Source organism: Chitinophaga pollutisoli (assembly GCF_038396755.1).
In the GTDB taxonomy this organism is placed as follows: domain Bacteria; phylum Bacteroidota; class Bacteroidia; order Chitinophagales; family Chitinophagaceae; genus Chitinophaga; species Chitinophaga pollutisoli.
In genome coordinates this window covers 172373-230043 of the sequence record NZ_CP149822.1, presented here as the reverse complement: position 1 = coordinate 230043, position 57671 = coordinate 172373, and the positions used below count along the sequence as shown (strand labels likewise).

Here is a 57671-nt window from a genome sequence, read left to right as displayed (position 1 = left end):
TTTTCAGAGAGCGCGGATTTCAATTTGGGGATGGAAGATGGTCCCATTCCGTGCAGCGCCAATAATTCCTTTTCTGAGTGCCGAGCCAATTGAGCGAGGGTTTTAATGCCCTGGTGTTCTAGCGCGCGTCTTGCGGGCGCGGAGAGCTGCGCGAGGACTCCTTCGGCCGGGCGCGTATCCGCTTCGCATTGCGGACAGGTCGGGCAGTCGGATGACTTGTAGTATTGGTGCCCTTTCGGGCAGGTACGTAATCTTTGCCTGGCGGACATGGGATTGCTGTTTTAATATTATTGTAAATTACGACATAAAATAGTAACACCATGTTTACCGGTATCAGGCTATTAGGCGTCTTATTTTTTGTATGCGGAATTGTCCTTGGCTTCGGAAATATCATTCACCGTCGCCGGAACCCGGAAGCGAAACGGAGCCCCTGGATCATAGGACTGGCGTTTGTACTGGAAATTGTCGGGTTTACGTTGATGCTGGATGGCTGCGGGGCGGCTTTTTTTAATGTGAAGAATCCGGTGCTATGAAGGAAAACCGTTTTATCTTAATTGCAGAGGATACGCGTTGGGAAAATGATTTCATAATAATGATTCGTATCGGAGTTGGAATTGGCTTCTGGGGTGGTGATATTCCACTGTAAAAACTCATTATAGATTCACAATATATAATAAGATTGATGGAGGCAACCAACAAACTTCGCGCGTTATTAATTTCTTACACCAAGACACAAACGTATGAAATTAATGAAGGCAGTAAGGTATCAGTAGCTGCGATTCTTCTGGCGATTAGTTTATATGAACTGGGAGAACTGCAAAATCGTGCTATATCGCGGGAGGAGGAGCAATGGTTTGAGGGCGGTTATGCCGTAGCCCGTGAGTTCGACACTTCAGATTGGAAGGATATCTCCATTTATTATGACAGAATTGTGAGTGCAGTAAAGGGTAAGAATTTTTTTCGTGCTTAATGATGTTGTTCAATTAGTGCGCCCGTTTGATGGCTCCGTATTTGAGGCCACCTGGCGGGTGGTGTCGCTGGATATAATTTCAGACAATATTCTGATGATTACAAAAGAGAAGATTCTGGTATATAAGAAGTATCATGGTGACCTGGATGATTGGTCCAGATGGGGTTCGAGAAGAGAACGGCGGAAAATAGCTGTAGAAGAATGGAGAGTATTGGAATCTTATTGTCAGGATATTCGTATTGTCCAAAATGGTTTGGCGGCGGCAGCATTTGCCGTGAGATTGGAGGGGGCATTGAAACATGATTTTGATACAGCTGCGACGATTATTTTCTTGAAGGAAATGATTATGGAAGAAGGCATGAAATAGTAGAGGTTGACGGATAATACGTCTATGTGACACGCAAGATATATGCGGCATGGTTTAAATGCTAAAATAATTAGTGAAAATAATTTTGATTATTAATTATTTCGTGTATTTTTGGCTGTAACTGAATGCATTTACCTATGAAATTGAGAATGCTTCAGAGAGAGTTAAAATAGAGGAATCCCTGCCCTTGTTGACCCGGTGAGATTGAATTTTCATTAGACAGTTATTCCCGCATCCATTTAGACGATTAAGGAAGATCCTTATGCCTTTACACCGACTGTTCGCAGCGATTTGCTGCCTCGGCGTGGTTACTTTTGCGCGCGCGCAAACAATACCTGACCGCGTACCCTATACCATGGATTCCATGGTGAAAAATAATCGACTTGCGGCAAATATCCGGCAAACCCTTGTGGACTCATTGAACCACCAGGCCAGGCAACTGCAATTTAATTCTCGTTTCCATTTATCTGGAGCCACTGGTGATTCCATCGCGGATCCGGCGATGAACTCCCGGCATTCCAACTCCCGGGTATTAAAAGATTCCACAAATGATTTCGGCGCCAGGCAGGCGCCAGATAAGACAGATACGCAAGCTGCCAGTGTCTTGCGGGATTCGATTGCGTCCAATGTCCGGCAGTTTTCGCAATTCCCCACTGCCACCACACCCTGGCAATTCGCCAAAGGTTTACACCAGGATTCACTGCCCGATGTACTTACGCAGAAATCCCAACATGTAGCGCACCCCCCCGGCGTCAAAAAATCCCTGCAACTTGCCAATGGTTTACGCCAGGATTCATTCCCAGATGTACTTTCGCAGGAATTCCAACGTGTAGCGAAACTCCCCAGCGCCACCGCACCCCGTCAACTCGCCAATGGTTTACGCCAGGACTCGATTTTCGAAGCGCTTGCGCCCGATATCCGGAAGACCGGTAAAGCACTGGTGCCTGGCGTCGTCAATAATCTCGCTTCGCAAAATTTCCAGTTGCCGCAGGGGAGCTTCAATGGGTTGCAGGAGCCCGTCCGCCAGCAGTTCATGTCCTACATCCAGGCCACATCCACCCCTGCGAAATTCAATCAATTGAAAACGGGATTCGGCGCCCTGAAAGACTCCGCACGCATGGAGCGCTTCCTCGACGACAAACTCCGTGGATTCTACGCCCTGCTTAAAGACCATCCCGCTGCCGGCCAACTTAAACTCCCCGGAAAACCAGAAAATAAACTACAAAAAGCCGGTGCTCAAACTTCTTTCGGCGATACCACCGGGAACGCATCCGGATGGTGGAGCAATGTGGAAGTGCAGGACCGCTTCTCCCTGGGAGCAATTCCCGTTAACCTGCAATACGCCAACGTTTCCGGGCACAGCCGTTTCGGCCACGCCCTGTCCGGCGAAAACCTGGGCAACTTCAAATTCGATCGCGAGGTATACCTGCAGAAAGTTTCCGCCCACATCCGCAAGCACTACGACCTAAAGAAATATTTCCTCGACGACATCGATTTTAAAGCGCAACTGAAACAGTTTACCGGCGAACGCCTCAAAGCCCTCGACACAAAGAGCGACAGCATCTCGAAGCTTATCCGGCCGGAGGAATTGATGTATCTGGATAGCATCCAACTGCGGAACCAGCTTTTCGCCAACGCCGGACAACAAAACCTGAACCAGTACAAGGATTCCACGCTGGAGCACCATCTGTCCAAACTCATTGCCCTGCAACGCGAACTAGGCGGCGGGCTGGACAGGGACGCCATGCTCAAAAGTCAGCATCAGCTGAAGTCCCGCATGGAAAAATACATGCAAGACCCTGCTTCCGCCGCGGAAATGGCACCTGACCTCTTGCCCATGTCTGGCCTGCAACGGCTATTCATGAAACTAAAGGAATTGAACGCGGGTAACATTGCTGCCAATGCCAGTAAAGGCACCGTGTCCGATCTGTTCATGACCGGGGCGGCAGGTAGCCTGATGAATAAAAATAAACTCCTGATGATTGGGGCCGGTAAAACCCGCCAGGCGCTGCCGTATGATATTGGTCTCGACGATATGCAGCAGGCGCCCTCCCAAAGCATCCAGTTCCTCCGGATGGGGAAAGGCGACCTGGATAAGCCCCATCATCACGTTTCCATGATTAATGCCAGCACCCGCAATGATAAGCGAATGCCCAACGCGCGCGCGCTGATGCAGAATGTATTCGTGGGCGCATTGTCTAACCGATTGTCGCTCGGCGACTGGGGAGATGTGGACTTCGAATTGTCCAAATCGAATACCAGTACGGGTGGTGGCGGTACAGTCGGCGATCATGCCGCACAATCCAAAGCGGCGATCGCGCATTTCTTCAACGATTTCGCCACTACGTTATCCACCAGTCTGGAATACAATTCCGCGCTGCCGGAATACGGTCTTACCCAGTCGGTTTACTTCAATTATTCCGGCATGGGTTATAACAACCCGGGTAACCCTTATTCCCGGCGTGGTTCCACGGCATACGGCCTGCAGGTCAGACGTTCGTGGATGAAGAACAAGGCCAGCGTGCAGGTGCGTACGGATTTCCGGAATACCAGCCGGTCGTCGCTGGCCGGCAGCCAGTGGAAGAACCGCACGCTTGCGCTGGACGGGCGCCTGCGCGTTTCGCGGCAGGTTACATTATCCGGGCGCTTGCACCAGAGCAGCATGTTCGCCGATGGCGACTACGGCCGGCAGGAACAATACCTCAACCGGAAAGCAAGCTTTAGCTCGCAATGGAACGGCAGGATGGGAGGGCTACGGTTCATCAACCAGTCGTCGCTCGGTTTGCAGCAGATGCATTACCTGACTGCGGGGGATCCTGTAAAAAGTTTGTTCCTTACTGCTTTTGTAAGCCATTCGATCCCGGTGGGAGAGAAGTTGGTTACGGCCAATGTTTTCTATAACCGCGATATCAAGGATGCGGCAGTGTACGCTAATCTGCTTACGGCCGACGCGGGCTATCAATATCGCCTCGCGAAGTTCCTGCAATGCAGTAGCAGCCTCACTTTCCTCGATAACAAAGGGGTGGTGCGCCAGGCAGGCATCCGCCAGCAGGTGAGCGCCAGTGTGCTGGGGCGCTGCCAGGTGAACCTGAGCGTGGATGCGCGGAAAGACCTGGTGAACACACCGCAGAACTACCTCTATGGGAACTTCCGCAGTGAATTATCCATTTTCTACATGTTGAATCAATAGATATGAAAAAAATTCTGACGGTCTTGCTGATCATGTGCGCCCCGGCTATGGTACTCGGGCAGATAGCGGTGACCTTCCTGCCGGAAGTGCAGGGCCGGACGCTGGAAACCCTGATGGGAGCGAGATTGACGAACGCCGGTCAAAAAGTGCCGTGCATCCTGCAAATCAGGATCACGTCCGCCGGGGGCGGCCTGATCGCGGAAGCGGCGACGCCGGCCTTCGAATTGCCTCCCGGTACAAACATGATCCCGCAGTCCGCCGCATACCGTGCATCGTGGAAGTTCGGGAACAGCCAGCAGGCGACCGTTGTGAAGCAGTCGCACCAATTCCCGGAAGGCGAATATGAATATTGCTTCACCCTCCTGGAAGTAGCCGGCAGTCACGCGGGCGCCGTGCTTGCGGAGCAATGCTTTAACCATATGCTCACGCCTTTCAGTCCGCTTGAGCTGACAGAGCCCTACGATGGCGACCGCATCTGTGACAAACGCCCCACTTTGCTTTGGCAGCCCTTACTACCCGCTATGCCCGGCATGACCTACCGGCTGTTGCTGGTAGAGCTGAAAGAGGGGCAACCCCGCGCCGAGGCACTGCATTTCAACATGCCGGTGATCCGCCAGAGCGGCATCCCATCCCCGATGCTCCTCTATCCGCCCCTGAGCCGCGAACTGACGGAAGGGAGGCGCTACGCCTGGCAGGTGACGGCCGTGAAAGGGGAGACGGTACTGGCGCGGAGCGAGATATGGGATTTTACGGTGAAGTGTGAGGATAGTGTGGCGCAGAAGCCGGTGGACAGTTATAGGAGTATTGATGACCTGGCGAAAGGGAATTTTTATATCGCAGATGGAAGAATTCTGTTTGCGGTGGATAATTATCATAATGCCGCCACGTTGGATTACAAAATTACTAGCATCAGCATGCCAAATGAAAAGATCAGAAAACTACCGAAGCTAAAACTTGCGACCGGCCACAATCATATCGAGATCGATCTGAGATCAGTCAAGGGGATGACTGATGGACATTATTACCTGCTATTGGTGCGGTTGCCCAGCGGTGAGACAAAACAACTCCGTTTTCTTAATAAATCAGAAAAAGAATAGACCATGCGTGTGATATTGATATATACCTGTGCTGCCTTACTATTCCTCTCGTGTAGCGCAAATCGTCAGTCGGCGGAGAAAATGAAGGAATTGTCTTTGTTAGATGAAAAAGAAGCTTCCGGTTGGAGGATGCGGCTGAATTATCTGCCTTCAAATCCCCGCGATACTACAGATTGGAGCCTCGTGTTAAGGGTTGAACATGAAAGTGGGCTTCCGCAACAGATTATTAATGAGCCCCGATTCAGTTTCGGTATAGACTCATTGTTTGAGGTTATCACTTCTATGGACACGCTGGCGCCGTACATGGCAATACGCATTGCGAATGGCATGACCAATGGAGCAGAATATATGTTGACATTCAATCGGCAATCAGTACTGAAGAATGGGGATATCCAGCTTCGTTTTAAGGACTGGTTGTTTTCCCAACGGGAATTGTATTTCCCTGTTAACATGATATCTATTCATCAACTTGACTCAATTTATTCCAGGATATGATCAGACGAAATGCATCGAAGAGGGCAATCGCTATTTTTTTCTCGGCCTGATGACGTTAGAAACATTGATTCCGTTAAAAGGCCTGGCACTTACCAGCGGTCCTGCGCAACCTGAAATGACACAATTCCAGCCCGCGGGCATGAGTGATATGGTGGATTTGTTTACGGGAGATTTCAAGTATAACATACCATTGATAGATGTAGGTGGCTATCCACTGAATCTTACATATGCCCAGGGCATAGGGATGGAAGATGAGGCATCATGGGTCGGCTTGGGATGGAATCTTAATGTTGGGGCCATTAACCGGCAGTTGCGCGGTATACCTGATGATCACGATGGGGATAGAGTTGTTTCAAGGCACCATATGAAGCCAAAGGTGACCATTGGTGGGCGTGTTATGGGCCGTGTGGAAGCAATAGGAAATGAGGTATTGAAAGTAGGCGGCTCGTTGACTGCTGGAATCTTTTATGATAATTACACGGGATACGGTGCTGAAGCTGGATATGGCGGAAATGCAGGTGTGTCGCTGACTGGCAGAAATGCAAGTGGATTAACGGCAGGGTTGAATTATGGCGCCAATTCTAATACTTCAGGAGGAGTGAGTACTACAAGAGGAGCATCTCTTTCGCTTAACAATCAAACATCCAAAAATCTGACCAGCTCAGCATCGCTCAGCTTAACCCAAGGGTACAATACCCGGGAAGGCATTAAGTCTTTAACATTGGGTGCCAGTTATGGACTCTCCAATAAAGCGGTCTATAATGGCGGTATGAATCGAGAAATTGGATCGGCTACCTGGAATTTTAATACGCCGGTATTTTACCCTGATGGCGAAATTGCTTACAAAAGCAAAAGCCATACGTTCTCAATAGATGTGGGTTTTATGGCTTTTGGCATCCAAACTGCTGCAGGATCAAGCGGATACAAGACTGTCAGGGAGGTAAAGGAAAACCTGGTTCAGCATAATGCTTATGGATCTTTGCATGCTCATAACGGAAGAAGTAACCCCAATGCTTTGATGGATTTTATGCGGGAGAAAGATAACATAATGATCCCGGACATTCGACATATCGGGCTGCCGATCGCTACACCGGACATTTTCTCCTTTACCAGTCAGGCTGGCAGCGGACAGTTTAAGGTGTCGGGAGGCGGCACCGGCGTTTTCTTTAATAATCAAAAGGTCGATGTATCTGATAACTCCACTTTCGGTACGGATTATGGTGCAGGGGCATATTTCCATGGAGGTACCTCATTTTATGACCAGGACATAAAGGATATAACCACGAAATGGACAAAGGATAATAATTTTCTAGAGTATGGTGATTATCCTGATCCTGATTCGGCAAAGCGGGACGAGGAACATGCATATTTCAAAGTAATGGGAGAGGCGACTTCGGAAGATCCGCTATTTTCAACCAGCATCGTGAACGAGGATGCCGTCAGCATACCGATTAGCAAGAAAACGCTCAACGGGGGTTGAAGTCGGCCAGCGGAACCCACCAACCCCGAAAATATAAGAAATCCGGGAGGCAGGTCAGAAATACAGCGATTCACTATCTGACCACCGCCGAAGCAACAGCTGGTGGATTGGATAAGAAGATCAGGATATATTCTCCCAACAGGTTTGGGAATTTCTCCGTTCCTTCCTGCCATAAGCCAAATTATAGTCAAGAATCTCGCCATACAACGAACAGAAAGAATCATCATATTTCCGAGATTTCGATGGTGGGACAAGATGGCAGAAGAATGGTGTATGGACTACCCGTCTACAATTTCAGTCAAAAAGAAGTGACATTTGCTGTCGCTCAATCTTTAGTACCAGGTTTTAACAATCGCACCAATAACGAGGTGGGTTATACCGTATCAGGTGGACAGATTGTACATAAGCATGCTGGGACCGACGAATACTATATGGAGCAGCATCAACCAGCCTATGCCGCCGCGCATCTGCTGACTGCGGTTTTGTCTGCTGATTATGTGGATCTGACCGGTGATGGGATTTCGGACGATGATCCCGGTTCCGCTGTGAAATTCAATTATTCCCGGACCGACAGTACTTTTAAATGGCGGACTCCTTTCACGAAAGATAAAGCCACCTTGAACAGAGGGAATCTTGCCGACCCGGACGATGATAAAGGCAATATAGTTTATGGCGAGAAAGAGCTTTATTATTTGCATTCTATCGAAACGAAGACCCATATCGCATACTTTATTACAGATGAGCGCCGCGACGCCTATGGTGTGAAAGGGTTACATGGCGGGGTAGACAGCACCATAAGGCAGAGATGCCTCAGGGAAATCAGGTTGTATAGTAAAACCGACACGATTAACCCAATCAAGACCGCGCATTTCAAATACAATTACAAGCTTTGCCAAGGTGTTCCCAACTCCTCAGATGCAGTGGAGAAAGGGAAGTTGACTCTTGATAAAGTACACTTCACTTATGGGAACTCTTCCCGCGGAAGCTACCATTACTACAAATTTCATTACAATACGAAAGCAACTGTTCCGGGGACTTCCCTGGATTCTATTCCCGGGAATTATAATACTTTATCAACGGACAGATGGGGTTCTTTTAAAAGGAAGGACGGAAGTCCGGGTGGAATGCTCAATGATGAGTATCCGTATTCGGATGCCCTTTCAACAATTCCGGGCATGTGGGCATTGCGTAAGATCGACCTGCCAACAGGGGGATCAATTGAAGTAAACTATGAAAATGATACCTACAGTTATGTCCAGCACCGGCAGGCGATGCAGATGAAGGACTGGCCAGTGATGTTGACGCAGAGTAATGCGGTAACTACTGACATAATGCAAATGCGGAAGTTCAGTATTAACAATGCATTCAAAGCAAATAACCTGGAGGAATTCAAAGAAAGGTATCTCAGTGGGAGTAAGTATTTGTATGGTAAGATTTATGTAAACGTCTCGGATGTGCCGTCTGCGGATACGGCTGATAGGGCGCGATACGACTGGGTGCCATGCTATGCCGAGGTGACGTCTGCCACAGTGAACGGGTCCAATATTATTGTTGAACTGGCAGGATCCACGGTAGACGGAAAGTTCATTAATCCTTTTACAATGGCGGCCTGGCAAAGAATGCGATTGGATTATCCCAGATATGCTTATCCCGGTTTTAAGAATAAGATTCCCGATGATCAATCAGTGAGTGCAGCATTGAAGGCATTGAGCGATGCCATCGGTAATTTTAAGGAGCTGAAGGCGGATTTTAATGAAAGAGGTCTCAGGAAGGGTTTCGCGTCGAAAGTAAATCTCAAGAAAAGTTTTGTAAAGCTCTCCTGCTTTGATAAAACCGGCGGAGGTTCGCGCGTAAAAAACCTTTTGATGCGGGAAACCTGGGATGATGATCCAGAGGAAGTTTCCATCCAGCAGTATAGTTATACGACTACTGCAAGCGACGGACAATTAATCAGTTCCGGTGTGGCCAGTTATGAACCGGGGCTGGGTGGGGATGAAAACCCCTGGAGGCAGCCGGATCCTTACACCCAGGTGAACAGGAGCGCGCTTAATAACGAGTTTTACCTGGAAGAACCTTTTGGAGAAAGCGTATTTCCGTCGCCAGGTGTCGGTTATAGTGAAGTGAGGGTGGAGCAGCGCTCGTCGAGGGACGATGCAGGAAAAACCAGCCAGACAGGATATCTCCAGCATGAATTTTACACTGCCAAAGATTTTCCAACGGAAGTAGCTGCCACAAACCTGGATAAACATGAAAAGAGCCCATCTGGTCTTTCGTCCTTTTTTGGCGCTAGGTTGATCTATGAACTTACCATGTCGCAGGGATATCTCGTGAGATTGAATAATATGCATGGCCAGGTCAAGGCGGAAAGGGTATTCAACCAGGCTGGAAAGGAAATTTCCTCGTCGGAATATTTCTATCATTCGGAGGAAAGAGGCGGCCACCAACGGTTGGTGAATAAAGTGGATGTCGTAGACGAAAACGGTAATATTACCAAAGACCAGATTTTGGGCAGAGAAATGGATATGTTCGTGGACTTGCGGGAAGGAGAAACATCCAACCTGGGTATTTCCCTCAATGTGGGAATCGATCTGATTCCTGTACTGACTTGGGTGTTACCGCTGCCGCACTTTCCCAATACTGCGAACTTCGAATATAGGCTGTTCCGGTCGGCCGCTGTATTGAAAACGATCCAGTATACAGGAATATTGAATAAAGTGGTAAAAAAACAGGATGGATCTATCGTGTCGGCAGATAATCTGTTATTCGACAGTAAAACCGGGCTGCCCGTGGTGACTTCTACTACCAACGAATTCGGGGATCCCGTTTATTCGCTATCGATGCCTGCCTATTGGATGTATGCGCGGATGGGGCATGCTTATAAAAGCGCGAACCTGCTATTGGAGAATCTGCAGACTGATGATAACGGCATCGTGTTATGGCCCTGGAATAATTATCTTACCCCTGGCGACGAACTTATTAATCTCGATATGCTCAACCGCCGTTATTGGGTTGTGAACACCCCGGCGCCATCATGGACTACAAATAAGATTCGGCTTATTGATGCGCAGGGTTTGTTGGTAAAGAAAATAGGTAAAGGGCGCCTCAAAGTGACACGTTCCGGATATCGGAACCAATTGGCGGCTTCTGCCGGAACAATTGTTTGTCTTACCAAACCTTATGACAACCTGCGCCTCAACCTTCCGACCAAAACAGACCTGACTTCATTGCAGGTACTTGATACAAAGGGCATATTGTATGAGGAAGCGTGGGGCCGCCCTGCATCATGTAAGAACGAAGCCTGTCCGGAAGGTTGGCGGTTAAGTGCAGACGGCCTGAAATGCCTGGAGCCGGCAAAGCTGAATCCGGACGTTGGATTTTATGACAGGACAAAGGTGGAGCATGGGTATATTCCGGGACGTTTTGCAAAGCAAACAAAGTTGTATAATGGGGCGTCCAGTACACCTGAAATGGATCTTACGTCCGCGTTCTGGACAGGTATCGGTGGCAGATATGATAAATGTGCTGTGTGGCCATATAATGCACCTGATGGTGTGTTTTATAAGATGACGGCCTACTTCCAGGTACCGGAAACTAAGGAATACTTTATTGGAGCTTGTGGGGATGATGAATACCAGGTAATTATCAATAATCAGCATATCAATGACAATACGCCTCCAATGGATGCTCGAAATTGGGAAATATGGAAAGTACGTCGGGTGACTTTGACGGAAGGCTGGAACCGCATCGATTTTCTGGTTAAGAACTATGGGGGGATCACGGAGGGGGCTTTGAAGTGTATGATGTGAGTAGTGAAGCAGATCTGATAGCAGGGGAAAAAGATAAGATCAGGGTCGCTTTTTCTTCGCATCAGGCTATTTATAACGAAGTGCCATATTATGCATTTAATATGAATGCAGGAGCAAGTGCAAATACTGCCGTTCGGTACTATTGCGGGTCAACTAACAATTCCGCAATTGTTTCCGATCCTTTCCCACATTGTTCTGCTGTCCCCGTTGGTGATTGCCCGCCCGGGTATTTGCAAACGCCGGATGGATTGACGTGCTATAAGCCTTTGAATTTTAATGCAGGAGATTCGATGAGGCTAATTACTGATCGAACAAACTACATAAATTTAACCGTCGCAGAAAACTGGAACAAAGCCGCACTTCTGATAGACTCTACAGGAGTTGTTCGAGCTGAAACTGCAAGCAATTGGTGGCTTGGATATCCATATGCTGGGGATTATAAACAAGGTTGCCCGGGTCGCTTAAGAAATAGGGGTGTGTGGATTGATGATACCCTAATAGCAGGTCAGCGGTTGACCTTTAGGGCTTGTGTGGAGATTGATAGCAATAAGGTCTATTACGTAGGTTATACTGCGTCCCGAAATATTGAGGTGAAAATTGATGGTATATTGTTGGATAATGTTCCGACCAGCGGTGGAGGTTACAGGAATTCAAGTGAGTATTATCACATGAAAGCCAGAAGGCTAACAGTTGGAAAGCATTTATTGGAAGTAAGTACCGAGGCAGCGAATACACCGACTGTACCATCAGCAATGGTTGTTGAAATTTTTGGGCAAACGTTTGAAGAGATATTGAATGCAACGCAAGATATCTCACCATACTGGACCATCAGAAATTTGGTAGGAAGTGACAAGCCTTATGATATGATTGTTTCCACAGCAGGCGGTTCGCCGATAAGGCGGCGGTACAACTGTGGGGGAACGTCACCTGATATGTGTGCTTTAAGTAACGAATGCAGCACTATCCCCATGTCGAGGGTCATTAACCCATATCTCACCGGTCATTTGGGGAACTGGCTGCCATATGTGGAATTCGCTTATCTGACAGAGCGCAAGTCCAGAGAGGATTTTCCGAAAGACGGTCTCCGGAAAGCCGGGCAGTATGAAGCTTTCATGCCTTTCTGGCAATACAATAACGCTATGCAAAGGTGGGTTCCTGTCACTTCTGTATTTTGGTTCCCGTATGATCCGAATTATAAATGGCAATGGGGCACACTTTACAACTGGGTTGCGGCAAGAACTATTACATCGTACGATCGTTACTCACACGAACTGGAAAACCGGAATGCGCTCGGTCAGTTTAGTGGCGTCCAATACGGTTTTAAAGGAGTATTGCCCGTCATCGTCGGTAGCAACTCCCAAAGCAGGGAGTTATATTACGACGGTTTCGAGGATTATAAATTCACGAACCGCTGCGCGCCTTTTGTAGCTTGCCTTGGCGATGATTTTGACGTCCGTAAAATAGTCGGCGCGGCAACCAGTACCTGGCTGGCGGATTCTACTGCCCACACTGGCAAATACAGCTTAAGGATAACGCCAAGTTCGCCGGTAAACCTTAAGGCACAAGCTTACAATTTTACACATGCGCCCGGCAGTTATATCGAAACAAATTCCGAAGGGGAGTATACACGTAAGCCGCAACCGTGGCTCAATCTTTACGGATTTAACCCACAGTCTGATAGCACTTATCTGCTATCGGTTTGGGTGAGAGATAATGCACCAAACGATACCAGCTATCCGCTGCGGATTTCGCTGGATGGAAAAAATGTTACCGGTGTTTTCAAAGCAAAGGTTGAACAATGGAAATTGCTCGAATTCCGGCTGGACATGAAAAAGGTGACCGCCCAAAGCCCGACGCAGTTCCCGCTGACCCTATCCGCTACCGCTGATATCTTCATTGATGATATCCGGATCTTCCCTGAGCGTGGGCAGGCGGTCACTTACGCTTATGACGAAAGTACGATGCGGTTAATGGCAGAGCTGGATGCCAATAATTTTGCGACGCTTTACGAATATGATGAGCAGGGCGGTCTGATCCGGCTTAAAAAAGAAACTGAAAAAGGAATCATCACCATAAAGGAAACCCGATCTTCTTACATAAAAAAGAATCCAAATGAATAAGCGCTTGCTGATGTTTTTAACCGCGGTAATTGTGTTATCAGCGGGTATTATTGCAGCGATGCCCGTTTTCCGAAACACGGAGTCTGCCGGGAAAGTGGAAACGGATGCGCCGGCCGCCAGTGAAACGGTTTCTGCCGCTGAATTAGTGATACTAGAGGACCTGGGAAGCGTATTTCATCGGATGGATAGTATCAAAGCCTTCGAAGTATCAGGAAGTGTTTCCGTTTTAGACCCCGCTGAAAGTATCGGCACAATCCGGCAAATATACCGCTATGCAAAACTGGACTCCCTTGTTTATTATAAGCTGGGCGACCAGGAAATTTTGTCAAATACGGAAATGCAGCTGATTGTGGACCACAAAGCAGAGAAGATCTTTGTCTCCCGATCCCAGCAGGCAATTCCCAATCCATTCCCGTCTCCGAGTGCTATCTCTGCTTTCCTGACAGGAGAGGGGTATTCGATTAAGCAGAAGAAATTGAATGGTCTGCGTTGGATTTCCCTGGAGCGTCCGAATCATATTACCTGTAAAGAATATCGTATTGGTATTGACCATGAAGGATTTATCAGGCAATCCTACTGCCGGTTGACCGACCAGTCAGATCCGCTGAATAATGAAAAAGACCGGATTCTGGAGGCTTCTGCGGATCAATGGATGCTAGGAGAGCCGGCTCTCTCGATTTTTTCCTCGTCCCGTTTTGTAGTGCGTACTGCGGAAGGTTATAAACCCGTATCGGAGTACAAAGACTATGATCTCATTGTGATCCAATAATATTTCCATTTTATGCTGCAGTTTCGCATGATTAGAATATTCCTGATAGCCCTTTTAACCATTTTGCTGGGCCAGCCCGTGATAGCCAGCGAAGAACCTTACCAAATCCGTCTGACTGGCCGCATCAAAGCGGGAGATACGCTTTTGTTAAGAGATGAGAAATTTCAAAACCCTGGGTATAACTGGGAGCTGATAAACAATCATAAGGTTTCAAACCTTATTGTGTTTGCGTTGAACGCCGATTCTGTAATAGATATAAAAAAGCCATTTACTGGCAAAATCCGGCTGAAAGTGGAGTATTGGAGTCAGCCTGGCCAAATTGAGCCACTAGTAGAGGATGAGGTTTCACTTGAAGTAAAGTATGACACAGCTACAGGTCTGGCTTATAAGGAACAGGACGTCTTTCGTTTTCTGAACGGGCATAAAGTGAAAATTACGATCAATTCAATTGAATCTGCGGAACTTGGAGAAAGCATTCCTGGCGTTTTTACATTGACGAGCATGGTAATTGTGGACAGGTCGTATATGACCGACCCTACAGCGCCACCAGTTGCAATGTTCGCAAACGAGGACGAAAATGCAGCGAGTACGCTGCCTGCCTTTTCGCAGGTACCGATGTCAATCTGGCGCAGGACTGACGTCAGAAACGGGGCCGCACAGGATTGTGTTGAATTGGACGGCCGTAGCAGGGAAGCAATACGATCTGGAATGGACATTTATTGACGAGGAGTCAGCAGCAGGCAGCCGGCTCCTGATCAACCCTACCCCGCCCAGGGATACAGTCGCGAAATATTTCAGAAATAATGCAACCCGCGTAAGTCTTTCAGAACAAGGATATACCATTAACCTGGTCCATCATTCTAAATTTTTGCTCGTCAGGTATCGCACGTTCTCGTATAATACATCGACAGGAATTCGGGAGGAGGAATCCTGGGAATACAATATGACATATGCGCCGGCAGGAGGCGCTTCTGCCGCAACCAGCGGCGTGATTGTGTTGTCGAACACTTGGCACTATCCCGAACTTAACTGGCAATATTCTGCTGCATATGCGGAAGAAGGAAAGCGAAAAGAAGTAGTCAGTTATTTCGATAAATCATTGAAAAATCGCCAGTCAGTTACACTCATGAAGAATTCCACATCAGTAGCCGGTGTGGATGGCCTGGAGGCGGTTGTACAATCAACAATCTATGACCAGTACGGCCGTCCGGCTGTTGAGGTGCTGCCCGCACCATTGGCAGGGATGACTACGCTTAATTTTTATCCACGGTTAAACCGAAAACTGGACAATACGGCATATAGCTGGATGGACGTGGCGCCCGAAGACAGAAGTTGTGATTACCTTATTCCTCCGATGTCGGATGCTGCCGGTGCGTCAAGATACTATTCAATGCAAAACGATTTCAAAGCAATTGATAATCATAGCGCGGTTCCTGATGCAGGAAAATACCCCTTCAGTTTACGTTATTATACAAACGACAACACCGGCCGTATTGCTTCGCAGGGAGGTGTAGGGGCCATGTTTCAGCCGAAAAAAGACCCGACGAATGATTCATCCCGCGCTACCCGTTATTTCTATAGCAAACCAACCAGAAAGGAAATATATCGGTTGTTTGGCAACGATGCCGGTGACGCTTCACATTACACAAAGAATACGGTGATTGATCCCAATGGTCAGGTTTCCGTCAGCTATGTGAATTTGTCCGGAAAAACAGTTGCTACGGCCTTGAGCGGCAGTGAACCCGCCAACCTGGATCCATTGCCAGGAAGACCTGTGCCCAAACCAGTGACTGTAGCCCTGTTTAAAAATGCGGATTTTACCTACGATCCGGGCAAACTTACTTTGAGCGCGGCGCAAACCTATATTGCCAATGAAACAGGTCCAATAAAGTTCTCTGTGGAAATGGAACGACTATACAGCCAGATTAACACAGGTAATAAGCAGTTTTGCACCGCCTGCGGATTTGAGATCGTATTGACCGTTAGCAGCGATTGTTCGGATTTTACACCTGACACGGTTGTTATGGCTGGCGCACCACCGGATTCTGCATGTTCGGGGAGTAATGCTGCTTTAAAGAAAGATGTAACCTTCGATTTTACACGAAAGGGGAACTATTATGTTCAAATGCAAGCGCGGCTTAAACCTGACGAAATCCGGCAGCGTGTTGATCAATATGTAACGGTTGCGTCCAATAAATTGCGGAAGAAGTTCGATTTTGTCATTGAAGAATTAAGGGCGGTAGATTTTGGAGGCTGCTTCGACGATTGCAAAACCTGCAAATGGACACTAGGTACAAAAGCGGATTTCAGATCTAAAGTTAAGGAAAAGTTACTTGCACTCAATGCTATTAATATTACAGATACAACTGTTGTAAGTGCCTGGACTGATTCGCTATATAATAGACTAAGTGCCGCATGTGAACTGGCGCAGGCGACATGCGCGGTTGACCCCTGTAAACAACTGAAAGAATTGCTTCAGCGGGATGTTAGCCCATATGGGCAATATGCGTTGTTCAACAAGGATACGTTGGCGCTGGAACAAAGTGTTAACGTGTTGCACTTGTATTGGCGAACAGTTTTCCCCCCACTTCCACGAACAGATACAACTTACATAAAGAATATTGTACAACTTCAGGATGGCGGTAAGTTGTCTGTAAACGACTCCAGCTTTACACTGAAGAATCTGGTGTATAGCTGGCGGCAGGAGTGGGCAGAGCGGTTTCAGGGATATCATCCGGAAGCATGTGGTCTTATGTACTGCGAGGATAATATTGCCTACCTGAAATGGGACGATCGCGTAAAGTCGATGATTAATTCCACTACCGATATTCCGGTGGTCCTGGGCGCCGGTGCGCAGTGGGATAAAGACAATCCGCTTTGGCTCTCTGCCAGAGATCCGTTCTTTGCTCCTCAGGCGCCTGGGTACAGTTCCCTTACCGCATTTCGGGAAGATTTGAATAAATACTCATCCCGTGTTATAGGTCTTGTAACCGACACGGTTAAGAATATCAATAAGTACGTCGACTTCATGTTGTATTGTGTTTCCAAGAATGGTGAGATTACGAATGTAAATGAGGAGGATAACAACTGGAATTATTGCAGCCCTTCACCATCCTGCCGGATTCCCGATCGTGAATGGAAGATGTATGTCGCGGCTTATATGGAGTTGAAGCAGAAGTATTACCAAACAGCGCGTAATGGGAACGCATCCTATTGCCGGGATGCTTGCACTGTAGGCACACCTGTTGGTGTGGGTGAAGGGTGTCCTCCGGCTGGGGCGTTTACTTTTACTCCCGTATCTGTTACCGGCAATAATCAAACGGTGAGGGTAAGGTATGAAGGTGGCAGGGCTGCGCGCTCAATGACCGTTCAGTTTTATTATCCACAGGAATATGGAACCCTACAGCAGGTTGCCGCTTCAACTTTCCTTGTGAATGATACAGAGAAAATGATCATTATCCATAAGGATATTGATGTTTCGACGCTAGGTGTAAAAGATGTGATTTGCTCCGGGGGCACTACCGTAATTCCCTGTTCCGGCGTTTCATTTACGCTGGACCTAGGTACAAGCGGCCGAAGGAAGGGTTATAGAATGTGGGATAATGTTGAGAATGGGCAATCAGTGAGTTATATTGCAGTAGAAGGTAGTAAGGACGTTCCTCCAGTAGCGGCAAATTATTGCCAAAACCCTGCGTCCATAAATTTCTATAATTGCCTTTTTATCAAATCGTCTCAGGCCGATGCACCTGAGGAATATTTGGAGAATGTTTGGCTCATTCAGTGTCCGCCAAACAACTGCTTGTATCCGGGGAGTTTCTACGCTACACAGAAAGTTGGCGAGTATAATTTCAAGAATAACGCGTTTGATATTGCAATCTATCCCTATACGCCACAAATAAATAATATTTCGGGGCCGACTTGCATTACAAAAACGAAAGAATGGCATGATTGCTTCACTGTTGAACTGCAAGGCGTGCAGTATACCTTTAGAAATGCGACGGTTTTTAAATGCTCGATGAATTGCTCGACTATCCAGGTAAGTGAAGGATCTGGTACAGAGTTTAGATACAATACTACGGGAACTTCGAGTTTGTACACTGTTTATTCATTTCCGCCATATGAAGGCTTGGTTTGTAGTGATCCTAATGCAACACTATTTGAGGTAAAAGATTTTTCAAATACATGCGTGGAATTTGTTTTTGAGTCTACTGGGGAGCGAGTGCCTTTTTCTGGGGTTTGGGTAGTTGAATGCCACGCATTTAATAACGGATTGACTGCTGTACAATCTTTCTCAACTACCACCGGCTGCCCTGATGCGCTTAAAACGAAGCAGTCCAGGCTAAATAATGTTGATTACGCCGTGCCTAGCCTTGAAACGATGAATGAAATCAGAAAGGAAGGCGTAGCTCAGATGCAATTGCAGATGAACACCGTTTGTGATGATCAGGCAGATCTTTGGATAAGTCGGCTGGAGCAGTGCGGCACGGGTTTACCGGATTGGGCTGTAAAGAAAGTGACGCTACGTACCAAACTGATAGAATTATGTAAAAAGGGAGTGGATATCCGACATCCCAATGGGGCAAGTACGCATCCGGATCAGGTGGCGGGAACCCCAAAAGACTTTAAGGAGGTAATCAAGACTGTTCTTGCCATTACAAACCTGTCAGCAGATTGTAATCCCTGGTTGATTGACATGCCCTATCCGCATGCTAAGCCTATGCCATTGGCGCCGCCCGTTATACTAAATTCCAACCCTGAAATCTGCTCCCGGGTAAGGGAATTGCAACAAGCGCACAATGGCCTCCCGACACCCAGGCCTTCATTCTACCAATACCTGGTCAATGAATTTGGGCCAGCCATGACCTTAAACGAAGCGGAATTGACGGCACTGGTAAACAGTTGTGGAGCATGCGCTTACCTTCTCCCGAGAGAAGTGAGCCTGCCTGTGTTCCTGAACGGGCAAGGAAAAGGTTTTATTACTGGCGATGAATTGCAGCAAGGATTTACTGCGCTGGCAGCCGAAAACTTGACCAATCTCGCTGCCACGCACCCAAACTACGAAACAATCATTACCAATTTCCTCAACCATCGGTTTGGTTTTACATTGGGATATTGGGATTATGCAAGGATGAAACGATCCCTTGATTCCAATGTCATCCCGGTTACCAGTAAATTGGTGAATATCCCGGCATTCGGCGTTACGCAGGTAGATCCATATGAATGCCTTTTTTCTATGGTGCAACATGCCGCTTACAATGGCATGAGCTCATACGATCTTTACATGGAGGAAGTCAAACGCGCATTCCGGGCAGAATATATCCGGGACTGTTCTGGGGCTGGCGGGAAGCTGTCAATCACACACACCGAGAATGAATATCATTACACATTATATTATTATGATCAGGCGGGCAATCTTGTCAGAACGGTTCCGCCGGAGGGGGTTATTCCGTTGTCCGACGTGGAGGCCGCACAGGCTGAGGAAGCTGCAGGAATGAATATTGAATCTTGTACTTTTAACGGTCCTCCTGCTGCTACCGACCTGAGCCTGTCTAAAACCTATTTGGGCAATGCCTTGAGTGCAGGTACCAAGACATTGGAAATGTGGCTATATAGTCCGCTGTTGCCACACGGGCAACTGGCAATTTCTACCGGGACCGACGGATATTTTCTGAGCGCTTGCATTGGAACCGATAATATGGAGCTGGATATCTACAAGCTAAAATCTGGGAATGCTGGCAGCAATTCTGTGGAAATCGAAAGGTCGCGGCATTTTAAAGTGAAACTCACAAGTGAAGTATTGAGGCCATGGTTACACCTGGTGTTACAGGGATCTAATATGGGGCTTGACGGTGGGAGCTTGGCGGTCTATGTAAACGGAGTGCTGTGTCCGGCCGTAACTACTGGAACTATGCCGGGGTCCTGCGGATGGGAGATTGGCTATGTGAATAATGTGCTGACGCTCCCGAACGATATTTCCCTGTTGAAACAAATCCGCGGTTATAACAAGTTGTTGTCGGCGCAGGAGATCAGTTATCAGTTTAGCCTGGCTTGCATGGGCGTTGATAGCAGCTTGCGTGTGGCGTCCCAGGAGCATTGGGGTCGTTTCAATGTACCCGGAACTGGGACAGCTACCACCGTCGGCAATACGACTACTGAAACAAAGCACAGCCGCATTTTTCCGGTACATCATTTGAATACGACCTATGCCTATCAATCGCTGAATGGTGTATTTCGTCAGGAGTCACCGGATGCCGGCGTAAGTGATATGTGGTACGATTTGCTCGGCAGGGTGGTTGCTTCGCGTAATGCTCAGCAGCTGAAAGATGGGCGGATGAGTTATACGGAATTTGATAACCAGGGGCGCGTACTCGAAGCAGGAGAGAAGGCCGCACCCACCGAATGGCCTACTACTTTCATGAGTGACAGCCTCGCGAGGGCATTCATCGACAACAATAAAGCTACCCGTAAACATTATGTTATCAATGTGTACGACGAAAGCCTGACAGGGATGTTAGGGCAAGGGGCTTACCAGGAGGATGTACAAGCCAATCTGGTACAGGAGAACCTCCGGAAGCGGGTGTCAGCGAGTTTGTTGTATGAGCATCCGGCAGCTAGTCCGGTCGCTACAATTTACAGTTATGATATATTAGGGAATGTAAAATCCATGCTGATGAAACTGCCAGATTTTCATTTCAAGCGGATAGATTACAATTATGATCTGGCCAGTGGAAAAGTATTATTTGTGCGATATAAGCATAATGCAGCGAACAAGTTCATATATCAATATCGGTATGATGCTGAAAATCGGTTAACGGAAGCGATTACAGGTATTCAGACAACATCGGCTGATGATTGGGGGATTGCGAGTTCCCGGCAGAATGCGTACTACAAGTATTATAAACACGGGCCGTTGGCTCGGACGCAATTGGGTGGAAACATCCAGGGACTGGATTTTGTCTATACCTTGCAGGGATGGCTGAAAGCAATCAATGGCCAAAAACAGGGTGTGGATATCGGCAAGGATGGTCATGCGGGGATTAACGCCACCTTCGCTACGGATGTCTTTAATTACTCACTGGATTACTTCAACGGTGACTATGCTCCTGTTTCCAGTCCGCCAACAGGCCCTGCGCCTGATTTTCCGCTAGCCTGGCCGTACAATGAAACGCCAGGAACCGGCAGGTCGCTCTTTAACGGCAACATAGCCCGTGTTACTATGGGGCGTACGAATGGAAGCACGGTCACCGAAACAGTGGGTTATACTTATCGCTATGATCAACTGAACAGACTGACGCAGATGCGGCATCATGCAGGAATTGGTAATGGGAATTTTGCTGCCGACATAAAGTATGGGGAGAATATTGCATATGATGCGAATGGTAATATCAAGACTTTTCAGCGAAACGGACATGATGCAGGCGGTATATTGATGGATGATCTGACTTACGCATATCCGGTAATTGGGGGAAAGCTGACACAAAACCGATTGAGGCATATTACAGATGCCGCGCCGGCTAACGCCAATTATACAACGGATCTCAAGACACAGCCTGTAGATAATTATGAATATGATGATATAGGAAATTTAACGAAGGATTCCAGCGAGGGAATCAGGCATATTACCTGGACGGTGACCGGAAAAATCGAGGAAATTCAAAAAAATAATGGGTATATCCGTTATAAGTATGACCCTTCGGGGAATCGGGTCTATAAGGAGGTGAGCTTAGGCGGGCCTGCTGTTCGGACCTGGTATGTAAGGGATGCGCAGGGTAATTTGCTGGCATTATATTCAGACAACGGTACGGCTGTTGTAACATGGGAAGAGCAGCATTTGTACGGTAGTTCGCGTCTGGGCTACTGGCGGTTGGGGGTCAATAGCTCCCAAACGCTCACTACTGCCTGGAATGAGGCGCCTGGCAATACTTTGTATGAATTAACGAACCACCTAGGGAATACGATGGTCGTGGTGACCGGAGCAAAAACCAGTGAAGGAAAGGCTACTGTGATGAGCATGCAGGATTATTATTCATTCGGTAGTATAATGCCGGGAAGAAATTGGGAAAATTCTTATCTTGGGAAGCGATATCGTTATGGGTTTAATGGAAAGGAGAATGATAACGAAGTTAAGGGCATCGAGGGAAGCCAGCAGGATTATGGGATGAGGATTTATGATCCGAGGGTGGGGAAGTTCCTAAGTGTGGATCCGCTAACTTCAGATTATGCTTATTATACGCCCTATCAATTTGCGGGGAATACTCCTGTTTGGGCAACAGATCTTGATGGTGCTGAGGAAAATACAACAGGTACTTATACGTATAGACCTCCTGTTCTTAGCCGTGTAAATATGGTTATGATACATGGCAATGCGCATGTTGCATCAGCTGTGCATCGTCAGCCAAGTGTGCGGGCTGATACGCGGTCATCTTTGGAGAGGCAGATTCAGAAGCAGAAGGCGGAAGAGACTCAATTGTATCGTCAACTTTATGAAACGCAAGGAGGAGCTTCGTTTAGAATACTTCATGGCGCAGGAGAGGCCGTTACAGCAGCTGTTGGAGATTTAGCATTAAATGCAGCTTGGAAGATTGCCGCAAAATATGGGAAGCAAGCGTATAATGTAGCCCGGACAGAAATGAGCGCGGCAAGAATGGCTCTTTCTGGTGCGAGTAAAGAGGCAAGGCTTGCAATGTATGGTTCAAAAGCGTTAGAAGGGTCGAGTCCTGCATTGCGATTAGCAGAGCCGTTTGATGATGTTTCTTTCGCAAATGAAATTATTGCAATTAATAAGACTACGGAGGGAGGTGGAGTAATATTGAACACCACGCCTATGTCAGCAATAAATTCTGCTATGTACTATGAAACTGCCGCAGAGCAAGGTGCTGCAATTTTCCGTTCGATTTCTCATGGGCATATGTTTATCGATGGGAATAAGCGTACAGCGGTCGCTGCATTCGAATCTTTTGCTAAAAAGCATGGTTTGTCTACAGTAGGGAAAGATGAGATGTCGAACGTAGCCACAGAAGTGGCAAAGGGGAAATTGACAGATGTTTCAGAAATAGCTAAAAAATTAATTAAGAATGAATGATATAATTTCAGTGTTAAGAAAATCTAATCCAACGATTGAGGAATTATTGGCTTGCTTCGAGTTAATCAGGAAAGATGGTAATGTTGTTGTCATCAAGATGGATGGGGCAAGAGCGGATAGTCAGTATACAGTATTTGTAACTTTTTCTGAAGGAGAAAGGGAGATGATTAGGTTTGACGGGGACAATTTTAAGGGCACTCTTTTAGAAGTTCTTCGTGCTTATCATGTCGAGAAGTAAAATCAAAATTTTTAGATAAATGTAATAGACGCCGCCCAATGAGGCGGCGTTTTACTTTATTTAGCGTATGCTTTTTTGTTTTTAAAATCCCTGATCATCATATCAATATGTCCGAGTACATACTCTTTAGCCTCAGGGGGCAGGGCGTTAATATCCTCCAGTCTTTTAAGGGTTGCCTGATCCAGGACGAGATTTGTTTTGCCTACGAGGTAGTCGATAGAGACGGCGAGCACATCCGCAATTTTGATAATAACCTCAATGGAGGGCATCATCAGGTCGCGTTCATACCTTCCGATGATATCGCCGGAGGTGCCGATGCGTTTACCGAGTTCGGCCTGGGACAGGTTTTGCTGCTTGCGCAGGAGCATGATGTGAGCACCGATTGTCATACTGAAACGTATTTAAACTGACCTGTTTTAGTAGGGTATTGCAAATTTAGTTGACCTAAAAGTATTAATCAAAACGAATAAAACTTGTTCATTAAAGATGGATGCGTTAGATTTGCGACCAATAGGTAGTAATCTAAAATTTATCCACAGATGGATATCGCAGAAATCAAACAAAGCCTTCCTCTCGCCCAGGTGCTCTCGCACTACGGTTTAAAACCAGACAAGCATGCCCGGCTGCACTGCCCGTTCCACGCGGATAAGACGCCGAGCCTGCAGGTGTACTACAAAACGCAGACGTGCTATTGCTTCTCTTCGAACTGCAAAACGCACGGCAAGGCGCTGGACGTGATCGACTTTGTGATGCACAAGGAAGGGGTGAGCAAGGGCGAGGCGATCCGTTACTGCCGGGAGTTGATCGGCGGCGCTCCTGCGGCGGCACCGCTGACCGCCCAGCCCCGCGAAACTACCCTTAATCGCATGTTCACCTACTTCAAGAACGCGGTACATAACAGCAAGCCGGCGCAGGATTACATCCGCAGCCGTGGGGTGGACGCGACTCAGATCGAGGTCGGGTATAACAGCGGCCAGTTCCACCACGGCCGCCGCAAGGATGACGAGCTAGTGGCCGCCTGCGAGTCCGCCGGCCTGCTGATCGCCTGGGGAACGAACGTGCGCGAAGGCGGTCAGGCGTATAAAGTGTTCGGGCGGGGTTGCGTGGTGTTCGCGCTGCGCGGCAAGGCCGGTGACATCAAAGGCCTCTACTTCCGATCTATCACCAATGACCACGACCAGCGGCATTTTTACTTAAAAGACCGCGCCGGCCTTTATCCATGTTACCCGCGGCCGGACACCCGCCGGCTGATCCTAACGGAATCCATCATCGATGCGGCGGTGCTGCTGCAACTGGAAACCATCCGCAAGGAGTACAGCGTGCTGGCCTGCTACGGCACCAATGGCTTTACTGCAGAGCACCAGGAAGCGGTAGCTTCCCTGGGTAACCTCACGGAGATCATCCTGGCCTTCGACGGCGACGCAGCGGGCAAAGCCGCTACCGAAAAGTACGCTTTGCAACTGCGCGACCAGGTGCCCGGTGTTGCACTGTCTGTGATGACACTGCCGGATGGCGAAGACCTGGCGAGCCTTGCGGCGGGTCATGATCCTGCGGTATTGGAACACCTGATCGCCGAACGGCAATCCTTTTTTCTTCAACTGGAAATCCTCCTGCAATCCCTGCTGCAACTGAAATACCCACTGTATACGCTCCCCCGATCCCTTTACCTGTGCCGTCGCATCCGGCTGCCGGCGTACTGGATAGCCGTGATGACATGCGGCTGCGGTACACGGCAGCCACGGCGGTGTACACGGTGCAGGGCGGTATCCCCAAGACCGGCGATAGCCTGAAGGTGACGCTGGCCATCGCGCACAAGGGTAGCGGCCAAAAGCGGCGGCACAAGGTGGACCTGTACGAGGATAAGCAGGTGGAACGGCTGGCGCGGGAAGTGAGTGTGGCGCTGGGTTTGGATGCAACTATTATCGCCGATGAGCTGCGGAGCCTGGCCGATGCGCTGGACGCTTACCGCGACCAGCAGGTAAAAGCAGCAGCGCCGCAGGTAGCGAGCTACCCGCTGACAGCCGCGGAACGCAACGCGGCGCTATCGTTTTTGCAGGCGCCTGACCTGCTGAACCGGCTCAATGACTTGCTGGGCAATACCGGTATCATCGGAGAAGAAAACCCGCGCCTGTTTTTACTCTTGATCGCGCTGAGCCATAAGATGGCCCAACCGTTGCATGCGCTGATACAGGGATCGAGTGGCAGCGGCAAGACGCGGCTGCTGCGGCAGATCAGCGATTGCATGCCACCGGAATCCGTCACCCGGCTGACGCGTGTCAGCGACAAGGTGCTGTACAATTACCCGGAGACCTACTTCGTCAATCGGTTGCTGTGTTTGGAAGATATCGACGGCCTCTCCGAAGAAGCGGAGTTCGCGTTGCGCGAGCTGCAGAGTAACGGGGAGCTGAACAGCGCGACGTCGATCAAGTTGGATGACGGTCGGATCACCAGCGGCCAGAAAACAGTGCGCGGCCCTATCGGGAGTCTTGCCTGCACGACGCGGGGGAGATCTACGAGGACAACATGAGCCGGGTGTTTTTGGTCGCGGTGGATGAGAGTGCGGCGCAGACGGGGAAGATACTGGCTTACCAAAACCGGGTAGCGGCGGGCGTTACGGGTCATGGAGAGGAAGAGCGCGCCAAGCTGCAGGTGCGCAACCTGGTGCGGGTATTGGAACCGCTGGGGGTGGTTAACCCCTTTGCGGGGAAACTGCGTCTCCCTGAACAGGCACACAAGCTGCGGCGGCTCAACGACCTGTTTTTGAACTTTGTGAAGATGGTGGCGCTCGTGCATCAACACCAGCGGGAGCGCGACGGGCAGGGGCGCGTGATCGCAGTGGTGAGCGATCTGGCGGCGGCGGTGGATATCATGTTCGACAGCATCGTGCTGAAGGTGGACGAACTGGACGGGAGCCTGCGGCAGTTCTACGAGCAGCTGAAATCCTTTGTTGGCGAGGATCGCCGTGAGCGTGAGTTTACGCGCTTCGATATCCGTGACCGCCTTCGGATGGGCAAATCGCAGCAATGCCTGTACCTGTCGCGGCTGGTGGAGCTGGGTTACCTGCAGCAGTACGGGCATATCAACCGGGGCTTCCGTTACCGGATCGCATATTGGGATGCTTATGCGCTGTTGCGGGAGCAGTTAAAGAGCGACCTGCAGTCGCAACTGGCAACACTTGAATATGGCCAGCGTCCGGAAGTGGCCGGACGCCAGACCGGACGCCAGGATGTGCCACTGGCGCGGGAAAAGGTCTAAAAAAGGCTGGCGTCCGGTGTCCGGCGAAAAATGCTCAAGGCCCTGTTTTTAAAACGGCATAGATATAGAAAAACGCCGTAGCTATAGGCAAAACGCCATAGTGCTATCTGATAAGTTTGTTACCCGGAGGTGAAAAACCTCTTTTCTCTTCAACTGATTTTAAACTGAAAATTTATGGAACAGCTACAAACCGGAACCCTCGCGGGTTTTAAGGACTACCTGTGCGCGGTGGGCTACAGCAGCGGGAGTGTGCAAATGCTGTGGAGCTGTACGCGCGCATTTTTTGACTACCGGGAGCAGGTGCCCGCAAACGTAATGCCGGCGGACATCCTGTCTTTTTACGAGGATCTGCAGGTGCGCCCTTCGCTGCGTGGGGAGGGAGGCTTGAGCGGCAAGATGGTGGACCATTACCTGTACAGCCTGCGGGTGTTCTTTGACTGGCAGCAGGCGGTTGGCCTGGTGATGGCGCATCCGATGAGCGGGCTGCAACTGCGGCGGCTGGGTAGTGGCCAGCGGCTCCCGCTATCGGTGGCGGAGGTGACGGCCTTGTTTGGTGCCGCCCGCCATGAGCGGGAGCATGCGGCGCTGCACCTGCTCTATAGCTGTGGCCTTCGGCGCAGCGAGGCGGTGCTGCTGGAACCTGGTGACGTATGGCCGGAGCGGGGTGTGCTGTATGTACGGCGCGGCAAAGGCGCCCGCCGGAGAGTGGTGCCGCTGGCCAGCCGCGCATCGGCCAGCCTGGGGGCTTACCTGCGCTGGCTGGCGGTGTGGGTGCCGGGCGGATCACCGCGGCTGCTGGTCGGTAGCCGTTCTCAGGGGATGACCGGAGATCGTCTTTGCGGGCTGGTCAAAGCGCTGGGTAAGCGGGCGGAACTGAAAACGGTAGTAACGCCGCACCGGCTGCGCCACTCCATCGCCACCCACCTGTTGGCGCGGGGCATGTCGCTGGAGCAGGTGCGGGACTTTTTAGGCCACCGTCATGCGGACACCACACAGATCTATGCACACCCGCAAAACGTAGGCTTATGACGCTCACTGCTTACCTGCAATCCCGTTACGCGGCATCGACTGCCGAAGCTTACGGGCGGGAGATCGCGGCTTACCTGTCGGGGTATCCTGGTGCAGCCGGTGCGGGTTATGGCGATGTGGTGCAATGGCTGGGCGTATTGCGCAGCCGTTACGGCAACGCCTCGACACTGAACGGGATGCTATGTGCGGTAAAGGCTTATTACGGCTGGCTGGTGGCCAGTGGTGTGCGCACGGACAACCCGGCAAAAAGGATCCGTTTGCGGGACGTGCGCAGTCGGGATATCCAGCTGCAGGATCTGCTATCGCCTGCGGAGCTGGAGGCGTTACTGCCGGCAAACGGCCGAAAGGGTCGTTATGCGGCGCTGGATTACCGCGACCGGGTGCTGGTGGGCCTTTTGGTGTACCAGGCCTTAAAACCGGCGGAAATCGCCGCGCTGCGGGTGACGGATATCGACCTGGAGAGCGGGACGGTGACCACTGCCGGCACGGTATCTACCAACGCGCGGGTACTTCCCTTGCAGGCTTCGCAGGTGCTGTTGCTTTACGCCTACCTCCGTGAAATCCGCCCGCGGCTGCTGAAGGGCGTGGCCTGCGACCGTCTGCTGCTGGGCTTGCGGGGAAATCCCATGCATGCGGATGACATTGTGAAGCATGTGCTGCGGCACTATCCGGCCAGCGCGCAGCGTATCCGCCAGAGCGTGATTGCGGGTAAGCTGAAATCCGGCGAGGGGTTGGCGGTAGTGCAGGCGTTCGCCGGGCACAAGTACCCTTCGAGCACGGAGCGTTACCGGCAGACAGGCGAAGGGGAGCTGGCAGCGGCGGTAGCGGCTTATCACCCGATGGGTTAAAATGAACAGAATGAACGGGGAGTTCACCCTTTGTATTGTTAACTTCAAAGCGAACCCTAAAATGGAAATCAAGTTGAGTAAGTTGAAGAAGACAAAAATCGAGGCGCGGCAGGACGTGCATGAGATCATGCGGATGCTGCTGCGGCGGGAACAGAAGATCGACCGCAACCGGGAACACCTGTGGGTGCTGGGGCTGGCGGCGGACAACACGATCCTGCTGATCGAGTTGGTGAGCATGGGTTCGGTTACCAGGACGATTGCGGAACCGATGGAAATCTACAGCCTGGCTTTACAGAAGCGCAGTGTAAAGATCATCCTGGTACATAACCACCCGAGCGGGATGCTGAAACCCTCTGCTGCCGACCGGGAAATGACGGATAGGATGATCCAGTGCGGCCGGCTGCTGAAAGTGCCGGTGCTGGACCATTACATCATCAGCGACAAAGGGTATTACAGTTTTGCGGAGGATGGTTTACTGGCGGAGCTGGAGCAAAGCACCAAGTACATGCTGGAATACGAGGTAAAGGCGTTGGGTGTGAAAGAAGGCAAACAGATCGGGGAAAAGAACAATGCCCGTGAAATCGCCCGTCAGATGAAGGCGAAAGGTTATGCAGTAAAGGAAATCATGGAACTGACGGGGTTAGAGAAAGCGTCTATCCAGCGGCTGAAAGTATCGTGAAGGATGTGGAGCTGGCGGGAGTCGAACCCGCGTCCGGTGGTTCGAACAAAACCCTGAGCCGTATCGGGCGCGAGAGTCGAACCGTGATTGTGCGTTATCCGTGCGTCTTTGGGTTTTAGGAAATGAAACCCTTATCCGTATTGGCTTTTAGGCATAGGTTCGAATCTGTCAGGGATCGGGACCCAAGTTCCGGTAAGCGGAAAGCAGCCTCATCATCAGGCGGTAAACAGGCGTGCATGGCGCTCCCGGCAAAGAAGGAGCCAGCCTGTTTACCGCCTGATGATGCGCCAAGACGATCCTGCCGCCGGGCTTTGTTCTGCCGCGGCTGTTCGCGGCAGGTCATGCACGGCAGCTTGTCCAGCGTTCCGCTGTCTTCCGCTTCGATCCAGCCGCTCCCGCCACCTTCACCGCCATGCCTTGACGGCCACGGGGGCGGGAGCGCGGTACGCGCGTAGCCACCGTAGGGCGGCAAGGCGGGCAGGTGGCGGACAAAGTGGGCGGCGGAGGGCTGCGCAGCGATAGCGAAGCAGGCCGGGAGCAGCCCGAGCGCAGGCAAAAGGGAAGGGCAGTTCGGGGAACGCTGGCAGGGAGGAACTGGCCCTTGCCTTTTGCCGGAGCGAGACCGCTTTACCTTCGTGGGTGTTGGGGGATGTCTTGCGTCAGCAGGGATTGTTGTATCTTCCTTGTTCTGCATGGTGCCCGATCCCGTTCTGGGCGCCCAACCAGGAGCATCAGCTTCCCAAGCTGAGGGTGGCCGGCAAGTACGACAGATTTTGGTTCTGTTTGTCTTGGTTCAAATCCAGGTCGGGCAACAACCATTTTAGGGTACTCAGGTTCTGGTTCTGAGTGTCCTGGTTCGAATCCGCTCGGTACCTTATGCAATGGCCTGCTGCTTAGAAGGCAGCTGCTCCTTTCTTGGGTAAAACCCTCCGCGCCCTGTTTACTCACTCTGTTCCCTTCACACTGAAAAGGAAAATTGGTCTCACTGCGGGAAAAAGGTCGGGTTGCCCTGGTGGCGGTGTTCTTCTGTGCGCCCTCCCTTTTACCCTCCGTTCGGGCAGTTCCCGGTCTGCTCCGCTATCGCTGCGCATCCCTCCACTGCCCATTTTGTCCGCCACCTGCCGGCGGCGGCGCCCTGCTGGTAGCTCCGTGCTCGCTTCGCTCGCCCTCCCGCTCCCGTGTTCGCCGCCGCATGGCGGTGGGTGGCGGGAATGCAGCGAATGGCGATAGCTCAGGAACGGACGAGCGGATCCGTCCTGCCGCGAACGGCGGCGCCAGTTCATCACCCAGCGGCGGAAAGGTCTTGGCGCATCATGGATAAAGCAGGTGGCCAGCGTAACCAGCGCCAGGCACTCCGCAACCGGCCACCTGCCTTACCCATGATGATGTGTGTTTTTTTCTTTCAATTGAAAAAAAGAAGGGTTGCAGTTGATGGTATTTTACCTAAGAGATGAAGGGTAGGTTAAAAGCATCGGAAAGCCCTATGGTCAGAGGAGGATGGCTATAAGGTTGGTGGAGATAAGGTGGAGATGAGGTGGACTTGATGCGGAGGTGAAGCGGGTTAATATACGATCAGGTAGTAAGGGATAAACCATTATCTTGCGGGTAGTTCTTTGAGACGGCCAGTATCATGGAGGCCGGGTTGCGCTATAGGAAAAAAGTTGTGCGTGCCTGTAGGTATGGGTTTAACGGAAAGGAGAATGATAATGAGGTTAAAGGTATCGAAGGCTCGCAGCAGGACTATGGGTTCCGTATTTATGATCCTAGGGTGGCGAAGTTTTTGAGTGTCGATCCACTTACAAAATCATATCCTCATTATACGCCATATCAGTTTGCAGGGAATACACCAATTATGGCGATAGACTTGGACGGTGCGGAGGAGTTGCCATATGTTCAGAAGTTCGATCCTCATACAGATGCTTTTCCTTACATAGCCGCTTTGAATAATGGAGCTATCAATGCAGTAAACTCTGTAATCGGTATATGGAATAGTGGTGTAGAGGTTACCCGTTCTGTAGGAAGGGGGACTTTTAGGGAAGATATTGCCGCAGAATTTGGAGGATATGCTGATCAGATAAAGCGAGATTACTACTATCACACTACGACTCCCATTTCTCAGCAGGCTAAGGATGTCGGTAATTATGTATTAAGCCCCCAATTTGTAGAAGATATAGCAACGGCATATATCGGAGGTAAAATTGTGCCCGGATCGTCAAAATCAGGGAGTAAGTTACCAGTACTTTCCGTGTCAACGGCAGAATCTGCGCCGGCAATGAACTTGCAACAACGTGCGCAAGCAATTCATAATGCATTACCTGAGGCGACTCAAAGGCGAACAACAACGGCGGTAGGCGAAGCTGTTGATGGAGCTGGAAATACAAAGTACTTGGTCGGTTCGAGTGAGGAACGGTTACGTCCGGCTCAACGAGGGGTATTACGTTCTAATGAAATCGCAGTGAAAGGGAAGGGGCATGCAGAGACTACTATTTTGGATTATGCAAGTCAAAATAATTTGAAAGTTAATAGCATTGCAGCGAGCCGGCCAATCTGTGCTGGTTGTGAAGCAGCCTTGAGGAGCCAGAATGTAGCTCCGGCGAGTCCGTTGAAAAGTGCGGCAACTCCAATGAAGAAATGGGATGCCAGTAGCTATATACCTGGTTCATCTCCTTCTTCTGGTCCTTAGATGGTATTCTAACTATAAGAAAACCGCAATACTTATTGCGGTTTTCTTATAGTTCAAGATTTCCTTTGCCGTTATTGTCCTGTAGTTGTAGAAGAGTATCTATGTCTTCGGGAGTCACTTTTTCAATTTTGTTTAAGTATGATGCAATGCCGTTTTGAATTTTTAGTTCTTTCTGCATTAGAGGGTGATTGGTGATTTTTTGTTCGAAATCCTTATCGGAATAATCCATGTCGTCGCTTTCCTGTATATACATGTCTACACTGTCAGTTGCCATAGTTGAGATGTCTTTTATAAGCTGATCATTCGGCGATTTAATGAACTCTAATGTGGACTCTATTGATGTGCATGCGTCTAGGGCAGAGGAGGCGAGGACAGTATCGAAATCTTCGGGCTGTGGTACTTGGGAATCAATGTCGGATAATAACTTTATAAGTTCCTTCTTTTCTAATGGAGCATTAAGAATAGTATTATAGATGGAGTTAATGGCAATAGAGAGGACTGACGGTTCTCCAAAGCCAAATCGTAAATGAAAAGCGCGATAGTTTGGGAAAAGGCGTTGGCAAGTTAGGTATGCGAAAGTGAGTTTTTTTTGTATATCCCAATTTTGAATATTATTTAATGCTTCAATAGCCATAGGAGATAAGATTGTAATTATTTAGCGTACGCCTGCTTAGTTTTAGTATCCCTGATAAATGCCGCGATGACTCTTACGAGCGCTTGTTTATCTTCCTGCGGCATGTTTTCTATCTCTTTAAAATAACGGATCAGCTCCGCGTCCTGGAGTGCAGCGGATGCCCTGTCGGAGTTGTTGCCGTTAAGTAAAAAGTCCACGGTAGTATCCAAGGCATCTGCAATGTTCTTGAGGACTTCCGCCGGTGGCTGGGCATCTTTTGTCTCATAACGCCCGATCTGGGCGTAGGAAACCCCCACGGCATCGGCCAGTTCGGTCTGCGACCATCCCTTTCCTTTGCGGAGTTCCAAAATCCTGGTTCCAAGTTTGTTTTTTTGCGACATGAGCGCTGTGTTAAGGCTACAAAAGTAGCTGATATGTTGTAATGGCGGTGTTTTTATGCGGCATAAAAGGAGTGGTGTTTGCAAATTTGATTTGTTTGGTTGCGGCAAAAATGTTTACTTTGCTACATAAGTGTAGCAAAACTAAATTTATCCACATCATGGATATCACAGCAATCAAACAATCACTTCCACTTGCCCAGGTGCTTGCGCACTACGGGCTTAAACCGGACAAACACGCCCGGCTGCACTGCCCGTTCCACGCGGACAAGACGCCGAGCCTGCAGGTGTATTACAAAACGCAGTCGTGCTATTGCTTTTCTTCCAACTGCAAGACGCACGGTAAGGCGCTGGATGTGATTGATTTTGTGATGCACAAGGAAGGTTTATCTAAAGGCGGAGCGATCCGGTACTGCCGGGAGCTGATCGGCGGCGCACCGGTCGCCGCTCCGCTGACCGCCCAGCCGCGTGAAACCATCCTGGAAAGAATGTTCACCTACTTCCGCAACGCGGTGCATAACAGCAAGCCTGCGCAGGATTATATCCGCAGCCGGGGGCTGGACGCCACGCAGATCGAAGTAGGGTATAACAGCGGCCAGTTCCATCACGGTCGTCGCAAGGATGACGAGCTGGTGGCCGCTTGCGAGTCCGCCGGCCTGCTGATCGCCTGGGGAACAAACGTGCGGGAAGGTGGTCAGGCGTATAAAGTGTTCGGGCGGGGTTGCGTGGTGTTCGCGCTGCGCGGCAAGGCCGGTGAAATAAAAGGCCTCTACTTCCGATCTATCACCAATGACCACGACCAGCGGCATTTTTATTTAAAAGACCGCGCCGGCCTTTATCCATGTTACCCGCAGCCGGACACCCGCCGGCTGATCCTTACGGAATCGGTGATCGACGCGGCGGTGCTGCTGCAGTCGGAAACCATCCGCAAGGATTACAGCGTGCTGGCCTGTTACGGCACCAATGGCTTTACACCGGAGCACCGGGAGGCAGTGGCTTCCCTGGGCAACCTCGCTGAGATTATCTTCGCCTTCGACGGCGACGCAGCGGGCAAAGCGGCTACAGAGAAGTACGCGTTGCAACTGCGTGACCAGGTGCCGGGCGTAGCGCTGTCGGCGATGACGCTGCCGGATGGCGAGGATCTGGCGAGCCTTGCGGCCGGCCACGATCCGGCAGTTTTGGAACACCTGATCGCCGAACGGCAATCCTTTTTTACTTCAACCGGAACTACATCCGGGACTTCAACTGAAAACACATTTGAAAAAGAATTACTCCCCGTATACGCTCCGCCGATCCCTTTACCTGTGCCGTCGTATCCGGCTGCCGGTGTACTGGACAGCCGCGACCAGATGCGGCTGCGGTACACGGCGGCCACGGCGGTGTACACGGTGCAGGGTGGTATCCCCAAGACCGGCGACAGCCTGAAGGTGACGCTGGCCATTGCGCACAAGGGTAGCGGCCAGAAGCGGCGGCACAAGGTGGACCTGTACGAGGATAAGCAGGTGGAGCGGCTGGCGCGGGAAGTGGGCGTGGCGCTGGGTTTGGATGCAACTATTATCGCTGATGAGCTGCGTAGCCTTGCCGATGCGCTGGATGGCTCCCGGGATGAGCAGGTGAAGGCAGCGGCGCCGCAGGTAGCGAGCTACCCGCTGACAGCTGCGGAACGCAACGCGGCGCTATCGTTTTTGCAGGCGCCTGACCTGCTGACTCGGCTCAATGACTTGCTGGGCAACACCGGCATTATCGGTGAAGAAAATCCGCGATTGTTTTTGCTGCTGATCGCACTGAGCCATAAGATGGCGCAGCCTTTACACGCGCTGATCCAGGGCTCGAGCGGCAGTGGCAAGACGCGGCTGCTGCGGCAGATCAGCGATTGCATGCCGCCTGAGTCTGTGACGCGGCTGACCCGTGTCAGCGATAAGGTGCTGTACAATTACCCGGAGACTTACTTCGTGAACCGGTTGCTGTGCCTGGAAGATATCGACGGCCTCTCCGAAGAAGCGGAGTTCGCATTAAGGGAACTGCAGAGCAACGGGGAACTGAACAGCGCGACGAGTATCAAGCTGGACGACGGTCGGATCACGAGCGGCCAGAAGACAGTGCGTGGCCCTATCGGCAGCCTTGCCTGCACGACGCGCGGGGAGATTTATGAGGATAACATGAGCCGGGTGTTTTTGGTGGCAGTGGATGAGAGCGTAGCGCAGACGGGAAAAATCCTGGCTTATCAGAACCGGGTAGCGGCGGGCGCTGCCAGCCAGGGCGATGAGGAGCGCGCCAAGCTGCAGGTGCGCAACCTGGTGCGGGCACTGGAGCCGCTGGGTGTGGTTAACCCCTTTGCGGGTAAACTGCGTCTCCCTGAACAGGCGCACAAGCTGCGGCGGCTCAACGACCTGTTTTTGAGTTTTGTAAAAATGGTGGCGCTGTTGCATCAGCACCAGCGGGAGCGCGACGGGCAGGGGCGGGTGATCGCGGTGGTGAGTGATCTGGCGGCGGCGGTGGATATCATGTTTGACAGCATCGTGCTGAAGGTGGACGAGCTGGACGGGAGCCTGCGGCAGTTTTACGAGCAGTTGAAAGCCTACCTGCAAAAGCAGCACGGCAAAGACAGCGAGCGGTCGGTTTTTACTTTGCGTGAAATCCGCCATTCGCTGGGTGTGAGCAAGACGCAGCTGTTCCGTTATGTGAACGACCTGGTGCGGCTGGAATACGTGCGGATCACGGGTGGTCATGTGAACCGTGGCTTTACCTACCAGGTGTGCTGGTGGGATCATTACACGGGTATGCGCGAGCAGGTGCGTACACAGTTGCTCGAACAGTTGGATGCCCTTCGGAACAGTGCTGGCGTTCCATCCCCGGAACGCCAATGGAACGCCAGTGGAACGCTGGAATCCGCTGTGGTGGCTTAAAGGTATGGTGGCGTTCCAGCGTTCCAGGAAATGTTCAAGCGCCCTGTTTTTAAAACGGCATAGATATAGAAAAACGCCGTAGCTATAGGCAAACCGCCATAGTGCTATCAAATAAGTTTGTTACCCGGAGGTGAAAAGCCTTCTTCTTCTTCAACTGGAATTTTAAACCCAACAATTTATGGAACAGCTACAAACCGGAGCCCTGGGGGGCTTCAGGGACTACCTGCGTGCGGTGGGCTACGGCGCAGGGAGCGTGCGGATGCTGGAAAGCTGCACGCGGGAGTTCTTTGTCTTCTGTGCTTTGCCACCTGGGGAAGTGCAGCCTGCCAATATTCTGTCTTTTTACGCGTACCTGCAGGTGCGCCCTTCGCAGCGCGGGGAAGGCGTGCTCAGCGGCAAGATGGTGGATCATTACTTGTACAGCCTGCGGGTGTTCTTTGACTGGCGGCAGGCGGTAGGTACCAGTGATCACCATCCCCTGAGCGGACTACAGTTGCCCAGGCTGGGAGATGGCAGGCGGCTGCCGCTGTCGGTGACAGAAACGGGCGCCCTGTTCGCAGCCGCCCATCATGAACGGGAACATGCGGTGTTGCACCTGCTGTATAGCTGTGGCCTTCGGCGCAGTGAGGCAGTGGCGCTGGAAGCGGTGGACGTGTGGCCGGACCGGGGCGTGCTGTATGTGCGGCGTGGTAAGGGCGCCCGTCGGCGGGTAGTGCCGCTGGCCAGCCGTGCGGCGGCGAGCCTGGGGGCTTACCTGCGCTGGTTGTCGGTGCAGTTGCCGGGCGGATCGCAGCGGCTGCTGGTGGGCAGCCGTGGCCAGGCGCTGACCGGTGATCGCCTCTGTCGGCTGGTACGGGAGCTGGGCGAACGTGCGGGACTGGATGCGGTGGTGACGCCGCACCGGCTGCGGCACTCCATCGCCACGCACCTGCTGGCACGGGGTATGTCCCTGGAACAGGTGCGGGATTTTTTAGGGCACCGCCATGCGGATACGACGCAGATCTATGCTCACTTCCAAAACGGCGGCTTATGACACTGGCGGCTTACCTGCAATCGCGTTACGCGGCATCGACGGCTGAGGCTTACCAGCGCGAGATCGTGGCTTACCTGTCGGGGTATCCCGGTGCAGCCGGTGCTGGTTATGGGGATGTGGTGCAGTGGCTGGGCGTGGTGCGCAGCCGTTACGGCAACGCCTCGACGCTGAACGGGATACTGAGTGCGGTAAAGGCTTATTACGGCTGGCTGGTGGCCAGTGGTGCGCGTACGGACAACCCGGCAAAAAGGATCCGTTTGCGGGATGTGCGCAGCCGGGATATCCAGCTGCAGGACCTGCTATCGCCTGCGGAGCTGGAAGCGTTACTGCCGGCAAACGGTGAAAAGGGACGTTATACGGCGCTGGATTACCGCGACCGGGTGCTTGTAGGTCTTTTGGTCTACCAGGCGTTAAAACCCGCTGAAATCGCCGCGCTTTGCGTAGCGGATATCGACCTGGATAGCGGGACGGTGCACACTGCCGGCACGGCCTCGACGAATGCGCGGGTACTTCGGCTACAGGCTTCGCAGGTGCTGTTGCTTTACGCCTACCTCCGTGAAATCCGCCCGCGGCTGCTGAAAGGAGGACAAACAGACCGGTTGCTACTGGGGTTGCGGGGAAATCCCATGCATGCGGATGACATCGTGAAGCATGTGCTGCGGCATTACCCGGCCAGCGCACAGCGGATACGTCAAAGCGTGATTGCCCTCAAACTGAAAGCAGGCGAGGGGCTGGCAGCGGTACAGGCGTTTGCCGGGCATAAGTACCCGTCGAGCACGGAGCGTTACCGGCAGGCTGGTGACGGGGAACTGGCGGCGGCGGTAGCGGCTTACCACCCGATGGGATAGAAAAATGAACGGAATGAACGGGGTTGTTCATCCTTGATATTGTTAACTTCAAAGCGTACACCAAATGGAGATACGATTGAGCAAACTAAAGAAAACTAAAATCGAGGCACGCCGTGACGTGCACGAGATCATGCGGATGCTGCTGCGGCGGGAACAGAAGATCGATCGCAACCGGGAACACCTGTGGGTGCTGGGGCTGGCGGCGGATAACACGATCCTGCTGATCGAGCTGGTGAGTATGGGTTCGGTGACGCGGACGGTAGCGGAGCCGATGGAAATCTACAGCCTGGCTTTACAGAAGCGGAGTGTCAAGATCATCCTGGTGCATAATCACCCGAGCGGCCGGCTGGTGCCCTCGCCGGCGGATGAGGATATGACGGACCGTATGATCCAGTGCGGCCGGCTGCTGCATGTTCCTGTGGAGGATCATTACATCATCAGTGAAACGGGTTATTACAGTTTTGCGGAGAGTGGGCTGCTGGCGAAGCTGGAACGGAGCGAAAAGTACATGCTGGATTATGAGCTGGAGGCGAAGGTCAGAGAGGAAGGACGAAAGGCTGGGGAGCTTACCGGGGAAAGGGTGGGCGCCCGGGATCAGGCGCGGCAGATAGCGCGGCAGATGAAATCGTCGGGTTACGCCGTTGCTGAAATCATGAAGCTCACGGGTCTAAGCAAAGCGGCAGTGCAGCGTTTGAAAGTAGAGTAGTGCAAAAGGCAGGGAAAGCCACATCATCGGCCGGTAGACAGGCGTGCAGGGGAGCCCGAAGTAAGAGGGTTCCCCGCCTGTTTACCGGCCGATGATGCGCCAAGAATATCCTGCCGCCGGGTGATGAGCTGGTGCCGCCGTTCGCGGCAGGTCATGCACTGCAGCCTGTCCCTGTTCCATCGTCTTCCGCTTCTAACAACCGCTTCCGCCACCTGTCCACCGCCATGCCCTGGCCGCCACGGGGGCGGGAGCGCGGCACGCGCGCAGCCACCGTAGGAGGGCAGGGCAGGCAGGTGGCGGACAAAGTGGGCGGCGTAGGGCTGCGCAGCGATAGCGAAGCAGACCGGGAGCTGCCCGAGTGCAGGCAAAAGGGAAGGGCGGTTCGGGGAACACTGGCAGGGAGGGGCTGGCCCTTGCCTTTTGCCGGAGCGAGACCGCTTTACCTTCGTTGTGATGGAGGAATGGAGTGTGTCAGCGGGGATTGTTGTATCTTCCCTGTTCTGCGTGGTGCCGAGTCCAGTTCTGGGCACCAAATACCAGGCATCAGCTTCCCAGGCTGCGGGTGGCCGGCAAGTACGACAGATTTTGGTTCTGTTTGTCCTGGTTCGAATCCAGGTCGGGCAACCACCATTTTAGGGTACTCAGGTTCTGGTTCTGAGTGTGCTGGTTCGAATCCAGCGCAGGGCACGAAATCCCCCTTTTGGTTCGAATCCTGTCATCCCGACGCGCCTTCCTCCCTGTGTGAAATCCCCGCGCTCCCCGTTTACTCACTCTGTTCCCTCTACACTGAAAAGGAAAATCGGTCTCACTGCGGGAAAAAGGTCGGGTTGCCCTGGTGGCAGTGTTCTTCTGTGCGCCCTCCCTTTTACCCTCCGTTCGGGCAGTTCCCGGTCTGCTCCGCTATCGCTGCGCATCCCTCCACTGCCCATTTAGTCCGCCACCTGCCGGCGGCGGCGCCCTGCCGGTAGCTCCGTGCTCGCTAAAGCTCGCACTCCCGCTCCCGTGTTCGCCGCCGCATGGCGGTGGGTGGCGGGAATGCAGCGAATGGCGATAGTTCAGGAACGGACGAAAGGATCCGTCCTGCCGCGAACGGCGGCACCGGATCGCTGCCCTGGCGGTGGGACGATCTTGGCGCATCATGGATAAAGCAGGTGGCCATCGCAACCAGCGCCAGGCACTTCACAACCGGCCACCTGCCTTATCCATGATGATGTTGTTTTTTTCTTTCAATTGAAAAAAGAAGGGTTGCAGTTGATGGTATTTTGCCTGAAAGGAGAAAGGTCGGGTAAAAAGCATCGGAAAGCCCTATGATCAGAGGAGGATGGCTATACGGTTGGTGGAGATAAGGTGGAGATGAGGTGGACTTGATGCGGAGGTGAGGTGGGTTAATATACGATCAGGTGGTAAGGGATAAACCATTATCTTGCGGGTAGTTCTTTGAGACGGACAGTATCATAAAAGGCCGGGGTGCGCTATAGGAAAAATGCCGTGAGGTGCTGTAGGTATGGGTTTAACGGGAAGGAGAATGATAATGAGGTCAAGGGTATCGAAGGCTCGCAGCAGGATTATGGGTTCCGTATATATGATTCAAGACTAGGACGCTTCTTGTCAGTGGATCCGTTGACAAAAAAATATGCGCATTACACTCCCTATCAATTTTCTGGGAATAAGCCGATTAAATTCATAGACTTGGATGGGGCTGAGGAGTTTGATCCTACTTTTAAGCCAACAGGGATTGCACATATGAGAGTAGCGAAAGTTCCGGATGGAGAAGAGACGAAGTCTGTGAGGTTGGGGAACTACGAAATGCGAGGGTTTATCTCATCAAATGGATCATCGTATTGGATCGCACGTTATCATCATACTGAAGGAGATAAGGCCGGCCTGCATCAGGATGAGTGGGTTGTGGGTGTTGACGCCTTTGCTGAGTTTGCGAAGGACACGAAAGGGAGGCACAATTTGTCGACCTGGATCTTCGAGTACGGGAATAACTTAAGCTTTAAAGAGGCGTTAAAGGAAACATTCAAGCAAGGTTGGAGACCTAGGAATGTGGTTAATGGAGCTTTAATGTTAGCGGGGGCATCGGTTGCACTTTGGAGTGCACGAAATTCTATTCGACCAATAGCAAGGAGTAGTGGGGAAGATATGGTAACTCTTTATCGTAGTATATCAAAAGAAGAGGCTGAAAGTATTGCGAAAACAGGAAAGCTTTCACTAGGTCCTGGAATGGAGGTGAAGCAGTTCTGGCAAACCAAAGAAGGTTTGGATGCTTGGAATAATTTACCTCTTGCGGGCGAATTTAATCTAGAAATTACAGTTCCTAAATCCTTGTTGGGTAAAGGGAAACCGCTTAATACTGCAGTTCAGGTTGATGAGTTTGTTGGTCCTAATGCTACGATAGATCGTTCGCAAATTGGGGTTGTGAATCAGAATTTGAAGTCCGTAAATATTACTCCAGTTAAAAAGCAATAGTAAGATGATTAATGAAGGAAATATTAAGAGTGTCTTAGTTAAAGGTGTTTTTCATTTTATTAAAAATTCTAAGTACAGTTTCATAGGTCCTTTTCGAAAGGGAATAAGGCCTATTGTATGGTATAAGAAGGTAGAAGGAGAAGCAACATCTTGTAGTTTAGTATCTGATATGCAAATACGCGAGGGCGATAGCGTAGAAGTTGACTTATTTATTTTAAATGAATTGCAACTTAAACATCCTATAGTAAAGGGGATGGTATTAAATGTAGGTACAATAGAAGGTTCTGGCGTGAACAAGTTTGCTGACTTCGAAGTTGTACAGCATTTAGGAGATTGGGGAAAGGGAAAACTTTTATAAAGAGTATTCAGCTAGTACAAGCATATGCTTGCTGGTGTGTGCTGAAGCTAACTTTTCCGAGCGGATTCCAGGTTGGTGCTTACAAATAAATAATCCCAGGCCGTTATAGGTCAGGGATTATTTATTTATAAGCTGCACTGGTCTTTGCATCTCGGAGCAGGCCATCGAGGGCGTATAATATATGTTGTTTGTCTGTTTCTGGCAGAGCGTCAATATCATTGATCCTTTTGAGCATGGCGGGGTCTTTGAGCACGTTCACCTGTTTGGTCTCGCCGAGCAGGAACCCCACCGTCGTCTCCAGTTCTTCTGCGAGGCGTTTTACCACGTCAATGGTGGGTTTTACCTCATCCCGTTCGTATTTACCGATGATGGAGTGGTTTGTATTGAGCAGCTTTGCCAGTTCGCTTTGCGAAAGCCCCTTTGCGTCCCAGCACTCTCTTAATTTTTTACCGAAGCTGCTCATTTTTGGGTTATTTATGGTTTAAAAAGCCCGTTATCAGGCGTGTATGGCAAAGATACCGTTCATATGTGAATATAATAAGTCAGATATTTTTGTTTATAAAAGTCAGATGTTACATTTTTAGTTCAAATGTGAACGGGTAAAATATTTTTGCAATGGAGATATCGGAGATCAAACAAAGCCTTACGCTCGCCCAGGCGCTATCGCACTACGGGCTCAAACCGGACAAGCACGCCCGGTTACACTGCCCGTTCCACGGCGACAAGACACCAAGCCTGCAGGTGTACTACAAAGCACAGTCGTGCTATTGTTTTTCTTTGAACTGCAAAACATACGGCAAGGCGCTGACCGCTCCGCTCCTCTAGGCCATCCTGAAGAGAATGTTCACTTATTTACCCGAATACCCCATGCCCCAGCTTCCCTTAATCCAATTCAACCACCTTCGTAATAGAAAATCCCCCATTCCAACGCCCCTCGCCGGAATGGGGGATCTCTCATTTAATACGAAAATATTTCACTACTCTTCCTGTATCACCAACGCATTCAGATACCCGAACGCCCCATTGGTGTTCGACGTCGGCGCATGTACCGACAACCGGATGTTCCCGTTCGAATCCGGAGAAATCGCAGCAACCACGGTCTCCAGAGAAGTATTGTTATAAGCATTCTGCAAATATTCCGCTCCGCCATTGACGCGCCAAGCTCCGCTGCGCGGCGCCGCTGCCGAGGTACTATTACGGCTGGCATAGAACTTCAACCTGTAGGTCTTCGAAGGGTTAAGTCCGGATATCACGAAGTTATCCATCCCTGCGCTATACTTCAGGCTATAGTTGAACCAAAGTCCCTGCAGCGCAATGTCAGGTATTATGCCGCTGTTGTTGCCTGTGGTCGTACCATCAATATTGGAAGCACTGTTGCTTGCATAAGGCGCCCAATATGCCGGCGTCGGACTTAGGTTGTCGATCGTCCAGTTGGTGGCTGGATCAGTTACGGTAATGGGTTCGGCGTGCGGACTGCCGAAAATATTCGTCCAGCCCGGGATCGGTGCCAATGCTGTCTTACTGAAGTGCATCCGCCAGGTCTTCAAACCGCCGTTATCCGGGAACACTTGTACCGTGGCCCGCGACGTATACGTTGGTCCGCCGGAGGAGGAACCTGTTACCTGGAAAACATAATATCCGTTCGTCAGGCCCGTGATACTGGGAGAAGCGGCGGTCGGGTTCGCGATGGTTGCCGTGCTGGGGCCCGAAACCTGGGTCCATGCATAATCGGTTACCGTTGCGCCATTGATCGGCAACGCGGTCAGCTGCATGGTGCTCAGGGTGGTGGAAGTGTCCCGCAGCTTGATTTGCGGGATGGCCGGTAAATTCCCCATCACGCCGATATCGATCAGGCTGATATGCGCGAAAGTACCCGTACCACCAACTTTCATCCGGATATCGAGCGAATCGTATCCTGTAATATTATTAAAGCGGATCGCCCGCTCATAGTCTGGCGTAGCGCTGTTGGCATATTTTGTTTCAACCGATTTTGCGACCTCCCATGTCTCACCTTCGATTTTAGCCTGGAGCGTCCTGGAGGCGGTACCATCGTCAAGCCGCGCGCCCCAGATCTTGATGTAATACCGGTTCGTCGGCACAAGCCCCTTGATCCGCAGCACGATGCCGTCGCCTGCAGTAAGCGAAGAATGCAGGAATACGTTGTCATACAGCGCTTGCGAAGGGTAGTCGCCGCTGGGGACAGTAAACCCGTTGTAGTTAATGGCCTTGGTGGCAGAAGTGCCGAAAGATCCCGTTGGCGTACCGAGGAACTGCAGACTCATATGCGTGGCTTCGTTGGTGGTCGTCCGCATGTCGGCAATTTTCGCGTTCTCCGCAAATCCCGCCACGCCGCCAACACCAAACCAGTTGTTCCAATATTTACCCCAGAGATCGGGCGATGGGGTAGGACGGCCATCCACCGCATTCGACCCATTTAGCGTCGTTTGCCCGTCGCCGCCGAGATCGGTCAGCAGGCGGTACGTAAAATCGTTGACGCCGGGGATGTCGGACGGCGGGTCAAGACGGGCGATGGGCGAAGTCGTAAACGATCCGTCGCGCAGTTCGGCACGTACCCGGAAGTACAATGGGTCATTGTTATACCGGTTGTAAATGGCTTTGACTACGTTGGCGTCCGATTGCTGCGCATATTGCGTCCAGTCGGCCTGGTTGAGCGATGAATCGATGTAGTATCCTTTTACACTGGTAATTGGCTGGAAATACCGCATCCATTTGTCGAAAAGATTGTCGGCGATAAGCTGGTTGCCGGCGGCATTGAGGTGGATATTGTCCGATTGGCTGAAGGCGGGTGCGATGGCGCCCTCGTTGTAAGGGTCTTCCACGTCACTGAACGCTTCCACATACCGGTCGGGCCATGCCTTGCGGATGCTGTCCGCCAGCAGCTTCAGCATCTGCCGCTGCGCGAGGGTGTAGTTGGTGCGGGGCTGAGTGGTTTGAAAAAAAACGGTAACGCCTTCCTTCATTCCCAGCGTATCCACTTTCCGCAGATTCACCATGCTCTGCGCCACGGAGATACCGGCACTTGGATCATTGGAGGGTAACGATACGTAAATGAAATCCGGTTTGAACTGAAGCGCGGTTTCAATGTTCTGCCCCATTACGCCACCATTGGCCACCGGAAGTATATCCCTGGAACTGTATCCCGGCACTGCCAGGTTGATCCAGGTATGGGATGCGGTGTTGGTAGTGAGCCAGTTGGATATTTTATCCCCCAGGCGGTTCGGAGCGGAAAGCCCGGTGCCCGCCAGTGTCGAAGAACCCAGACCTACCACTTTGGGCGACAGGTAAAGGGTTTTCGCATTGGTGGCCCAACGTAGGGTGAAAGTATTGTTCCCGTTGTCTGAAGCGCCGGGGTTGAGCTTCAGCGGACCGCCGGCATCGGGTATCACCGGCCCGCCGCCTGTTCCGTTGATGCTAAGGTCGAGGCCATAAATGGCTTCGATGAAAATATGATCGTCGACCTGTAACGCTGGCCTGAAAAGGATCTTGCCCGTAGGTGCGTCTACGGCAATGCCATTGCTGTTGTCGTGGTACTGAAGTAACCCGTTACGGATGACTTTAATCGCATGCCGCGCAAGCTCCGTGTGCTGAAATACTGAATCACCTGCGGCTGGATAGCCAGCCGCGCCTGCGGTAAACTCCACGATCTTGCCCAGTTTCTGAAATACTGTGGCGCCGTTTCCGCTGTTATACAGGTAACCGGGAACTTCCCGCGTCCGGTTCCTGAGTACCAGTTCGGCATTTACGATCTTCACCGTGTCTGGTTCAATTTTTAAGGGAGGAGTGTGCGTTTGTGCGTATGCGTTGGAAATAAGCAGCGGGACAAACAGGAAATTTAACAAACGTCTCATGTATGAATTTTAACAGTTCGGTATAAGGTTAATAACTGGCACGCCGTGCAGCCGCATATTCGAACGCGGTAGAACTGCCAGCTGGCCAAAGGATGTAACTGAAGTCGGCGAAGCGGTAGGCTTCGATGTAAATCCTGTCGGTTGCCGTGAGCGCCGGCCGGAAAATAATTTTACCGGCGGTGGTATCTACCAAAGGCGCCGCGGGGCAGGTGTTGCATTGCAAGTGGCCGTTGCGCCAGATTTTCACGTGGCTGGATTTCAGGTTGATGTTGGAGTATACGGAATCTCCGGCCTGCGGGAAACCACTGGCACCTACGGCAAACTGGATGGCATGTCCAAGTGGCTTGAATTCGGTTTTGCCATTGTTGACGTTTAAAAGATAGCCTTTTACGTGCTGGCTGGAATTGCGGATCACAAGCTCCATTTGCCGAATTCTGACCGAATCGCGGACAACACCAAATGATTGCTGGGCTTTCAGACAATGCAGGGATGACAGGCCTATAGCTGTCAGCAAAATTTGCTTTACCATTACGGGTTAAAATTTGTGATGATCTTATGTATATACCGTTTCACATGATTTTTTCCGGCCGTGAATATATGGGCTACGGAAGGGTAGTAGTGTTACAGGAAATTTACCAGGCAACAGATCCGGATAGTACCGGGAAGCGTTTTTTCATGGGTGTATTAATTTTTTCGGGCCGGCTGTCTTATGGGAAGGGTGGCGGGCCCGACGGTAAGGGATATTGATTTCTAAGAATAAATATACAATTCCTTGTTTGGTTTCAGACATATTTATTTCAACCATTAAGAATTTGCATTTGACATGGCGCCAAAAAATCTTTTAAAATTTTCCAACCAAAGTTCCGGTACCGATTTTGTGAGAAAAAGACACAATGCATCGTTCCACACTGCATTTGATACACTTAAACATATATTTATAATAATATATTAAGCTTATAATCAATGCGTTCGGCCGCCGGACGTTTTGAAATATAGGAATTAACCATATATTTACATCGCGGTTTACCTATACCGGCAACCTATGCAAACTGAACGTCCGATGAAGCCCTTGTTGCTGCCGTTTTTTGGCGCCCATCAGCGAGCGGATGCCATTTGCCCCAAACTGAAAAGAAGAAAGAACACTTAACAGACTATCGTATGGATATAATTGCGTACCAGGACTTTCACGCTATTCGCCTGAGCGATTTCTATGACGGTCCTGATTACCAGGAGGTGGAAGATTACGACTTCATGGGGGAACTTTGGGTAGGAGAGCTTTGCGGCTTCAATACCTTCCTCCGGCCGGCTTCTATCCCGGATGAAACCAGGGCTATTTCCCTCGATTTTACCAAAGATCACGACGGCATGGCACTCCGGGTATTGGAGGCCCTCGAATTTCCGATCCCGGCCAATTGCACGCAATCCCAAATGACCGCTATCTGCGGAGAACCGAAAAAAGTCATAAAACTCGCAAAGGACACCGTAACCCTGGACTTCATCATCGGAGACCGTTGCAGGTATCTTATTTCCTGCACGATCCACCAGCAGAATGGGCTCATGTACCTTGACGTCGTAGACGAAACCGGCGTGCTTCAAAAAACTTCCCGCAAGAAAAAAACCAAAGAAGAAAAAATTTAGATTACTGTATAAACTTTTATACAGTGAATTATACTTCTTTACACATTGTTTGTTTACTCTTCCTGCCCTCAAATTCAATGGGGCAAGTCAACCTTCCTGCGCACGCCGGGTTTTATCCTTCAAAATTCCTGCACCTGGTTTCGGCGAAAGTGGAACGGTACGAAAGACAGGTAGTTAGCAGGTCAGGCAAAGCCCTCGGGCGGATGATGCGGCTGGAGCAGAAGATGGCCGCCAAACTCATGAAAGTGGATTCGGTTTCCGCCAGGAACATTTTTTCAAATTCCCTCGATTCCATGCAAAACCTGCAGGCTAAACTGAAAGGGAAAACACAAGCATTGACACGCGCCCTTAACGGTAATTCAGGCGGCTATCTCGATACTCTCGCCAATACTTTGGGATTCTTGAAAGGGGCTGACGGGTTGTTAGGCGCAGTCGGTAAACACAAAGACAAACTTGGCAAATCCTTCGATCAGGTAAAATCACTGCAGGATAAATTACAACAAGCCACCCAGGTCCGTAATTACATCCGCGAACGCCGCAATCAGTTGAAATTCCAATTGGGGCAGTATGCGAGCATGACGAAGGACCTTCAGAAAATCAACAAGGAAGCATATTACTACGCACAACAACTGAAAGAATACCAGGCCGTTTTCAGCGACCGTAAAAAAGCAGAAGCAAAAGCAATGGAACTGCTGCAGAAATTGCCGGCGTATAAAGATTTTATGTCCCGCAACTCCCAGATTGCGCGGCTTTTCAATTTGTCTGGCGCGAATAGCGCCGCAAATGTGGAAGAACAACTGGCCGGACTTCAAACCCGTTCTCAGGTGGAGCAACTGATTCAGCAACGCCTCGGTGGTGGAGGTCCCAATACTTCCCAGGCCATCCGCCAGCAAATGGACGCCGCGCGTTCGCAAATGGACGAGTTGAAGAAGAATTTCCCCGATCTCGATAACGCCGCCGAAATGCCCGATTTCAAGCCTAAAGAAATGAAAACCAAAAGTTTCCTTTCCCGGCTTGAATTTGGAGCGAACGTCCAGTTTCAGCGTTCCAATCAATTCTTCCCGTCAACCGGGGATTTTGCGGGCCAGGTAGGCTATCGCTTCAGTAAGAATGGGATCATCGGCTTCGGCGCTGCCTATAAACTTGGGATGGGAACAGGATTTAACAATATCCGCTTCTCCCACCAGGGGATTGGCGCAAGATCGTTCGCGGACTATAAATTAAAAGGGACCTTTTTCGTTAACGGTGGCTTCGAGTATAATTACAACGCCGCTTTCAGCAACCCCGGCCAATTATCAAACGCAAAGGTCTGGACCCGCAGCGCATTACTCGGCATCGCCAAAAAATATAAAATCAACAATAAGTTAAAAGGCAATATGACCCTGCTGTACGACTTTCTCCATAACAGCCAGGTGCCCCGCACGGATCCCGTCAAATTCAGGGTAGGCTATAATTTTTAGCCAGCTTACACAATTGCAGTCAGGTCCGCTATTCGCTTAATATCACATACATTATTAAATAATACATGTAAGATAATCGTTCGATTATTTATAAATAATCTCCGTCAAACTAATAATTAGCTAAATATTTCAATTCTAATCGGAGTAATATTTGAAGTATAGCTTAAAAAAATTAATTTTATTGGAGATGTTGTCGAATAGATTGAAATGTAATGCGAATTCCCTTGCCTGCCTGGCCCGAGGCGGGGAGACCTGCGGCATACCAACTTGCATGTATGTGAAAGCCGCACGGCGCTCCTTGCCTCAGGTCCTTAAAATTGCAGTTATGTTATGATCAGCGTGCCTGCCGCCATACAGCAAATCGCCGCCTGCCGGACGAGTTGGGGCAAATCCACTCTTTCCTTATCCGATTCGGAAGGCTTAGTGCTCGCCGAGCCAATAGCATATACTTCCCTTGAAAACGGCCATTCATTACCATCTTTCCCAACCGGGACCCAGCTATCCAGCCGCCACCTGGCCGCCATCAACCAAGCGGAAATTCTTCAGGTACCGGTATTTACACCACCATCCGTGGTTTTTATCGGGCTAACGGAAGGCGAGGGGCCGAAAATTCCCCAAACCAATAAATTCACGGTGGAAGGCGCTTTGGCCAACTACGGTATCCGTTTACGCGAAGCGAAATTCCCCGCCGCCGGCTCCCCAGGCCTCCTGAAAGCGGTGGAAACATCCCTGGACGCGGATTTGCTGATATTATGCGGTAACATTCTCCCTAAAATATTCCTCGACGCGGGCGTGGAACCAGTTTTTAATCGCGTCAAAGCACATCCCTGCCAGGCTTTTTGGTTCGGGTACAGCCCCACCAAAACACGCGTCATGCTCATGCCCTCGAATCCTTTCGCCGTGCAGGTAGCCACCCGCCTGTTCCTCGAATCCTACATCCGCGCGTGCTGGAGCATGAAAACCATCCGACCCTGGCTGTTACCCTACGCCGAACACCGCACGCCCGTGGTGCCGCAGGACGAATACGTGCCCGCCGTAACGGTTCACCGTAACGGACTGAAAATCCGCGCTACGTCCTTCTCGGCGCAAACGGATATCGGTTTGGCGGCGCAGGCCGACGGCTTCATTTGCCACAGTATCGACAACGGCAGCCTGGAGCCCTCATCCCTGGTGCCTTTTTACCCCTGGAACGATCCTTCCTGAAACAAACAACCCGTTGCGCCAGCTTTCACTGAAGCGCAACGGGTGCCATATATTGCCTGTATTTTAGGTCTAATTAAACAGCCGCACTTTGATGCCCAGGCCAAAGTTGCCGCCATACGCATCGAGACCGGCCGGCTGATTGGTATAACTTGCCTGCACCTGGATGGAATTCTTGAACTGGAAACCAACACCACCCGTCACCGCTTTATTGCTATGATACAACCCAAACACGTTCACGAGGTTACGCGCGAAACTCAAACGAGCGCCCGCATCTACCACGCTTTTCGAGTTGAGCATGGCCCGGAAGCTGATCAGTGGTTCGATGGAGGATATTTTGTAGCTCCGCATACCGAAAGAATAGGAGGCGGTAACTGCAAAAGTGGCCTGGCCGCGCGGCTCGGCGTCGTCCAGGTTTTTAAATGTACGGGTGACGTTAGGCATGGTAGCCTGCAACGTTAATTTGCGGTTGGTATAAGCAATGCCTAGATCGGCTCCGATGGCGTTTTTGTACCCCTCATATCCTTTGAGGGCCTGCTCGGCCGGGGTGCCCGGCTTCAGGCTCTCCACCCGCTTGTTGTCGAGCGAAACGCTGGCGCCGACGTGCAGGAATTCGGAACCTTCATCGTTCAGTGGCGTATGGTATGCGTAAGACATCGCTACCCGGGTCTGTTTCAGCGGTCCCGATTGGTCGTTAAATACCGTCAGCCCCACGCCAAGCGTGCGCAAAAGTTGGTAATCGCCGGTAAGGGAGAAGGAAACCGGCGCGTCGGCGGATTCTTTCCAGGCTTTGCGGTAACCCATGCTGAGGCTAAGCCCCGTGTCGGCACCTGCCAGGGCCGGGTTGCCGAGATATCTGTTTTCAAAGTATTGTTGAGGAAGCGGATCCTGCTGGTCGAATATGCGCTGTGCCTCCACCGTATAGGGCAGCATCAGGGTCAGGAATAAAAGGCAGAGTTGCGTAGAAATTTTCTTCATCTGCGTTCGTTTGGGTACAGGAATAATGTGGTCAGTATCATCCGGGATAATATTACCCCGGATGACAAATATAGAATTAAACGTTAATTGAACAAAAATAAGAATATAAAAATAGGGTCATGAAATCCGCTGTGGGCGCTATTTTGAGGGTATTTAACAATCTACATGAATTAAAGGCAATTCATCCATATGCATTGAAAATCAATGAAATGATTGTTTTGATCGGAAGGTTAATATTATGTGGAAAAGATATGTATAATTATTATCGTGCGATTCCCCGGTTAGCGTCAATTCGCCCTAACGGATTGGAGCAAAATGTGAAACAACTCGTTTTTTAGAACGGATAACCGATCGCGATATTCAAGATTAGATTCCGTTTCCGCCAGTCACCATCTCCGAAATCGATGTCTCCCCACGACCATTTAAATGTGCCGGTCCCGGGTTCCGGCTGCCGCAGCGGAAATGCCACATCAAACCGGATCAGCAGGATAGAAGCATCAATTCGTAAACCTAAACCGGTGCCTACCGCGATCTCTTTGTAAAACCGGTTGAAAGCGAACTGCTGGGCTTCATCACCCGCCGGGGCTCTGCCCAGCCAAATATTGCCTGCATCCACGAAAGCCGCCAGCTCTATCAGCGATTGCACCTTATATCTTAATTCTGAATTGAATTCCAGTTTGATATCACCCGCCGCATTGGCCAGCAATAAGTTGGAAGAATCTTCAGGCGGTGGTTTGGAACCCGGTCCCAACGTTCTTGCCCTGAATGCGCGGATACTATTACTCCCGCCCGTGAAGAACTGTTTGATAAACGGAAGGGTTGGCGGCAGATCGGGATTGGCCACAGACCGGCCGTATGCATAGCCATAACCCATATACAACCGGTTCACCCAGCGCAGCTTTTCGCCCAGCTTCCAATAATGACGCCCATCCACGCTCGCGCGTATATACTGCGCGAAATCCTGCCCGAAAATCTCCTTGGCCCCCGTCTCGCTCTTTCGCGCGAACAAGCCCGCCAGGTTACCCGATAAATCCAGGTTGAACTGACCAAAGAAAGAATGATACTTCGCTGGCGCCTGGTTGTTAAAAGTCAAGGTGTAATTGCTGCCGAGAATAAATTGCTTTGAAATGGACTGCTTTAGTGCGGGATCAAGCTCCTGTTGTTCCTCAAATTCTTTCGAAAGACCCGTAGGCAGGGTGTAAGTGACCGAAACAGGGTATAATGTATGATCGAGGAAACGCGTCTGCTTCCACAAATAACCATACTGCGCTGTCATCGCGTTCAATGTATACATATTCGGCCTCCGCAGCAACTCATACCCCAAACTCACCCGCGTGCGCGGCACATACGGCGTCCGGGGATTGAATTGTATGAACGGGGTATAGAAGCGCGGCATCGTCATCGCCACTTCTGCGTTCAGACTATAGGCGTTGGTGGAAAGCGTCGTTTTCTTTCCGCCTACCTGCGTTTCAAAACCTCCGCCGAGATTGATTTCCAGTATATTCGCCTTCCTTTGCAAGTTCCGGTTGCGGGCGGAGATTTTTACCTGGCTACCCACAAAACCCGTCGATTTGGAAGTGCCGCTTACCTCGAACTGCAACGACCGCTTCGGATACGGCGTAAGATAAAAACGCGCCGCTAGCAGGGAACTGTCGCGGAGCGGACGGAAACTCCCCCGCACAAACTTGAACGCTCCGAGGTTCACCAGGCGCTGTAGCGTGATATTATGCGAACTGATCCGGTATAGACTGTCTTCCTGCAAAAACACGGAACGGTTGAATACCACCGGCTTGAACAGGGAATCCGGATCTATCACTTTATATCCGCCGTAATCGTTCGCCTTAACCGATTTCAGCGCACTGTCGCGCGTGAGGTCGTAATTCGGGAACACTTCCACGGAACGCATCCAGTATTGCCGGAGGGCAGACGATGGCGTGCCCGGTTTCACTTTTACATACAGGTCTACCTGGCCTTTCAGCGTACTGTCGACCTGCACGATCATATAATCCGGTGTGAAATAATAAAACCCTTCTTCCTTCAGGTTATTGTGAATCCGCTCGCGCTCGTCTTTGATCCGGTCGAGGCTGTAGTAATCGTCGGGTTTTAACAAAGTCCCACTCGCCATCTGGATAATCAGTTTGCTGATAACGCCCGTGTCCGTGTCAAACCGCACACGATGGATCGTATATCGGTGATTGGGCTCCACCATCAGCTGGAGGCTCGCTTTCTTCCTGCCTTGATTTTTAATGGAATCTTCGATCATCACCTGGAAATACCCGTTGTCTTCCAGGTAGCTTTCGAGCACGTTGGTGGTACGGCGGGGCCGCACCTGGCTGAGGAGCACCGGCGGCTCACCCCACTTATTGCGCAGCAGGTGGTTGAGCCCCTTGCCCTTAGGTTCGTTACCTAAATTATATAACCAAAGCTTGATGGGCATGCCGAGAAAACGGCGGTTGCGCGACGGGCGCACGCGCTCATCCATGCCCGCCTCCAGGGTCGACATATCTTTAGGCCGGTCTTTCTTCTTTTGCTTCCAGTTAATACTATGCCCCGTATACAGCCGGTCGCCTTCCGGCACCGTGCGGGTGGTGGAGCAGGCCGAGAGTATTATAAGGCCGATGGCGAGGATGCGGATGGTGCTGTTGGTCATTTGTCTCTCAGTTTTTGCTTCTTGGTCTTTTTAGCCTGTCTCCCGAGTATCTCGCGGAATTCGTTGTAATCCATGATGAGCATGAAGGTCAGCCCGGTTTCTACCACCTGGCCCTGGATGACGGCCTCGGTGAGGTTGCGCTGGTAGGCGCGGATGCGGTAACGCCCGTCTTCGGTGAGCATATATTCGGCGGACATGTCCCCGATGATGGAACTGGCATCCTGCCCCTGCGTTTGCGCGCCTGATATGCCGATGTTGGAACCCACGCTCACTGTGAGCCGGTCGTTGAACAGGCGTTTGGACACGTCAACCTTGAGGTTCGTGTTTTCCTGCTGGGTGCCGGCGTCATTATATTCTTTCTGGCTTTCCAGGTCGAAGTTGATGTCTACTCCTTTTACCAAACTTCCCGCCAGGTTGTTTAGCTGTTGAGAGAGGATTTTGCTCACGGAATTCCGCGCGATGTCTTCCGCCGGGTTGCCGCCGCTGCTGAGGCTTTCGAAAGGATTGTCGGAGATGAAGCGGTTCAGCACCAACAGGCCCATCACTTGCTTGTTCAGCTCCGATTCCACCTGGTTGATCTGCTTAATGCGGGTATACACTACTCCGTTGAGCACACCCTGGTCTTTCTCGGGCATATCCAGCTCGAAAGCGATTGCCGGCTTAAGCAGTTCGCCCGTGATCTTCAGGAACACGTACACCGGCACCTTCTGGCGAAAGCGGTCGCGCCGGGTGTTATCACCTTCGGCGGCCATGGCGTCCTGCACGAGATCCCCCGCTACCGCGTTCACCTCATACCGCGCCGTAATATCCACGTCGGCGCTCATAGGGTCGCCCGTCCAGATGATGGTGCTGCCTTTCTCGATCTGAAATTCACGCTTGATCAGCTGGCTGAGCGACATGGCGTATTTTCCTTCATTGATTTCGTAACGCCCCGTGAGGCTCATCTTGCTGGACGGGTCCATCGTGAGGTTGAGCGTGGCCGTACCCTTCACTTCCAGGTAGTCGCCGTTCGACTGGTCGATGATCAGTTTCATGGTGGATTCGGGCGTCACTTCCACATCCGCGCTCACTACAAAGCCTTTCAGGCCGGTAACGCGGGCGAGCGTGTCGGGTTTGGGACGGAGCGATGTATCCAGCCACATGGCCGGGTCGATGAACTGCACTACGCCCGCCCGGTCGGCTATGCCCGGTTCTTCTTCGGGGATCATCACCGTGATCATGGATTTTTCCCGGAGCTTCAGCTTCATCTGCACCCTCGGCAAATCCAGCGTCCCCCGGATCTGGGCGGTCACATCCACAAATGCCGGCCCGTAATAAAACTGGTCTTTATTCTTCGGGTCCTGCGGCCCCAGCGCCTGGAAGTTCTCAGCCGTGAGGTCGAGGTTGAGGTTGAATGCTTCATAATCCGTTGTCCGGATGTCGCCGGTGATAACGGCTTCGTTGCCCGAACTGTCGGCTATCACGAAGTTGTTGAACTTCACGCCGGTCTGGTCGAGCGCCAGGTCTTCAGACGGCAGGCGCATAATGCTGTTGATCATCGTGATCCTGCCCGCCACTTTCTCGAAATGGAAATTGCCGAGGATGTCCGGATCGTCCATCGTGCCTTTCAGCGTGGCGTTGCCGGTGAGGTGGCCGCTCATCTCCGTTACATTGCCGAACGTAAACGGCTGGACGCTCTGCATATTCAATTTAGTAATATCCAGCCGGATGTCCATGGCGTCGGCGTAAGTGCCGCTTACGCGTAAGTCGTTGTCGTTGCCCTGGCCTTTCAGCGTGGCGTCGAGCGCTACGGCCATCTCCGCGTTGGTTTTGGCGGTGGCGGCCAGGCGGCCGAGGGAGGCGCCCATCACGGCAAGACTGTCAATCGTCAGGTTGCCGTCGACCAGCGGCGTTTTTTCAATATCACTGACCGTAAATGTACCGTTCGTGATCCCTTCCGCGAGCGCTGTATCTTTTTCAATGAGGGAAGTCACGGTACTCAGCCGGAAATCCTTCAACAAAACGGTGAGGTCAGGGAGGAGCGCGCCTTGCGCGAGCGGAGCGGAGGTGATTTTCAATTCCTGCGCGCCGCGCTGCAGCCCGATATCGGCAAAGGCGACGCCTCCGTGCAGGATGAGCACTTTGTTATCCCCGCTCACGTCCCATTCCTGCCGGTTCAGCAGCAGGTCTTTTTTGAGGGAGATAACCAGACTGTCTTTCAAACCATATTGTACCAATCCGCCCAACCGGTATCGCGGTGAAGCCCGCCGCCCCATCACGAGGTTCCAGTCGAGCAGCCCATTGGCCGCCGTGAGGTCGGCGCGCGTCCGGCCCAGGGGTATCTGCGGGTGCCGCAGCCTGCCGAGGAGCACGTCGGCCGCCATTTTACTGCTGTCGGCGCTGACGTTGGCGATCAGTGTATCCACACGGAAGGAATCGTACCGCATGCCGGGGATGGTGATGTTGGCGAGCAACAGGCTGCTGTCTGTATCCATACGGCCCTCCAGGGTGACTGGCCGGCGCAGCTCCAGATCGGGGAGCAGTTTGGCGAGGGATTTCGGGATGGCGATGCTGCCGTTGAAATGCAGCCACTGGCTTTCCGCTTTCTTTGCTTTCGCGGTGGCCGAGGCGGCTTCAAGATGGCGCGTTACCATATTGGTGGCGTCTGTCGCGAATGTCTGGTAATTGAAATCGCCGTTGGCCGTGATAAACCCGAATGGCCCCGTGAGACTGATGCGCTGCAACCCTTCTACAACGCCCGCACGCAGCTGGATGGAATCGAGGGAATATAGATTCTCCGCGTCGGCCAGTTGTATTTTGGACACGATGGCCCAGGCTTCCAGGCGGCGGGGTCTGAGGTTGGCAACCTCCGCTTCCAGGCAGGTTTTAACGGACATGGGGCTGGTGGTCCAGTGGGTAGCCATGAGATCCAGCTTGTCGAGGTCCGCCCGCAGGGCAATGTCGGGATGGAGGGTGTCGAGGCGGCCTTTCAGATCGAAGCGCGCCTCGGCGTTGGGGTCGCGGATGCTGCCTTTGGCGCCGTAAGCGCCGGCGATAAGCGTTGCATCCAACAGGATGTTTTGGTAAGTATAACGGTTGTAGGTAAACGATGTGATATTGACGCCGGTTTTGATATTAGCTTTCTGCGGATCGGTGCCTTTGCCGTTGGCTGTAACCTTACCGGAAAGGTTCCCCATGGCGGTGTCGCCCAATATCCGCCCGGCCTGCAGGTTTCGCGTGTCGAGGGCGAGCTGGTAGCGGATCTTTTCCATATCGGTGAAATCTGCTACTTCACCCCGGATGTTCGCGTTTCCCATATCGGTTTTTATGGCCAGATCGGGCCTCAGCAACTGTATGCCGCCGCGGATGCTGCCGTCTACATCGAGGCGCCCGGGCAATTGCATGTTGGCGGGAAGTGTGCCCGGCGGCAGCCATGAGAGCATGCCCTGCCGGGTGGTGCGTAGCGTGAGGGTAGTGATGTCGGCGCCCACCTTCTCCGTATTGGTTACCTGGTAGGCGTCTCCTTTTATATAGAGGTAGTTACGGTCGTTGTCTTTCACCTCGATGCCGGGGATCTCCATCCTGGCAAGCGTACCGCCGAGCTTTCCCTTCAGATCGAGGCGCTTTTTCCAGAGCGGGGCCATCGAAGGGTTGCTGCCCATGTCCGGCACGAAGTACAGCGCCTCCCGGAGCGTGAGCTGCGACGGGCGCACGTCCGCCGTTATTTTCATCAGCTCCGGATGGGCCGACAATGCGTCCCACGAAGGCGTGAGCAGCTGCAGATCAGCCGCGATGTGGCTGGCGCCTGTTTGCAGGATGAAGTCTTTCAACTGCGCTTCCTGCGGGGTGTAGCGCACCTTGCCGGTGAGGCGCCTCAGTTCCAGGCCGCTTTGCTCTTTCAGGGATGCGTCGCGGACGGTGAGCAGGGTGCTGTCGGCGCTGTAATATATATCGCCGGCGTCCAACCGGAGGCCGGTCAGCCCGATGTAATTGTAGTCCACCGCTTCTTTATATCCCAGTTTCTTCGCCGTGTAGTTGTTCATGGCAAAGTCCGTCTCGCGGACGTTCACCTGCCCCGCCACTACCCGCCAGGTATTGGCGGATGTGGTATCCGGCGGCGCGGCAGTGGTATCGCGGCCCTGGTGTATGTCCAGTGTGGCAACGGTTTTCTCCAGCGTCAGTTCTTCGGCGGCGATCAGCGTCTCCAGGAGGCTGAACCGCAATTTGCGCAGCTCCAGCCGCCCCAGGGTGCCGTTAGTTTCGAGGCCGCTGGTTTCGTCGGAATACGACCATTGGGTGTTGCGGATATTCAGCTGCCGGGCGCCCAGGTTAAAGGCGGCGGCCACGGTATCTGCAATGGGTGGGGGAGGCGGGTCGATAACAGGCCGGTATAGCTGCCGTATGCTGGCGTTCAATCCATCCACATCGAAATTCCGCAGGTAATACATTCCGTTC

The 57671-nt window shown here is 51.4% G+C and carries 43 protein-coding genes (2 of these 43 running past the window's edge); 32 read left to right on the top strand and 11 right to left on the bottom strand.

The features are described from left to right. A protein-coding gene (locus tag WJU16_RS00875) for an RNA polymerase alpha subunit C-terminal domain-containing protein (protein WP_341836439.1) crosses the window boundary here: on the bottom strand, window positions 1-269 show its 5' portion. Its footprint begins 22 nt before the window's first position; the window shows 269 of its 291 coding nt (coding positions 1-269); its start codon is at window positions 267-269; its stop codon lies off the left edge, out of view. Between the two features lie 51 nt (window positions 270-320). Between WJU16_RS00875 and WJU16_RS00870 the strand changes: the two genes are divergently transcribed. The 13 genes from WJU16_RS00870 to WJU16_RS00810 all read left to right on the top strand — a co-directional run bounded on the left by WJU16_RS00870 (window position 321) and on the right by WJU16_RS00810 (window position 23614). Continuing rightward, window positions 321-533: a hypothetical protein gene (locus WJU16_RS00870; RefSeq protein WP_341836438.1), complete on the top strand. Its 213-nt coding sequence runs from the start codon at window positions 321-323 to the stop codon at window positions 531-533. Window positions 534-682: 149 nt separating this feature from the next. Beyond that, complete coding sequence (locus tag WJU16_RS00865; RefSeq protein WP_341836437.1) at window positions 683-970, top strand: hypothetical protein; 288 nt, start codon at window positions 683-685, stop codon at window positions 968-970. Next, the gene (locus WJU16_RS00860; protein WP_341836436.1) at window positions 963-1337 is read left to right on the top strand and encodes a hypothetical protein; all 375 of its coding nucleotides are present in this window, start codon (window positions 963-965) and stop codon (window positions 1335-1337) included. Before WJU16_RS00865 ends, WJU16_RS00860 begins: the two co-directional genes overlap by 8 nt. Window positions 1338-1599: 262 nt before the next feature. After that, the gene (locus tag WJU16_RS00855) at window positions 1600-4527 is read left to right on the top strand and encodes a hypothetical protein (protein WP_341836435.1); all 2928 of its coding nucleotides are present in this window, start codon (window positions 1600-1602) and stop codon (window positions 4525-4527) included. A gap of 2 nt (window positions 4528-4529) precedes the next feature. After that, window positions 4530-5624, top strand: coding sequence for a hypothetical protein (locus WJU16_RS00850; protein ID WP_341836434.1), 1095 nt, complete (start codon window positions 4530-4532; stop codon window positions 5622-5624). 3 nt (window positions 5625-5627) lie between these two features. Further along, a complete protein-coding gene (locus WJU16_RS00845; protein ID WP_341836433.1) occupies window positions 5628-6119 on the top strand; it encodes a hypothetical protein in 492 nt (163 codons plus the stop codon). Continuing rightward, on the top strand, window positions 6094-7599 hold the full coding sequence (locus WJU16_RS00840; protein ID WP_341836432.1) for a hypothetical protein: 1506 nt from the start codon (window positions 6094-6096) through the stop codon (window positions 7597-7599). The genes WJU16_RS00845 and WJU16_RS00840 overlap by 26 nt, the downstream gene beginning before the upstream one ends. Continuing rightward, window positions 7596-11405, top strand: a complete 3810-nt coding sequence (locus tag WJU16_RS00835) for a hypothetical protein (protein ID WP_341836431.1) — start codon at window positions 7596-7598, stop codon at window positions 11403-11405. The genes WJU16_RS00840 and WJU16_RS00835 overlap by 4 nt, the downstream gene beginning before the upstream one ends. Next, window positions 11402-13525, top strand: coding sequence for a hypothetical protein (locus WJU16_RS00830; RefSeq protein ID WP_341836430.1), 2124 nt, complete (start codon window positions 11402-11404; stop codon window positions 13523-13525). The genes WJU16_RS00835 and WJU16_RS00830 overlap by 4 nt, the downstream gene beginning before the upstream one ends. Further along, the gene (locus WJU16_RS00825) at window positions 13518-14294 is read left to right on the top strand and encodes a hypothetical protein (protein ID WP_341836429.1); all 777 of its coding nucleotides are present in this window, start codon (window positions 13518-13520) and stop codon (window positions 14292-14294) included. Before WJU16_RS00830 ends, WJU16_RS00825 begins: the two co-directional genes overlap by 8 nt. A 12-nt stretch (window positions 14295-14306) precedes the next feature. Next, complete coding sequence (locus WJU16_RS00820) at window positions 14307-15017, top strand: hypothetical protein (protein WP_341836428.1); 711 nt, start codon at window positions 14307-14309, stop codon at window positions 15015-15017. A gap of 265 nt (window positions 15018-15282) precedes the next feature. Continuing rightward, the gene (locus WJU16_RS00815) at window positions 15283-23376 is read left to right on the top strand and encodes an RHS repeat-associated core domain-containing protein (RefSeq protein WP_341836427.1); all 8094 of its coding nucleotides are present in this window, start codon (window positions 15283-15285) and stop codon (window positions 23374-23376) included. Continuing rightward, window positions 23369-23614, top strand: coding sequence for a hypothetical protein (locus WJU16_RS00810; protein ID WP_341836426.1), 246 nt, complete (start codon window positions 23369-23371; stop codon window positions 23612-23614). The genes WJU16_RS00815 and WJU16_RS00810 overlap by 8 nt, the downstream gene beginning before the upstream one ends. Before the next feature lie 56 nt (window positions 23615-23670). Here WJU16_RS00810 and WJU16_RS00805 read toward each other — a convergent pair whose 3' ends face one another. Further along, a complete protein-coding gene (locus WJU16_RS00805) occupies window positions 23671-24003 on the bottom strand; it encodes a helix-turn-helix transcriptional regulator (RefSeq protein WP_341836425.1) in 333 nt (110 codons plus the stop codon). A 150-nt stretch (window positions 24004-24153) separates the two neighbouring features. Here WJU16_RS00805 and WJU16_RS00800 point away from each other — a divergent pair, with 150 nt between their 5' ends. From WJU16_RS00800 to WJU16_RS00775, 6 genes are all read left to right on the top strand, one after another. Further along, on the top strand, window positions 24154-25404 hold the full coding sequence (locus WJU16_RS00800; protein ID WP_341836424.1) for a CHC2 zinc finger domain-containing protein: 1251 nt from the start codon (window positions 24154-24156) through the stop codon (window positions 25402-25404). Beyond that, entirely contained in the window at window positions 25329-26141 is an 813-nt protein-coding gene (locus tag WJU16_RS00795) for a hypothetical protein (protein WP_341836423.1), read from the top strand. Before WJU16_RS00800 ends, WJU16_RS00795 begins: the two co-directional genes overlap by 76 nt. Window positions 26142-26374: 233 nt before the next feature. After that, window positions 26375-26869, top strand: a complete 495-nt coding sequence (locus WJU16_RS00790; RefSeq protein ID WP_341836422.1) for a hypothetical protein — start codon at window positions 26375-26377, stop codon at window positions 26867-26869. 174 nt (window positions 26870-27043) lie between these two features. After that, window positions 27044-27898 (top strand): tyrosine-type recombinase/integrase, encoded by an 855-nt coding sequence (locus tag WJU16_RS00785; RefSeq protein WP_341836421.1) that lies wholly within the window; start codon window positions 27044-27046, stop codon window positions 27896-27898. Continuing rightward, window positions 27895-28746, top strand: coding sequence for a tyrosine-type recombinase/integrase (locus tag WJU16_RS00780; protein WP_341836420.1), 852 nt, complete (start codon window positions 27895-27897; stop codon window positions 28744-28746). The genes WJU16_RS00785 and WJU16_RS00780 overlap by 4 nt, the downstream gene beginning before the upstream one ends. An 82-nt stretch (window positions 28747-28828) precedes the next feature. Beyond that, window positions 28829-29425 carry a JAB domain-containing protein gene (locus tag WJU16_RS00775; RefSeq protein ID WP_341836419.1) on the top strand — a complete coding sequence of 199 codons (597 nt, stop codon included), beginning with the start codon at window positions 28829-28831 and terminating at the stop codon, window positions 29423-29425. Window positions 29426-30369: 944 nt separating this feature from the next. Here the strand turns inward: WJU16_RS00775 and WJU16_RS00770 are convergent. Further along, window positions 30370-30708 carry a hypothetical protein gene (locus tag WJU16_RS00770; protein WP_341836418.1) on the bottom strand — a complete coding sequence of 113 codons (339 nt, stop codon included), beginning with the start codon at window positions 30706-30708 and terminating at the stop codon, window positions 30370-30372. Between the two features lie 359 nt (window positions 30709-31067). Here WJU16_RS00770 and WJU16_RS00765 point away from each other — a divergent pair, with 359 nt between their 5' ends. After that, a complete protein-coding gene (locus WJU16_RS00765; RefSeq protein ID WP_341836417.1) occupies window positions 31068-32108 on the top strand; it encodes an RHS repeat-associated core domain-containing protein in 1041 nt (346 codons plus the stop codon). A 46-nt stretch (window positions 32109-32154) separates the two neighbouring features. On the opposite strand, the gene WJU16_RS00760 is transcribed toward WJU16_RS00765, so the two are convergent. Further along, window positions 32155-32742 (bottom strand): DUF416 family protein, encoded by a 588-nt coding sequence (locus tag WJU16_RS00760; protein ID WP_341836416.1) that lies wholly within the window; start codon window positions 32740-32742, stop codon window positions 32155-32157. 17 nt (window positions 32743-32759) lie between these two features. Continuing rightward, window positions 32760-33122, bottom strand: coding sequence for a helix-turn-helix transcriptional regulator (locus WJU16_RS00755; protein WP_341836415.1), 363 nt, complete (start codon window positions 33120-33122; stop codon window positions 32760-32762). A 158-nt stretch (window positions 33123-33280) separates the two neighbouring features. On the opposite strand from WJU16_RS00755, the gene WJU16_RS00750 reads away from it, so the two are divergent. From WJU16_RS00750 to WJU16_RS00720, 7 genes are all read left to right on the top strand, one after another. Beyond that, complete coding sequence (locus WJU16_RS00750) at window positions 33281-36025, top strand: CHC2 zinc finger domain-containing protein (protein WP_341836414.1); 2745 nt, start codon at window positions 33281-33283, stop codon at window positions 36023-36025. A 178-nt stretch (window positions 36026-36203) separates the two neighbouring features. Next, window positions 36204-37058, top strand: coding sequence for a tyrosine-type recombinase/integrase (locus tag WJU16_RS00745; RefSeq protein WP_341836413.1), 855 nt, complete (start codon window positions 36204-36206; stop codon window positions 37056-37058). After that, window positions 37055-37906 (top strand): tyrosine-type recombinase/integrase, encoded by an 852-nt coding sequence (locus WJU16_RS00740; RefSeq protein WP_341836412.1) that lies wholly within the window; start codon window positions 37055-37057, stop codon window positions 37904-37906. Before WJU16_RS00745 ends, WJU16_RS00740 begins: the two co-directional genes overlap by 4 nt. Window positions 37907-37970: 64 nt before the next feature. After that, window positions 37971-38612: a JAB domain-containing protein gene (locus WJU16_RS00735; protein WP_341836411.1), complete on the top strand. Its 642-nt coding sequence runs from the start codon at window positions 37971-37973 to the stop codon at window positions 38610-38612. 1016 nt (window positions 38613-39628) lie between these two features. Continuing rightward, entirely contained in the window at window positions 39629-39820 is a 192-nt protein-coding gene (locus WJU16_RS00730) for a hypothetical protein (RefSeq protein WP_341836410.1), read from the top strand. A 259-nt stretch (window positions 39821-40079) separates the two neighbouring features. Beyond that, window positions 40080-41084, top strand: a complete 1005-nt coding sequence (locus WJU16_RS00725; protein ID WP_341836409.1) for an RHS repeat-associated core domain-containing protein — start codon at window positions 40080-40082, stop codon at window positions 41082-41084. Between the two features lie 4 nt (window positions 41085-41088). After that, window positions 41089-41442 (top strand): hypothetical protein, encoded by a 354-nt coding sequence (locus WJU16_RS00720; RefSeq protein WP_341836408.1) that lies wholly within the window; start codon window positions 41089-41091, stop codon window positions 41440-41442. Between the two features lie 121 nt (window positions 41443-41563). On the opposite strand, the gene WJU16_RS00715 is transcribed toward WJU16_RS00720, so the two are convergent. Then, window positions 41564-41905: a helix-turn-helix transcriptional regulator gene (locus WJU16_RS00715; RefSeq protein ID WP_341836407.1), complete on the bottom strand. Its 342-nt coding sequence runs from the start codon at window positions 41903-41905 to the stop codon at window positions 41564-41566. A 152-nt stretch (window positions 41906-42057) separates the two neighbouring features. On the opposite strand from WJU16_RS00715, the gene WJU16_RS00710 reads away from it, so the two are divergent. After that, entirely contained in the window at window positions 42058-42267 is a 210-nt protein-coding gene (locus tag WJU16_RS00710; protein WP_341836406.1) for a CHC2 zinc finger domain-containing protein, read from the top strand. Window positions 42268-42419: 152 nt separating this feature from the next. On the opposite strand, the gene WJU16_RS00705 is transcribed toward WJU16_RS00710, so the two are convergent. Together WJU16_RS00705 and WJU16_RS00700 are read right to left on the bottom strand one after the other, a co-directional pair. Continuing rightward, complete coding sequence (locus tag WJU16_RS00705; RefSeq protein ID WP_341836405.1) at window positions 42420-45311, bottom strand: PKD domain-containing protein; 2892 nt, start codon at window positions 45309-45311, stop codon at window positions 42420-42422. Between the two features lie 28 nt (window positions 45312-45339). Beyond that, the gene (locus WJU16_RS00700; protein ID WP_341836404.1) at window positions 45340-45735 is read right to left on the bottom strand and encodes a hypothetical protein; all 396 of its coding nucleotides are present in this window, start codon (window positions 45733-45735) and stop codon (window positions 45340-45342) included. A gap of 734 nt (window positions 45736-46469) precedes the next feature. On the opposite strand from WJU16_RS00700, the gene WJU16_RS00695 reads away from it, so the two are divergent. The 3 genes from WJU16_RS00695 to WJU16_RS00685 all read left to right on the top strand — a co-directional run bounded on the left by WJU16_RS00695 (window position 46470) and on the right by WJU16_RS00685 (window position 49612). Further along, window positions 46470-46949: a hypothetical protein gene (locus WJU16_RS00695; RefSeq protein ID WP_341836403.1), complete on the top strand. Its 480-nt coding sequence runs from the start codon at window positions 46470-46472 to the stop codon at window positions 46947-46949. Window positions 46950-47026: 77 nt separating this feature from the next. Continuing rightward, complete coding sequence (locus WJU16_RS00690) at window positions 47027-48409, top strand: hypothetical protein (protein ID WP_341836402.1); 1383 nt, start codon at window positions 47027-47029, stop codon at window positions 48407-48409. Window positions 48410-48739: 330 nt separating this feature from the next. After that, on the top strand, window positions 48740-49612 hold the full coding sequence (locus WJU16_RS00685) for a hypothetical protein (protein ID WP_341836401.1): 873 nt from the start codon (window positions 48740-48742) through the stop codon (window positions 49610-49612). A 69-nt stretch (window positions 49613-49681) separates the two neighbouring features. Here WJU16_RS00685 and WJU16_RS00680 read toward each other — a convergent pair whose 3' ends face one another. After that, window positions 49682-50587: a PorP/SprF family type IX secretion system membrane protein gene (locus WJU16_RS00680; RefSeq protein WP_341836400.1), complete on the bottom strand. Its 906-nt coding sequence runs from the start codon at window positions 50585-50587 to the stop codon at window positions 49682-49684. Between the two features lie 119 nt (window positions 50588-50706). Here WJU16_RS00680 and WJU16_RS00675 point away from each other — a divergent pair, with 119 nt between their 5' ends. Further along, window positions 50707-50925, top strand: a complete 219-nt coding sequence (locus tag WJU16_RS00675; protein ID WP_341836399.1) for a hypothetical protein — start codon at window positions 50707-50709, stop codon at window positions 50923-50925. Here WJU16_RS00675 and WJU16_RS00670 read toward each other — a convergent pair. Both WJU16_RS00670 and WJU16_RS00665 read right to left on the bottom strand, forming a co-directional pair. Next, window positions 50922-53237, bottom strand: a complete 2316-nt coding sequence (locus tag WJU16_RS00670) for a BamA/TamA family outer membrane protein (RefSeq protein WP_341836398.1) — start codon at window positions 53235-53237, stop codon at window positions 50922-50924. The two genes, WJU16_RS00675 and WJU16_RS00670, sit on opposite strands and share 4 nt — an antisense overlap. Continuing rightward, on the bottom strand, window positions 53234-57671 hold the 3' portion of the coding sequence (locus tag WJU16_RS00665; RefSeq protein WP_341836397.1) for a translocation/assembly module TamB domain-containing protein. The gene runs 587 nt beyond the window's last position; only the last 4438 of its 5025 coding nucleotides appear in the window; its start codon lies beyond the right edge, outside the window — the gene reads right to left on this strand; the stop codon is at window positions 53234-53236. The genes WJU16_RS00670 and WJU16_RS00665 overlap by 4 nt, the downstream gene beginning before the upstream one ends.

Coding starts and splice junctions, on each gene's coding strand:
- WJU16_RS00870 (WP_341836438.1), top strand. CDS start 321: ATGTTTACCGGTATCAGGCTATTAGGCGTCTTATTTTTTGTATGCGGA.
- WJU16_RS00865 (WP_341836437.1), top strand. CDS start 683: ATGGAGGCAACCAACAAACTTCGCGCGTTATTAATTTCTTACACCAAG.
- WJU16_RS00855 (WP_341836435.1), top strand. CDS start 1,600: ATGCCTTTACACCGACTGTTCGCAGCGATTTGCTGCCTCGGCGTGGTT.
- WJU16_RS00850 (WP_341836434.1), top strand. CDS start 4,530: ATGAAAAAAATTCTGACGGTCTTGCTGATCATGTGCGCCCCGGCTATG.
- WJU16_RS00845 (WP_341836433.1), top strand. CDS start 5,628: ATGCGTGTGATATTGATATATACCTGTGCTGCCTTACTATTCCTCTCG.
- WJU16_RS00825 (WP_341836429.1), top strand. CDS start 13,518: ATGAATAAGCGCTTGCTGATGTTTTTAACCGCGGTAATTGTGTTATCA.
- WJU16_RS00820 (WP_341836428.1), top strand. CDS start 14,307: ATGCTGCAGTTTCGCATGATTAGAATATTCCTGATAGCCCTTTTAACC.
- WJU16_RS00810 (WP_341836426.1), top strand. CDS start 23,369: ATGAATGATATAATTTCAGTGTTAAGAAAATCTAATCCAACGATTGAG.
- WJU16_RS00805 (WP_341836425.1), bottom strand. CDS start 24,003: ATGACAATCGGTGCTCACATCATGCTCCTGCGCAAGCAGCAAAACCTG.
- WJU16_RS00800 (WP_341836424.1), top strand. CDS start 24,154: ATGGATATCGCAGAAATCAAACAAAGCCTTCCTCTCGCCCAGGTGCTC.
- WJU16_RS00795 (WP_341836423.1), top strand. CDS start 25,329: ATGCGGCTGCGGTACACGGCAGCCACGGCGGTGTACACGGTGCAGGGC.
- WJU16_RS00785 (WP_341836421.1), top strand. CDS start 27,044: ATGGAACAGCTACAAACCGGAACCCTCGCGGGTTTTAAGGACTACCTG.
- WJU16_RS00780 (WP_341836420.1), top strand. CDS start 27,895: ATGACGCTCACTGCTTACCTGCAATCCCGTTACGCGGCATCGACTGCC.
- WJU16_RS00770 (WP_341836418.1), bottom strand. CDS start 30,708: ATGAACTGGCGCCGCCGTTCGCGGCAGGACGGATCCGCTCGTCCGTTC.
- WJU16_RS00760 (WP_341836416.1), bottom strand. CDS start 32,742: ATGGCTATTGAAGCATTAAATAATATTCAAAATTGGGATATACAAAAA.
- WJU16_RS00755 (WP_341836415.1), bottom strand. CDS start 33,122: ATGTCGCAAAAAAACAAACTTGGAACCAGGATTTTGGAACTCCGCAAA.
- WJU16_RS00750 (WP_341836414.1), top strand. CDS start 33,281: ATGGATATCACAGCAATCAAACAATCACTTCCACTTGCCCAGGTGCTT.
- WJU16_RS00745 (WP_341836413.1), top strand. CDS start 36,204: ATGGAACAGCTACAAACCGGAGCCCTGGGGGGCTTCAGGGACTACCTG.
- WJU16_RS00740 (WP_341836412.1), top strand. CDS start 37,055: ATGACACTGGCGGCTTACCTGCAATCGCGTTACGCGGCATCGACGGCT.
- WJU16_RS00735 (WP_341836411.1), top strand. CDS start 37,971: ATGGAGATACGATTGAGCAAACTAAAGAAAACTAAAATCGAGGCACGC.
- WJU16_RS00730 (WP_341836410.1), top strand. CDS start 39,629: ATGGCGGTGGGTGGCGGGAATGCAGCGAATGGCGATAGTTCAGGAACG.
- WJU16_RS00720 (WP_341836408.1), top strand. CDS start 41,089: ATGATTAATGAAGGAAATATTAAGAGTGTCTTAGTTAAAGGTGTTTTT.
- WJU16_RS00715 (WP_341836407.1), bottom strand. CDS start 41,905: ATGAGCAGCTTCGGTAAAAAATTAAGAGAGTGCTGGGACGCAAAGGGG.
- WJU16_RS00710 (WP_341836406.1), top strand. CDS start 42,058: ATGGAGATATCGGAGATCAAACAAAGCCTTACGCTCGCCCAGGCGCTA.
- WJU16_RS00705 (WP_341836405.1), bottom strand. CDS start 45,311: ATGAGACGTTTGTTAAATTTCCTGTTTGTCCCGCTGCTTATTTCCAAC.
- WJU16_RS00700 (WP_341836404.1), bottom strand. CDS start 45,735: ATGGAGCTTGTGATCCGCAATTCCAGCCAGCACGTAAAAGGCTATCTT.
- WJU16_RS00695 (WP_341836403.1), top strand. CDS start 46,470: ATGGATATAATTGCGTACCAGGACTTTCACGCTATTCGCCTGAGCGAT.
- WJU16_RS00690 (WP_341836402.1), top strand. CDS start 47,027: ATGGGGCAAGTCAACCTTCCTGCGCACGCCGGGTTTTATCCTTCAAAA.
- WJU16_RS00685 (WP_341836401.1), top strand. CDS start 48,740: ATGATCAGCGTGCCTGCCGCCATACAGCAAATCGCCGCCTGCCGGACG.
- WJU16_RS00680 (WP_341836400.1), bottom strand. CDS start 50,587: ATGAAGAAAATTTCTACGCAACTCTGCCTTTTATTCCTGACCCTGATG.
- WJU16_RS00675 (WP_341836399.1), top strand. CDS start 50,707: ATGAAATCCGCTGTGGGCGCTATTTTGAGGGTATTTAACAATCTACAT.
- WJU16_RS00670 (WP_341836398.1), bottom strand. CDS start 53,237: ATGACCAACAGCACCATCCGCATCCTCGCCATCGGCCTTATAATACTC.